Raw genomic sequence first — 51,137 nt, forward strand, 5'->3', positions numbered from 1 at the left:
GCCGGGCCAAGATCATCGACGTCACGCCCGGACGCCTGCAAGCTGCTCTCGCCGAGGGGGCGATCGCGATCGTCGCGGGCTTCCAGGGCGTCTCGCAGACCACCAAGGACATCACCACGCTCGGCCGGGGCGGCTCCGACACCACCGCCGCCGCCCTTGCGGCTGCCCTGGGCGCGGACGTCTGTGAGATCTACTCCGACGTCGACGGCATCTTCACCGCCGACCCCCGCATCGTGCCCAACGCCAGGCAGATTCCCCGCATCTCCTACGAAGAGGCGCTGGAGATGACGGCCAACGGCGCCAAGATCCTCCACCTGCGGTGCGTCGAGTACGCGCGCCGCAACGACATCCCGATCCACGTGCGCTCGTCGTTCAGCAACCGGCCCGGCACGTGGGTCGTCTCGAGCGAAGACGTTCGGAAGGACCCCGACATGGAACAAGCCATCATCAGCGGAGTCGCCCACGACCGCAGCGAGGCCAAGGTCACGGTCGTCGGCGTGCCCGACAAGGTCGGTGAGGCGGCGGCCATCTTCCGCGCGCTCGCCGACGCGCAGATCAACATCGACATGATCGTGCAGAACGTCTCGGCTGCGGCCACGGCGCTCACCGACATCTCGTTCACCCTGCCGCGCGCCGACGGGCAGACCGCCATGACCGCGCTGGCCCGGCTCAAGGACGAGATCGGCTTCGAGCGTCTGCAGTACGACGACGGCGTCGGCAAGGTCTCCATCATCGGAGCCGGCATGCGCTCGTCACCGGGCATCACCGCCACGTTCTTCCAAGCGCTGGCCGACGCGGGCGTGAACATCGAGATGATCTCCACCTCGGAGATCCGCATCTCGGTCGTCGTCAGTGAGAACCAGGTCGACGCGGCCGTCAACGCCGCCCACGACGCGTTCGAGCTGGGCTCGGACGAGGTCGAAGCCGTCGTCTATGGAGGCACCGGCCGATGACGAGCATCGGCATCGTCGGTGCCACCGGTCAGGTCGGCACTGTCATGCGGCAGCTCCTCGCCGAGCGCGACTTTCCCGCAGACGAGGTGCGCTTCTTCGCGTCCGAGCGTTCAGCGGGCAAGACCCTGCCTTGGAAGGGTGGCGAGATCGTCGTCGAGGACACTGCCACGGCCGATCCGTCCGGGCTCGACATCGCGTTGTTCTCGGCGGGCGCCACCACGTCCCGTGCGCAGGCGCCTCGTTTCGCCGCGGCCGGCGCCATTGTCATCGACAACTCCTCGGCGTTCCGCAAGGACCCCGAGATCCCGCTGGTCGTGAGCGAGGTCAACCCCCAGGACATCCGCGGCCTGAAGCACGGGATCATCGCCAACCCCAACTGCACCACCATGGCGGCGATGCCGGTCCTCAAGCCGCTGCACGACGAAGCCGGACTGGTGCGGCTGGTCGTCGCGTCGTACCAAGCCGTATCGGGATCGGGTGTCGCCGGCGTCGAGGAGCTGCACACGCAGGCGCTGGCGGTCGTCGACAAGGCCGACGCCTTCACCCACGACGGGTCCGCGGTCGACTTCCCCACGCCGGTCAAGTACTCCGCCCCGATTGCGTTCAACGTGCTGCCGCTGGCCGGCACGATTGTGGACGACGGGTGGAACGAGACCGACGAGGAGCAGAAGCTCCGCAACGAGAGCCGCAAGATCCTCGGCATCCCCGATCTCAGGGTCGCGGGCACCTGCGTGCGTGTGCCCGTGTTCACCGGCCACTCGCTGTCGATCCATGCCCAGTTCGACCAGCCGATCACCCCCGAGCGCGCGACCGAGATCCTCGGCACGGCACCGGGTGTCCGGCTCGTCGACGTGCCGACGCCGCTGCAGGCGGCGGGCGCCGACCCGAGCCTCGTCGGACGCATCCGCCAGGACCAGTCGCTCGATGACGGCACCGGACTCGTCATGTTCGTGAGCGGCGACAACCTCCGCAAGGGCGCCGCGCTCAACACCATCCAGATCGCCGAGCTGCTCCTCGCCTGACGCTGGCGCTCAGGTGTCGTCTCCGCGCTGGTCAGCTATGAACGCAGGCCGACGAAGACGTCGAGCGAGTCCGGGTCGGTCAGCGCGCCCTTGGCCGCGACGTCGTCGACGGCAGCACCGCGCAGGATCTTCTTGACCGGAACCTCGAGCTTCTTGCCCGAGAGCGTGCGCGGCAGCGCCGGGACGGCGTGCACCTCGTCGGGGATGTGGCGCGGCGACAGGCGGGTGCGGAGCTCCCGGGCGATGGACGCACGCAGGTCGTCGTCGAGCTCCTGCCCCTCGGCCAGCACGACGAACAGGATCAGCGTTCCCGCGCCACCCTCGTCGTCCTCGAGGTGCACGACCAGGCTGTCGGCCACGCCGGGCAGCGACTCGACGACGGAGTAGAACTCCGAGGTGCCGAGCCGGACGCCGCCGCGGTTCAGGGTCGCGTCGCTGCGTCCGGTGACGACGCACGTGCCGCGCTCGGTGATCGTGATCCAGTCGCCGTGCCGCCAGACGCCCGGGAAGTCCTCGAAGTACGCCTCGCGGTAGCGCGACCCGTCGTCGTCACCCCAGAAGCCGACCGGCATGGAGGGCATCGGCTGGGTGATGACGAGCTCTCCGAGCTCGTCGACCACCGGACGACCGGTCTCGTCGAACGCGTCGACCGCACAGCCGAGGCTGCGGCAGGAGATCTCGCCGGCGTAGACCGGCACCGTGGGCGCCGCGCCGACGAACGCCGAGCAGACGTCGGTGCCGCCCGAGACGGACGCGAGCTGAAGGGTGTCGCTCACCGCCTCGTACACCCACCGGAACCCTTCGGCCGGCAGCGGAGCGCCGGTGGAGCCGAGCGCGCGCAGGTACGACAGGTCGGCGAGGTCGCGCGGCACCAGCTCCTCCTTGCGGCATTGCAGCAGGAACGGGGCGGACGTGCCGAAGTAGGTGAGCTCTAGTTCGTCGGCCAGGTGCCAGAGCATCGACAGGTCCGGGTGCGCGGGGTTGCCGTCGAACAAGGCGATGGTGGCGCCGACGCCGATGCCCGATGCCAGGTAGTTCCACATCATCCAGCCGGTGGTGGAGAACCAGAAGAACCGGTCAGTTGGGCCGAGATCGCTCTGCAGCGCGAGCACCTTGAGGTGCTCGATCGTGATGCCGCCGTGCCCGTGCATGATCGGCTTGGGCAGGCCGGTGGTGCCGGACGAGAACAACACGTAGAGCGGCGTGGCGAACGGCAACCGCTCGAACTCCAGCGGCGCCGGCCCAGAATCATGCACAGCCACCAGATCGGCCCAGGTCTTCGCGCCGTCGACGACTGTGCTTGCCGGGTCTGGGGCGTGGTCGTCGAGGTACGGCAGCCAGACGACGGTGTGGACACTCGGCAGCCGGGCCCGGATCGCCTCGACCTCGCCCCGGCGGTCGACGGCCTTGGTGCCGTACGTGTACCCGTCGACGGCGAGGAGCAGCTTCGGCTCGATCTGCTGCCAACGGTCGATGACGCTCTGCACGCCGAACTCCGGGGCACACGAGCTGAACACGGCGCCGAGGCTCGCCGCGGCCAGCATCAAGACGAGCGTCTCCGGGATGTTCGGTGCGTACGCGGCCACGCGGTCGCCGGGTCCGACGCCGAAGCGCACGAGTCCGGCGCGGGCGCGTGCCACCTGGTCGCGCAGCTCGGCCGCGGTGATCCGGATCTCATCTCGCGACTGCGAGCGGGCGATCACGACGACGTCGTCGTCGGCGCGGCCGGGCATCTGCAGCATCGCCTCGGCGTAGTTGAGCCGGACGTCGGGGAACCAGACCGCCCCGGGCATCGAGTCGTCTGCGACCGCGACCGTGGCGTCACCGTCAGCGGGTAGGTCGAAGTGGCGCCACACCGCTGACCAGAAGGCTTCGAGATCGGTGGTCGACCATCGCCAGAGCTCCTCGTAGGAGTCGAAGGCGGGACCGCCGTCCGCCACCACCGCGTCGGCGAATTCGTCGAGCCGGGTGCGTTCGCCGGTCGGTCGCCAGAGGACCTCGCCCATCAACGCGGATGGGGCTGGTCAGCGGCGAGGTGCATCACGCGGCACGACACCATGAAAGTCAGCGTGCCGAGGGCGGGCAGGAGGAGCCACGCGCCGGGACCGGCCGCGAGCTCAAGGAGCGGCGAGAACATCAGCACGAGCACGAGGACGAGGAGGATCGACATCGCACTGATGACGCGGGCGTGCATGACACCAAACCCCTCGAGCAGGAGCTCGCCGGCCGCGTACGTCAGGAACGCCACCACGACGAGGACCAGTGCCTTCCAGCCGCTGGCGGCCGTGGCGCTGCCGGCAGCGGAGAACAGCTCGTACGACAGCCACCCGAGCGCCACGGCGAGCAGGCCGGCGAGGAGGCCGGTGACGGCGGCGCCGAGCAGCGGCGAGAGGTGAGGCAGCCTGAGGCCGCGGGCAAGACCCAGGCTTCGGCGAACGGATCGGCTGGCTCCGTACCTGGCGTTGCGTGCCCTCTCGCCCACCCGGCTGCCGGCCAGGCGTGCCCGCCCGGCGAGTCCTGCTCCTGGGCGCCGTGGTGGTGACGGGATGCGGATCGAGGGTCGCCGGCGGGGCGCCGGTGACGCCGCCTTGCTCTTGAGCTTCGCGCGCGGAGTGCTGGCCGTCGCACGTGCGGTTGGCCGCACCTTCGTGGAACCCGTCTGAGCAGGGCGGACGACGACGGTCTTCTTCACCACCTTCTTGACGACCCTCTTGGGGTGGCGCCGCTGCTCGACCATGTGGTCATTTTCGCACAGCGCTGGCCGAGCGCCGGGCGGCGTCAGAACGCTGGACACATGAGTCGGGGTGACAGGATTTGAACCTGCGGCCTCGTCGTCCCGAACGACGCGCGCTACCAAGCTGCGCCACACCCCGGTGCCCTACGTGGGCAACCCGGGCGAGTCTATCCCAGTCAGCGTGAGCAGGGTGGCCTCGGGGCGGCAGGCGAAACGCACCGGTGTGAAGGGCGACGTGCCGAGCCCGGCCGACACGTGCAACCACGACGGATCGTGGCTTGAGTCATGGCGACCTCCGGGCGCGGGTGCGGTATGCGTGTGCAGACCCTTGGCCCGCTTGCGGTCGAGGTCGCAGTTGGTGACGAGCGCTCCGTAGAAGGGCAAGCACACCTGCCCGCCGTGCGTGTGCCCGGCCATGATGAGCGGATAGCCGAGCGTGTTCCAACGGTCGAGCACGCGCAGATACGGAGCGTGCGCCACGCCGATCGCAAGATCCGCGGACGCGTCGGCCGGCTCCTCGTCGAGCTCGTCGAACCCGAGGTGCGGGTCGTCGACACCGACGAAGGCGAGTCGGCGGCCGGCGACCTCGAGCGTGGCGTGGGTGTTGCTGAGATCGGTCCATCCTCGTGCCGCGAACGCCCGCCGCATCGGCCCGAACGGGAGATCCCGCTTGCGGGTGAGCCACCAGTCGTTGCGTCCGGACGACATGCCGGTGCCACCGGTCAGGTACCGGACCGGGTTCTTGCGGATGGGCGAGTAGTAGTCGTTCGAGCCGAGGACGAAGACTCCCGGCAGGTCGAGCAGGTCTCCGTACGCGTCGAGCACCGACGGAAGCGCGTCGACGTGGCCGAGGTTGTCGCCGGTGTTGACCACCATGTCGGGCTCGAGCTCGGCGAGCCCTCGCAACCACTGCTGCTTGCGATGCTGCCCGGGCGTCATGTGGGCGTCGGAAAGGTGCAGGACGCGAAGCGGAGACGAGCCGGCCGGCAGCACCGGAACGGTGACCTCGCGCAGCGTGAACGCCCGGACCTCGTACAGCGACGCGTACGCCAGACCCGCCGCCATGGCTCCGAAGACGCCGAGGGGCCAGTGGGTGGGTCGCATTGCCTCAGCCTAGGAGACGCGTCCTGGTCGGGCACCCGGTGAGAGGATGACGCCATGTCTGAGCTCAAGGACCGACTCCGTGCCGATCTCACCACCGCGATGAAGGCGCGCGACTCGTTGCGCACCGGCACCCTGCGGATGGTCCTGACCGCCATCTCGACCGCGGAGGTGGGCGGCAAGCAGGCGCGCGAGCTGTCCGACGACGACGTCATCGGCGTGCTGACGTCGGAGGCCAAGAAGCGGCGTGAGGCCGCCGACGCGTTCGACGCCGGCAACCGGCCTGAGCTCGCCGCCAAGGAGCGCGACGAGTCCGCGATCCTGGCCGAGTACCTGCCGGCCCAGCTCGATGAGGACGAGATCCGCGAAATCGTCACTGCAGCGGTCGAGTCGACCGGGTCGGCCGGCGCCGGCATGAAGGCGATGGGTGCGGTGATGGGTGTCGTGCAGCCGCAGGTGAAGGGTCGCGCCGAGGGCAAGATGGTGGCCGCCGAGGTCAAGCGTCAGCTCGGAGCCTGACCCGGCTCCTCAGTCGTCCTCGTCGTTCTTCTTCTTTTTCTTCTTTTCTGGCTCGTCCTGGCTCGGTGTGAAGACCCGGGGCTGGCGAAGCGGCGGCGGGTCGAACGGCTCCGGGCTCAGGTACTGCTGGATCGCGCCCATGGCCTTCTTCCACATCGGGCCGGCGAGCGAGGAGCCGCCGACCTGCTGGAAGCTGATCGGCGTACCACGGAGCGTGGCTCCGGAGAGCGAGATGGGCACGCCCTTGCCGTTCGCTCCCGCGATCATCGACGCGGCCACGAGCTCGGGCGTGTAGCCCATGTACCAGACGGCCCTGTTGCTCTGCGTCGTTCCGGTCTTGGCTGCCGACGGGATCTGGAGTCCGGTGCCGTTGGAGAATCCGAAGCCGCCCGGCTTCTGCAGTCCCGTGAGGATGTCGTTGAGCTGCGCGGCGTCGTCCTTGTCCATCACCCGACGGCACTCCTTCGTGTACTCCTTGATGACCTTGCCCTCCATGTCGACGATGGCGTCGACCGGCTGCGGATCGCAGTACATGCCCCCGCTGGCCGGAGTGGCATAGGCGGCGGCCATCGTGAGCGGACTCACCGACGTGACGCCGAGCGTGAACGGACCGACCTGGTCTGAGACGCCGCTCTCGATGTCGTAGGGCACCGTGATGCCCATCGCCTCGGCCGCCTTCACGGTGTTGCAGAGGCCGGCTTCCTTCTCGAGCTGGGCGAAGTAGGTGTTCACCGACTCGCGCAGGCCGGTGTACATGTTCTTGCGGCCGGAGGTGGTGGAGTTGGAGACCTTCCACGGAAAGGTGCTTTGGCCTTCGCAGTCGAAGTACGTGCCCTGCGGCATCGTGAGGAACTTGGGCGCGTAGTAGGTGCGACTGGGCGGGATGCCTTTCTTGAGTGCCGCGGCGGTCGTGAACATCTTGAACGTGGACCCGGCCTGGAAGCCGCCGGAGTCGCCGAACCTGGTGGGCACCGTGTAGTTGATGTACGACTCACCGGCCTTCTTGTCGCGACCCATCGGGCGCGACTGCGAGACGCCACGGACCTTTCCGGTGCCGGGCTCGACGAGTGCGAGGGCGCCGATCGCCCTGTCCTTGGGGCCGACCGTGCTCTGGACCGCCTTGTTGATCGCCTTCTGCATGCGCGTGTCGATGCTGGACTTGATCGTCAGGCCGCCGCGCTCGAGGCGGGCACGCCGCTCCTGCACGTTGGCGCCGAGGGCGGGTTCGGTGAGCAGGTAGCGGCGAACGTAGTCGCACGAGAACTCGGCCTTCGACGTCACACATCCGTTCGGGAAGGAGGTGATGTCGAGTCCGAGTGGCTCGGCCATGAGCTCGTCGGACTTGCTCTGGGACAGCTTGCCGTTGGCGACCATCGCGCCTAGCACCAGATTGCGTCGTTGCAGCGCCCGCTCGGGGTAGACCCGTGGATCGAACTCGACCGGGTTCTTGACGAGGCCGGCGAGCGTGGCCGACTGCAGCACGTTGAGCTCGTCCGGGCTCTTCGAGAAGAAGTGGTTGGCCGCCGACTGGATGCCGTAGGCGCCGTCGCCGAAGTAGGCGATGTTGAAGTAGCGCTCGAGGATCTCTTCCTTGGTGTGGTCCTGCTCGTACTCGATGGCGAGCTTGAGCTCACGGATCTTGCGGGCGATCGACTCCTTCGTGGCGGCCTGCACCTGCTCCTTGGTGGTGGCCTGCTGGATGAGTGTCAGCTTGACGAGCTGCTGGGTGATGGACGAGCCGCCCTGGGTCTGGCCGTCGGAGGCGTTGTTGACCAGGGCTCGCAGGGTTCCTTCGAGGTCGAGGGCGCCATGCGTGTAGAACCGGGTGTCCTCGATCGAGAGCAGGGCGTCCTGCATGTTGCCGCTGATCTTCTTGAGCGGGATGTCCTGCCGGTTCTCCTCGTAGAAGTACGCCAGCAGGCTGCCGTCGGACGCGAGGAGACGGGTGGTCTGGGCGGCCGGGGCGTCCTCGAGCCCGAGCGGCAGGTCGACCACGGCGTCGCTGACGTTGTTGACCGTGACCGCCGTGAACGCCGCGGCCGGCACGAACACGGCGGCGAGGATGACGCCGGCGAGGGCGGAGAGACGTGCCATCGCCCAGAGGATCGAACCGTCGTGCTCAGGGGGAGGACCCGACTGGACGCGACGGCGCACCGAGTCGGTCAGATCGTCCCAGGACATGGGCCAAGACTACGGGACGCCTTGAGAGCTTTCCGCCTGCCTCCGCGGTAAACGCCGCCATCGACGCAGGTCAGGGGTAGCCCAAAAGGACTACATGAGAACCACTCGGTCGTGTCTTATGTGCACCCCGTCAAATTCGTACGTTTGTCTCCACGTCACTGCTCGGTCAATGGGTGGCCGATCTCGGGAAGGGTGATCGTCATGGGGTGGAACGAAAACTGGGCCGCGGCCGCCGCGTGCAAGGGCAAGTCTGATGCTCTCTTCGTCAAAGGTGCTGAGCAGAATCGCGCCAAGCAGGTCTGCGGCGGTTGCTCCGTCCGTGCCGAATGCCTCGCCGAGGCGCTCGACAACCGCATCGAGTGGGGCGTCTGGGGCGGCATGACCGAGCGCGAGCGCCGTGCTCTCCTGCGTCGTCGTCCGAACGTGACGACCTGGCGCAGAATCCTTCAGCCCGCCGCTTCCTGAGGCTAGGGCGCGTCGCCCTACCCGTCTGCCAGCAGCTCGCCGATGCGGCGGAGCCCGTCGAGGTCGTGCACGTCGCCGGGGAGCGCCGGCACCGAAACCTTCGGCACGCGTGGGTGCGCCGCGGAGAACCGCTGGGCCACGCGTGTCTCCCGCTTCGACAGCCGGGCTCGATCGGCGTGCACGGCCAGCAGCTCTGACGTCGCTCGCTTGGCACCGCCGCCCGTGGCGAGCTTTCGTCCTGCTGACTCGGCATCTGCCGCGGTGATGCTCTCGATGCCGTCGAGATGGACGCGGTTGACCACCAGCCCGGCGAGCGGCATCTTCTCGGTCGAGAGCCGCTCGACGAAGTAGGCCGCCTCGCGCATCGCGTCGACCTCGGGCGCTGCCACGACGAGGAACGCCGTCCCGTCCGCCTGCAGCAGCGAGTAGGTCGCTTCGGCGCGCTGCCGGAAGCCCCCGAAGAGTGTGTCCAGAGCGGCGACGAACGCCTGCACGTCGGTGAGGAACTGCGCGCCCAGCACTTTGTTGAGTGCCTTGGTGACGATTCCGAAGCCGGCCGTCATAAGCCGGGCGGGGCCGCGCGCCGGCGCGACCATGAGCCGCATGAAGCGGCCGTCGAGCAGGGACGACAGGCGCTCCGGCGCGTCCAGGAAGTCGAGAGCCGAGCGCGACGGTGGCGTGTCGACGACGATGAGGTCCCAGCGTGGCCGATCCGCATCATCGGCCACCGCCTCGGCGTGCAGCTGGCCGAGCTTCTCCATCGCCATGTACTCCTGCGTGCCCGCGAACGAGCTGGAGAGCGCGACGTAGAACGGGTTCGCCAGGATCTGCTCCGCCTTCTCCGGTGTGGAGTGTGCCTCGACGACCTCGTCGAACGTGCGCTTCATGTCGAGCATCATCGCGTCGAGCCGTCCGCCCCCCGTCTCGTCGACGCCGTCGACCAGGCGGGGGACGTTGTCGAGCTCGGTGAGCCCCATGGACTGGGCGAGCCGTCGGGCCGGGTCGATCGTCAGGACGCAGACCTGGCGTCCCTGCTCGGCCGCCCGGAGTGCGAGGGCAGCCGACGTGGTGGTCTTGCCGACACCACCGGAACCGCAGCAAACGATGATCTCGGTGCCGGGATCGGCCAGCAAGGCGTCGACGTCGACGGCGTCGTGCTGAGGGCCGGGTGCGGCCGGTCCGGTTGAGCGAGAGGTTCGATGCTTCTTCCTCGGCATCGTCGTGGGGCGACCCGTCATGCCACCTCGCCCCGTTGCAGAAGGTCGTCACGCAGGAACCCGGCGAGCTCGAAGAGAGCGCCTTGGTCGATGGCGTCCGGGAGGGTCGGCAGCTCGATGACGGGACGGTCGGTCTGGCTGAGCATCTCGCGCTGCGCGTCCTGGAGCGCCTGCCGCTCGACGTGCGCGGATCCCTGGTCGATGAGCGCTCGAGCCGCGTCGGCTTCCAGGGCGACGGACTTGAGCGCGGAGGCGACCTGCTTCGTGCCGAGCGCGCCGGACCGGAAAGCGTCGCGGGTGTCGTCGCTGAGCAGCGACGGCTGGACGAGGTTGACGATGACATGGCCCACCGGGAGTGTCGTGTCGCGCAGCCCGTCGATCCCGTCGAGCGTCTCCTGGACGGGCATCTCCTCGAGCACGGTCACGAGGTGGACGTGCGTGGACCTGCTCCGCATCATCGCCATGATCGAGCTCGCCTGGCGACGCACCGGGCCGACACGGGCGAGTCCGGCCACTTCCTCGTTGACGTTCAGGAATCGCGCGATGCGGCCGGTGGGCGGGGCGTCCATGACGACGGCGTCGTAGGTGAATCGGTCGCCGTTGCGCCGGCGGGCAGCTTCGTAGACCTTGCCGGTGAGCAGGACGTCGCGGACACCCGGTGCGATCGTGGTGGCGAAGTCGATGATGCCGAACCGGTCGAGTGCCTTCCCGGCGCGGCCGAGCCGGTAGTACATCTGCAGGTACTCCAGCAGCGCGGCCTCCGGGTCGATGGCGAGCGCGTAGACCTCGCCGCCGCCGAGTCCGACCCCGACCTTGCGCTCCTCGTACGGGAGTGGCGGGACGTCGAAGAGCTGGGCGATTCCTTGCCGGCCCTCGACCTCGCACAGCAGGACGCGTTGTCCGGCGTCGGCCAGCGCCGTCGCCAGCGCGGCGGCCACGGTCGTCTTGCCCGTGCCGCCCTTGCCGGTGACGACGTGGAGGGGAGTCGCGTTGGCCACGGGTGAAGGGTAGCGAGAGCCCTACTGCCACCGGCGATACAGTCGCTCCATGACGCAATGGGAGTACTTGACCGCACCGGTGCTGGTGCACACGACGAAGCAGATCCTCGACAACTTCGGGTCCGACGGCTGGGAGCTCGTGCAGATCGTGCCGGGCATGAACCCGGAGAACCTGGTCGCCTACTTCAAGCGGCCGGTGCAGTCGTGACGTCCTCACCCGAGGAACGCTTGGCCGAGCTCGGGCTCAGCGTCCCATCGGTGGTGCCGCCGGTCGCGGCCTACGTCCCGGCAGTGCGAAGCGGCTCACACGTCTTCACGGCCGGGCAGCTGCCGCTGCGTGACGGTGAGCTCATCGCCACCGGAAAGGTCGGCGACGCCGTCTCGGTCGAGGAGGCCACCGAGTGCGCGCAGCAGTGCGCGCTCAACGCGATCGCGGCGGTCAAGTCGGTCGTGGGCGACCTCGCGAGCATCCGCCGCATCGTCAAGGCGGTCGTGTTCGTCGCCAGTGCGCCCGACTTCACCGGGCAGCCGGGCGTCGCCAACGGCGCGAGCGAGCTGCTCGGTGAGGTGTTCGGCGACGCCGGCGTGCATGCACGCAGCGCCGTCGGCGTCGCGGTTCTTCCGCTCGACGCGCCGGTGGAGGTCGAGCTCGTGGTCGAGGTGTCCTGATGCGCGTGCCGGTTCCCAGCTCGCTGCGTGATCACGTGGCGAAGCAGAAGGGTGAGCCGGCCGTTGCCAAGGACGCCGCCACGATCGCGCTGCTGCGAGACGGCGACTCCGGCATCGAGGCGTACCTCCTGCGCCGACAGAGCACCATGGCGTTCGCGCCGGGCATGTACGTGTTCCCGGGCGGCAAGGTGCATGACTCCGACCGCCTGGTCGAGGCGTGGGTCGGACCGTCGCCGCAGGAGTGGGGTCAGCGGTTCGGTTGTGACGCCGACATCGCTCGCACACTCGTCGTCGCCGCCGTGCGCGAGACGTTCGAGGAGTCGGGCATCCTGCTCGCAGGCCCGGACGCCGACTCGGTCGTCGCCGACACGAGTGGGCCGGACATGCAGACCGCACGGCTCTCGCTCGAGGAGGGTGAGTACGGGTTCGCCGACTTCCTGGCCGAGCACGGGCTGGTCCTGCGGGCCGACCTCCTCGGCGCGTGGTCGCATTGGATCACGCCGACGTTCGAGCCGCGGCGCTACGACACCCGGTTCTTCGTGGCCGCGCTTCCTGACGGCCAGGTCGTGGGCGAGGTGCCCAGCGAGGCCGACCGCGCCCACTGGGCGCCGGTGGAGCGTGTCCTCGAAGCGGTCGAGGCCGGGGAGGCGTCGATGCTGCCCCCGACAGCGATCACCTGCCGGGAGGTCTCGAAGCTCGCGGCGGCGGACATCCTCACGGCGTCCGCCGAACGGAAGATCATTCCCATCGAGCCGCGCCTCGTCGAGGTCGATGGCGAGCTGTTCCTCGAGAATCCCTTGGAGGATGTGTGAGCGACGACGTTGCCACGGTCACCGAACGCGCGTCGACCGTGCGGGCCGACAACCCGGGCATCATGACGCTCGGTGGAACGAACACGTGGATCCTGCGCGAGCCGGGCGGCACTCGCTCGGTCGTCGTCGACCCCGGCCCGGACGACGTCGAGCACCTCGACCTCGTGCGCAAGGCCGCCGGCGACGTCGCCTTGATCCTCTTCACGCATCGGCACTTCGATCACACCGATGCCCTGCAGGGATTCGCGGCACGTACGGGCGCGCCCGCGCGGGCCACCGACCCGGAGTTCTGCCTCGGCGCCGACCCACTGGTCGACGGCGAGACCATCGAGGTCGACGGGTTGCGGCTCGACGTCCTGGCCACCCCAGGCCACACCTCCGACTCCACCTGCTTCCGTCTCCTCGACGAGCCCACGCTGCTCAGTGGTGACACGGTGCTCGGCCAGGGCACGACGATCATCGCCCACCCCGACGGCGTGCTTGGCCCCTACCTCGACTCCCTCGCCCTGCTCCGCGAGCTGGTGGAGGAGGGCCTCGTCGAGCGCATCCTTCCTGGCCACGGCCCGGTCATCGACCAGCCCGGCGCGGTGCTCGACTACTACCTCGAACACCGCCAGGAACGCCTCGACCAGGTCCGCGCAGCCGTGGAGGCCGGCGCCACCACTGCCCGCGAGGTCGTCGAACGGGTCTACACCGACGTCGACGAGTCCCTCTGGCCAGCAGCAGAACTGAGCGTGAGAGCCCAGCTCGACTACCTCCGCCCCTGACTTCCAGAATTGAAGGGTGGTGCAGGTTCTCGAGCGATCGTTCCTGCAGAAGTCTTCGAATCTCGGAGTTAGGGCCGGCCCGGTGGGCTAGCGGGCGCGGCGCTGGAGGCGTTCGAAGTCGAGGATGACGACGCTGCGGGGCTCGAGGCGCATCCAGCCGCGGGAGGCGAAGTCGGCGAGGGCCTTGTTGACGGTCTCGCGGGAGGCGCCGACCAGCTGGGCGAGCTCCTCCTGGGTGAGGTCGTGGTTGACGTGGATGCCGTCGTCGGCCTGGCGGCCGAAGCGTCCGGCGAGATCGAGCAGGGCTTTCGCGACGCGGCCCGGGACGTCGGAGAACACCAGGTCGCCGACGACCTCGTTGGTGCGACGCAGCCGCCCGGCCAGCTGGTGCAACAGGGCCAGCGCGACGTCGGCGTGATCGGCGAGCACGGGGCTGAGCGCGTCGTGGCCGAGGCTCATGAGCTCGACGTCGGTGACCGCCGTGGCCGTGGCCGAGCGGGGTCCGGGATCGAAGAACGAGAGCTCGCCGAACATCTGACCGGGGCCGAGGATGGCCAGCAGGTTCTCGCGGCCGTCGGCTGAGGTGCGCCCGAGCTTGATCTTGCCGTCAGTGACGACGTAGAGCTGGTTGCCTTCGTCGCCCTCGTTGAACAGCACCTCGCCCCGGCCGAGTGTGGCCGCCGTCATGGAGTCCTCCAAGGCGCCCGCTGAGTCGTCGTCTAGTCCGGAGAAAAGCGGGGCCTGGCGCAGCACATCGTGAGTCACGGGGATCCTTGTCTGTTGTTGCGTCGGTCACAGTCTCGCGCACCAGCCTGCAGTTTTCCACATCGCGGGTCGGCCCGGCGACCCGCACGACCGCCCCCGTACGCTTGACTTCGTGCCGAGCGACGCCGGTCGGGAAACGCCCGTCAAACCCCCCACCACGCTCGTGCGCCGTGCGCGAAAGATGAATCGCGTCCTCGCCGACACCTACCCCGACGCCGGCTGCGAGCTCGACTTCGAGGACCCGTTCCAGCTCCTGGTCGCCACCGTCCTCTCCGCCCAGACGACCGACCGTCGCGTCAATGCCGTCACCCCGGTGCTGTTCGCCGCGTACCCCGACGCGACGGCGCTCGCGGCGGCCGATCGTGCGGCGGTCGAGGAGATCGTCAAGACCACCGGGTTCTTCAGGCAGAAGACCAACAGCCTGCTGCGGATGTCCGCCGCGATCGTCGAGAACTTCGACGGCGAGGTCCCCGGTCGGCTCGACGATCTGGTCTCTCTCCCCGGCGTCGGACGCAAGACGGCCAACGTCGTGCTCGGCAACGCCTTCGACGTGCCGGGCATCACCGTCGACACCCACTTCGCGCGCCTCGCGCGGCGCTTCGAGTGGGTCGACGACGCGGTGGTCGGGGACGCCGTCCGCACCGAGCACGCCGTCGGCGCGCTGTTTCCCAAGCGCGACTGGACGATGCTCAGCCACCACCTCATCTGGCACGGACGCCGGTGCTGCCACGCCCGCAAGCCCGCATGCGGCGCCTGCCCGCTGGCGCGTTGGTGCCCGTCCTACGGCACCGGACCCACTGATCCCGACGTCGCCGCCGCCCTCGTCACCACGCAGGGACGGGCATGACCGTCCGCGCGGTGATCGCGGCCGTGCTCGTCGCCGTCCTCGCGGCGGGCTGCGGCTCTGAAGGGAAGGAGAAGCCCACCTTCGGTGGTGGGTCGGAGCCAGCCGGTGCCTCCACCGCAGAGCTCGTCGAGCTCAAGGCGGCCGCGAAGATCGAAGACTGCCCCACATCCGCCAAGATGGCATCGGGCAAGGACGCACTGCCCGACCTCGAGCTCGACTGCCTCGGCGGCGGACGACCGGTCAACCTGGCCGGGCTCACCGGCAAGCCGGTGGTGATCAACCTCTGGGCGAGCTGGTGCAAGGAGTGCCGCGACGAGCTTCCCCTGCTGGCCCGGGCGCACCGCGAGTACGGCGACCGTGTGCAGTTCATCGGCATCGACGTCGTCGACGCCGCGCCCGAGGCGGCGTTGCGTCTGGCCGGGCAGTCCGGGATCACGTACCCGCAGCTCGTCGATCGGCCGGGCCGCACCCGCGCACCGTTGCACTACGCCGGGCTGCCCCAAACGGTGTTCGTGGATGCGCAGGGAAGAATGGTGTTCACGGAACGCACGCCGTTCCGGTCGTACGCCGACGTGACGGCGGCGATCAGTCGGCATCTGGGGGTCACGTCGTGAAGCACGAGGGGTCGCGTGTGTCGCTGCCCGACTGGCTGAAGCCGGTCGAGGAGCTCGCCGCTTCGGTGGAGGCCGAAGACCTGGCGCCACGTTTCCCGCACCCGCCGCCAGACGCCCGGCCGGCCGCCGTCCTCATCTGCTTCGCCGACGGCACCGACGGGCCCGAGCTGCTGCTCACGCAGCGCGCCACCACGCTGCGCAACCACGCCGGTCAGATCTCGTTCCCCGGCGGTGCCTCCGATCCCGGCGATGCGGACGCGATCACCACCGCGCTGCGGGAGGCAGAGGAGGAGGTCGGCCTCGACCCGGCTGACGTCCTCGTCTTCGGTACCCTGCCGACGCTCTGGCTGCCGCCGAGCAACTTCGCCGTCACGTCGGTGCTCGGCTACTGGAGCGCTCCGCGCACCCTCGAGCCGGTCGACGTGGACGAGGTCGGCAGCATCCTGCACCATCCCATCCATCTGCTGATCGACCCGGACAACCGGTTCAGCGTCGAGCACCCGACCGGGTGGCGCGGGCCGGCGTTCGAGGTCGGCTCGGAAGTACCGCTCTGGGGATTCACCGCGGGCGTCATCAGCCGCCTGTTCGAGAAGCTCGGCTGGGAGAAGCCCTGGGACGACTCCGTCACCCGACCCCTGCCGGAGCTGTTGTGAACTCGCTCGACATCGTCCTGATCATCATCCTGTTCGCGTACGCCATCTCCGGCTACGTGCAGGGCTTCGTGGTCAACCTCGTGGCGACGATCGGCCTGCTCGCCGGCGGTCTTCTCGCGATCGCCATCGTGCCCCGCGTGCTGTCCGGGGGGCAGCCCACGCTGTCCACGTCGCTGCTCGCGCTCGCGCTGGTGGTCGGCTCCGCGGCCATCGGCCAGGCCATCGGCACGTATGTGGGCACGGACCTGCGGAGCGGACTCACGTGGCGACCGTTCCGCTGGGTCGATGCCGTCGCCGGGGCGGCCCTGAGCATGGTCGCGGTCCTCGCGGCCGCGTGGGCGCTCGGCTACTCGGTGAGCGGTACCTCGATCCCGTACCTGTCCACGGCCTCGCGCAGCTCGACGATCCTCGCGCACGTCGACGACGTCATGCCGGCCCGCGCCGCCGAGACGCTGCGCGCCTTCAACAAGACGCTCGACGCCAACCTGTTCCCGCGCTACATCGACCCGTTCGAGAACGAGCGCATCACCGCCGTCGATCCGCCCGACGACGCGACGCTGCAGCAAGCGGGTGTCCGGCAGGCGTCGGAGAGCGTGGTCAAGGTCATCGGCGTCGCGTCGTGCGAACGCGGGGTCGAGGGGTCCGGCTTCGTCTTCGCGCCCGGCCGGGTCATGACCAACGCGCACGTCGTCGCCGGCGTCGACGAGCCGTACATCGACGTCAACGGCCGACGCACCCGGGCGAACGTCGTGCTGTTCAACCCGCGGCTCGACGTCGCCGTGCTCTCCACCGGCGACCTCGGCCTCAAGCCGCTGAACTTCGAGGGCACCGGCAAGGCGGGCGACGACGCGGCCATCCTCGGCTACCCCGAGAACGGCCCGTTCGACGCGCGCGCTGCCCGCATCCGTGGCGAGCTCACGCTGCGCAGCCCCGACATCTACGACCGCGGTGAGCACATGCGCAAGACGTTCTCGGTGCGCGGGCTGGTGCGGTCGGGCAACTCCGGAGGGCCGCTGATCTCGCGGCAGGGCCGCGTGTTCGGCGTCATCTTCGCCGCATCGGTCACCGACAACTCCACCGGCTACGCTCTCACCGCGGAGCAGGTGTCCACTGCGGCCGAACGCGGCTCGACTGCTACATCCCGCGTCGACACAGGAGAGTGTGCATGATCCGGTCCACCCTCTCGTTCCTCTGCTGGGTGGTCGCCGTCGTCGCGGCCATCATCACCATCCCCACGTTCTGGCTGGCCACGCATGTCGCGGAGGAAGACGGCTACGTCAAGTTCACCAGCTCGTTCGTCGGGGACGTCGAGCTGCGCAACGCCCTCGTCAGTCAGATCGCCGACGACGTGGTGAGGACCGGCGGGCTCCCGGCAGTCGTGAAGCTGCCCCTCGAGGGGGCTCTGCGCTCGGTCGTCAGGGAGAGCGCCAGGCAGCCGGGATTCGTCGAGGCATGGGAAGAGTCCCAGCGCCGCACGCACCAGCTGACGTTCGGGCCCGACTCGAAGACCGACCGGCTGACCGCCGACATCGGTCCCATCGCCTCGTTCATGGGCAAGCAGGCGACGAAGGACCTGCCGGTGCGGGTCACGTTCCCCGACACGCTCCGGGTGCCCATCTACGGCGCCCCCGACCGCGAGGTCCTCGACCAGGTGCAGCAGACGCCCGAGCGCTCGCGCCTCGGTCTGCTCGTCGTCGTCCTGGCGTCGGTGCTCTGTCTGTTGTTCGCCAGACGCCGTATCAATGCGATCATCGCCCTGGCGGCCGGAGCGCTCCTCACGGCTGGGCTCTTGGTGTTCGGCACTCGTCTGGCGCTGCCCGAAGTGCTCGATCGCACGCCCGCACCGACGCCGTTCGCGCGTCAGATGCGAGACCTCCTCGTCGACCGGGCGTCTGACTCGCTCAACGACTGGCTGCTGGGCATCGCGGTGGTCGCCGCGGTCGTGCTGGTGCTCGGACTGCTCGGCCGCGCTCTGCCGCAGCGCTAAGGCTGCATTGTGTGCGGGGTGGTGTCGCCCTTGAGGGCGGCCGGGATCTCCTTGGCGGTGGTGATGGTCTTCGTCGGTGCCTTGACCTTCTTGATCATGACGACGCCGAGGAGGATCAGCAGCCCCGCGAGCAGGAGGTAGGTACCGGCGACGATGAGGAACGCCCACGCGGGGTCGAGCCCGGCCATCACCAGGAAGTACGCGAACGCGATCGACAGCATGATCGTGATGAGCAGGCCGAGGAAGCCGGCGACGACGAACATCGCGGCACCGATCCCGCCCGCCTTCGCGCTGAACCTGAGCTCGCTCTTGGCCAGCGCGATCTCGGAGTGCACGAGCGCCGAGATGTCACGACTGGCCTCGGCGACCAGTCGTCCGATGGTCGGGTCGTCGACGGAGCCGTGCTGATCGGTCCGGGGTTTGTCGGTGGTGCTCATGGAGCGAGCCTAGGGCGTGTCTCCCCATCCACGCGACACGACCACGGCCCCGCATCCCGACCGGCTGCGTTCTCGTCGGTCGCCGCACCGCCCGGTGCGGCCTCTGGTCAGTCCTCGTCCTTGGCGGTCTTCATGCCCTCGGAGATCTGATCCATCACGGATGAATCGGCAAGGGTTGTCGCATCCCCCACCTCGCGGTTCTCGGCCACGTCGCGCAGCAGGCGACGCATGATCTTGCCCGAGCGTGTCTTGGGCAGCTCGGTCACGACCATGATCTGACGCGGCTTCGCGATCGCGCCGATCTGCTTGCCGACGTGGTCGCGGAGCTCGCTGAGCACCGCTTCGTCGGCCTCCTCGCCGTCGACCAGGGCCGACTCGCGCAGGATGACGAACGCGACAGGCGCCTGTCCCTTGGTCTCGTCGGTGGCTCCGACGACTGCGGCCTCGGCCACCTTCGGGTGCGAGACGAGCGCGGACTCGATCTCGGTGGTGGAGAGCCGGTGGCCCGAGACGTTCATGACGTCGTCGACCCGGCCGAGGAGCCAGATGTCACCGTCGTCGTCCTTCTTGGCACCGTCGCCGGCGAAGTAGACGCCGTCCCAGCGCGACCAGTAGGTCTCCTTGTACCGCTCGTCGTCGCCCCAGATGGTGCGCAGCATCGCGGGCCACGGCTCGGTGAGCACGAGATAGCCGCCCTCGCCGTTGCCGACCGGCTTGCCCTCGTCGTCGACGACATCGGCACTGATGCCGGGGATGGGGGTCATCGCCGAGCCGGGCTTGCCGGAGGTGACGCCCGGCAGCGGGCTGATCATGTGCCCGCCGGTCTCGGTCTGCCACCAGGTGTCGACGATCGGCGTCGCGCTGCCGCCGATGTTCTCGCGGTACCAGACGTATGCCTCGGGGTTGATCGACTCACCGACCGAGCCCAGGATGCGCAGCGACGACAGGTCGAACTCCGCCGGGATCTGCTCGCCCCACTTCATGAAGGTGCGGATGGCCGTGGGGGCCGTGTAGAACTTCGTGACGCCCTTGTCCTGGATGATTTCCCACCAGCGACCCTTGTGGGGTGTGTCGGGAGTGCCTTCGTAGAGCACCTGGGTGACGCCGTTGGCGAGTGGCCCGTAGACGATGTACGAGTGGCCGGTGACCCAGCCGACGTCGGCCGTGCACCAGAAGACGTCGTCGGGCTTCTGGTCGAAGACGCCCCAGAACGTGTAGGCGCACTGCACCAGGTAGCCGCCGGTGGTGTGCAGGATTCCCTTGGGCTTGCCGGTGGTGCCGGACGTGTACATGACGTAGAGCGGGTGCTCGCTGTCGAAGTCCTCGGGCTTGTGGTCGGTGGACGACTCGTCGACCAGCTCGTGCCACCAGATGTCGCGGTCGCGGTTGATGGACACGTCCTGCCCGGTGCGTCGGACCACGAGGACGTTCTCGACGAGGCCTGATTCCTCCTCCTCGACCTTGGCGACGGCCTCGTCGACGGCCGGCTTGAGCGCGGAGGGGGTGCCTCGGCGGTAGCCGCCGTCGGCGGTGATGATCAGCTTGGCGCCGCAGTCGAGGACGCGGCTGGCCAGGGCATCGGCAGAGAAGCCTCCGAACACGACCGTGTGCGGAGCACCGAGGCGCGCACACGCCAGCATCGCGATGATCGTCTCGGGGATCATCGGCATGTAGATGGCGACGCGGTCGCCCGCCTCGATGCCGAGCTCTTCGATCGCGTTTGCGGCCTTGGAGACCTCGTCCTTGAGCTCGCTGAAGGTGATGTCGCGGGTGTCGCCCTCGGGCTCGCCGACGAAGTGGAAGGCCACCCGGTCGCCGTTGCCCTCCTCGACGTGCCGGTCGACGCAGTTGTACGCCGCGTTGAGGCGTCCGCCGACGTACCACTTGGCGAACGGAGCGTTGCTCCAGTCGAGGACCTCGTCGAACGGCTTGGCCCAGCTGATGCGCTCCGCCTGCCTGGCCCAGAAGCCGAGCCGGTCGGCGGCGGCGTCGTCGTAAGCGTCGGCCTTCAGGTTCGCGTTCTCGGCCAGGTCGGCCGGTGGGTCGAAGTGGCGGTCCTCGCGGGACAGATTGCTGATCGCTTCGCTGCTCACGGTGTCTCCTCGTCGAGTCTTTCCTGCATTGTTGCCCACCCGTCAGGTTCGTTCATCCCTGTCGCGTCCAGTGGCCCCCACCAAGACCGTCCCGAGCGTGCCGTGTGGCCAGCCCGGGACGGTGTCTTGGGGGTGTTTCGACCTACTTCTCCGAGCCCGCGCCCGTCATCGAGCGGACGTCGAGCTCCACGAAGCGCTCCTCGGAGTCGCGGTCCCGTGTCATCACGGTGCCCAGCCAGCCGAAGAAGAACCCGGCCGGGATCGAGATGATGCCGGGGTTGCTCAACGGGAACCAGGCGAAGTCGCTGCCAGTGAACAGCGCCGTCTCAGAACCGGACACGACTGGCGAGAAGATCACCAGGGTGACGCAGGTGATGAGGCCGCCGTAGATGCTCCACACCGCTCCGCGGGTACTGAACCGCTTCCAGAACAGGTTGTAGAGCAGCGCCGGCAGGTTGGCCGAGGCCGCGACCGCGAAGGCGAGCGCCACCAGGAACGCGATGTTCAGGTTCTGCGCCGGGATGGCGAGGATGATCGCCACAGCGCCGATCGCGAACGCCGCGATGCGGGCGACCCGCACCTCCTGCTTCTCGGTGACCTTGCCCTTCTTCCACACGTTGGCGTACAGGTCGTGCGCCACCGACGAGGCGGAGGTCAGCGTCAGTCCGGCGACGACCGCGAGGATCGTGGCGAACGCGACGGCCGAGATCAGCGCCAGGAGGATTGCGCCTCCGGTCGAGCCCGGACCACCACCGACGGCTTCGGCCAGCAGGGGCGAGGCCAGGTTGCCGGTGGAGTCGACGATCTGCTGCTTCTCGTCACCCTTGACCAGGGCCGCGGCACCGAAGCCGAGGACGAGCGTCATCAGGTAGAACGAGCCGATCAGACCGATGGCCCAGAGCACCGACGTGCGGGCCTGACGAGCGGTCGGGACGGTGTAGAAGCGGATCAGGATGTGCGGCAGACCGGCCGTGCCCAGCACGAGCGCGAGGCCCAGCGAGACGAAGTCGATCTTGCTCGTCGTGTTCAATCCGTACTTCAGGCCGGGCTCGAGGAACTTCTGGCCCTGTCCGCTCTCCGCAGCGGCGGTGCCGAGCAGGTCGGAGAAGTTGAAGTTGAACTGCGCGAGCACCAGCACGGTGATGAGGATCGTTCCGCCCATCAGCATGACGGCCTTGACGATCTGCACCCAGGTGGTGCCCCTCATGCCACCGACGACCACGTAGAAGATCATCAGGATGCCGACGGCGGCGATCGTGATGTTCTTTGCGGCGTCGCTGCTCACGCCGAGGAGCAGGGCGACGAGCGCGCCGGCGCCGACCATCTGGGCGAGCAGGTAGAAGATCGACACGACGACGGTCGACGTCGCCGCGGCGGTACGAACCGGAACCTGCCGCATGCGGAAGGCCAGCTGGTCGGCCATGGTGAACCGTCCGGAGTTGCGCAGCAGCTCCGCGACCAGCAGCAGAGCCACCAACCAGGCCACCAGGAACCCGATGGAGTACAGGAATCCGTCGTAGCCGTTCAGGGCGATCAGGCCCGAGATGCCGAGGAACGACGCGGCGGACATGTAGTCGCCCGAGACCGCCAGGCCGTTCTGCGATCCGGAGAAGCTGCGGCCACCGGCGTAGTAGTCGGCAGCGGTCTTGTTGTTGCGGCTGGCCCAGAAGGTGATGGCCACCGTCAGCAGCACGACCGCGATGAAGAGGCCTCCGGTGAGGTTCTGGGTGCTCATCGCTCGATCTCCCTCTCGTACTGGTCACGAAGTCGGTCGGCGATCGGGTCCACCCGGCGGGCGGAGTACCGCGCGTACGCGATGGCGATGCCGAAGGTGGAGACGAACTGGAGCAGCCCGAAGATGAGCGCCACGTTGATGTTGCCGTAGACCTTGATGCCCATGAAGTCGCCGGCCCAGTTGGAGGCGAAGACGTAGAGCAGGTACCAGCTCATGAACGCGACGGTCATGGGGACGACGAAGCCCAGGTAGGAGCGCTTCAGCTGCTTGAAGTCATCCGTGGCGTGGATGCGCTGATACTCCTCGTGCGCCTCTGGAGTGATCTTTTCGACCACTGGGTTCACCTCTTTCGGGAACGGGTGACGGCAGGAGTGCCGACCTCTTGACCGTAGGACCGCTCGTGGATGTGTGCCACATCACGGAACGGGCGCTGCGGCGGGCCTGGCCGGAACGTCGTCGTGCGGCCGGTGCAGCACGACGAGCGGTCGTGCTCGCGCGACGAACGGCAGGCCTAGGGAGACGCGCCCTAGGTGAACCAGGACGGGGCATCGCGGCGGAAGTCGCCGGGTGGAAGTGATCCGGCGCCGGCGGGGACGTGGCCGACAATCCGGCAGCCAGTCAGGCGCGGAAGGTCGGTGTGGTTGCTGCGCGCCTCGAGGGTCGGATCCGGATCGGCGGAACCGATGACGAGCACCGGGTCGAGCCCATCGGCGCGGAGCCGGTCGACGGTGAGCGCGGTGTGGTTCAGCGTGCCGAGGGCCTCTCGCGTCACCACGACGACGTCTGCGGAGAGGCGGGTGGCGATGTCGATGACCGTGCCACCTTCCCGGTCGAGGCGCACGAGAACCCCGCCGGCCCCCTCGACCAGGACGACGTCGTGGTCGAGGGCCCGGATCCGCTCGACGTGCTCGTCGACCGTCGGCAGGTCGACGCCCTCGAGGCGGGCAGCCGTCTCCGGCGCGAGCGCGGGTTCGACCCTCGTCAGCTCCTGAGCGGCGCCGGGGCCGCAGAGGCGCTCGATCTCAGCGGCGTCCCCCGGCTCGTCCGGGCGCACTCCGGTCTGCACGGGCTTGACGGCGACGACGTCGACGTCCTGCGCCCGGAAGTAGGAGACGAGCGCAGCGGTGGCGATCGTCTTGCCCACGCCGGTGTCGGTACCCGTGACGGTGATGTACCGCGTCATGGGCGTGTGACGTCGTGGAGCACCTTGCACGCATGCTCGACGTCGTGTTCGTCGAGCCGTGCCGAGGCGGTGATGCGCAGGCGGCTGATTCCGTCGGGCACGGACGGTGGACGGAAGCAGCCGACCCGTAGGCCCTCGGCGGCACACGCGGCCTGTGCGGCGAGAGCCGTGTCCGGTCCGCCGAATGCGACCGACAGCACCGCACCGGCCGGCTGCGCGACGCAGGCCGCCTCGGCCAGGTCGGCTGCGTTGTGGTTGACGCGGGCGACCAGCTCCGGCTCGTCGGCGACCACGTCAAGGGCTTCCCGGGCCGCTGCTGCGGCGGCCGGGGCAAGCCCGGTGTCGTAGATGAACGGGCGGGCGCGATTGACGAGGTGGTCGATGACGGCGTCCGATCCGAGCACAGCTCCGCCCTGGCTGCCGAGCGACTTGGACAAGGTGACCGTGACGACGACATCGGGACGTGCGGCCAGTCCCGCGGCGTGAACGAGCCCGCGGCCGCCGTCGCCGGCGACCCCGAGCCCGTGGGCCTCGTCGACGAGCAGCACCGCGTCGTGGCGTGCGCAGGCGTCGGCCAGCTCGACCAGCGGCGCCCGGTCACCCAGCACGGAGAAGACCGACTCGGTCAGCACGAGTGCGCGTGGTTCGGGTCGTTCCCGCAGCGCGTGGTCGACCGCCGCCACGTCACCGTGCGGCGTGACGACGACGCGGGCCCGGGAGAGTCGGCAGGCGTCGACGAGGGAGGCGTGGATGTGCGCGTCGGACACGACCAGGGTGTCGGCGTCGGTCAGGGCGGTGACGGCGGCGAGGTTGGCGTGGTAGCCGGTGGAGTGGACGAGCGCGGCGGGCGCGCCGGTCCAGGCTGCGAGCGCCGACTCGAGCTCCTCGTGGACGCCGAGGGTGCCGGTGACCAGCCGCGATGCGCCTGCCCCGGCTCCCCACCGCTTGGCCGCGTCGGCAGCGGCGGCGACCACTCTCGGATGCCGGACAAGTCCGAGGTAGTCGTTGCCGGCGAGGTCGACGAGGTCGTCCGCGGAGCCGCGGGGGACGAGCGTCCGCTGCAGGCCGGCGATGCGACGGGTCTGGGCCGCCCGGGCGAGCCAGGCGTCGAACGTCACCGACATGCCACGGCTCCCGCAACAACCGCCTCGGCCATCCGAGCGACGTCGTTGTCGGTGCTGACGTACGGAGGCATGACGTACACGAGGTCACGGAACGGGCGGATCCAGACCCCGAGGTCGGCCGCGGCGCGCGCAGCCGTTGGCGCGTCGACCGGGCGGTCGAGCTGCACGACGCCGACGGCGCCGAGCGTGCGGACGTCGACCACATGGTCGAGGTCGCGGGCAGGGTCGAGCCCGGCCGCGAGCCCGGCGCCGATGCGCGCCACGGTTCCGGGGACGTCCTGAGCTGCGAGCAGGTCGAGGCTCGCGCCGGCTACTGCACAGGCCAGCGGGTTGGCCATGAATGTCGGGCCGTGCATCAGGGCTCCAGCCTCGCTGGCCTGCACACCGTCGACGACGTCGGATGTGCACAGCGTCGCGCCCAGGGTCAGGTAGCCGCCGGACAGTGCCTTGCCGACGCACATCACGTCGGGCACGACGCCGGCGCGTTCGGCGGCGAAGAACGTGCCGGTACGGCCGAAGCCGGTGGCGATCTCGTCGAGGATCAGCAGCCAGCCATGGGCGTCGGCCAGCTCGCGGAGGTGGCGCACGACCGCCGGCGGGTACGCATGCATGCCTCCCGCGCCCTGGAGCACCGGTTCGACGATGACGGCGGCGATGTCGTCCGCATGCGCTTCGACGATCGGCTGCACCTCCGCGACCCAGTCGGCGAGGTCGGCATCGAGCCCCGCGGGCGGACGGGGGAGGAAAACGGTGGCCGGGAGCGCATCGGAGAACATCTCGTGCATCCCGCCGACCGGGTCGCTGACGCTCATCGCACCGAAGGTGTCGCCGTGATAGCCGCCACGGATGGTGAGCATTCGCGTGCGGTGCGGCTGCCCGCGGCCGCGCTGGTACTGCAGCGCCATCTTGAGCGCCACCTCGACGGACACGGAACCGGAGTCGGCGAGGAAGACGTGATCGAGGCCCTCGGGCGTCACCTCGACGAGGCGCCGCACCAGCTCCACGCCCGGTTCGTGCGTGAGCCCGCCGAACATCACGTGGGCCATCGACGTCAGCTGCGTGCGCACGGCATCGTCGAGGTGCTGATGGCGGTAGCCGTGCACGGCGGCCCACCACGAGGACATCCCGTCGAGCAGCTCGCGTCCGTCGGCCAGGCGGAGGGTCGCGCCCGACGCCGAGGCGACGACGTGCGGGCGGTGCGGATCGTCCATCGGTGCGTACGGGTGCCAGACGTGGCGGGCGTCGACCTCGGCGATGCTCACGAGCTCCCCTGTCGCTTGAACGGTGTTCAGGTTAGGATCGCAGCCGTTCGGTGTCAACGAGAAGAGGCCCCATGCCCGCAATCCTGCAGACCGCACGCATCCAGGTGCTCGACCAGGGACGCGGTCTGGACCGCGACCAGCTCGCGGAGGTTCTGCGGCTGCCCGACGAGGACGTCCCGGCGTTGCTCGAGCTCGCGCACGAGGTGCGGATGACGTGGTGCGGGCCCGAGGTCGAGGTCGAGGGCATCGTTTCGCTGAAGACCGGCGGTTGCCCCGAGGACTGCCACTTTTGCAGCCAGTCCGGTCAGTTCCAGTCGCCGGTGCGGTCGGTGTGGCTGAACATCCCCGAGCTCGTCGAGGCCGCGAAGCAGACCGCCGAGACCGGCGCCAGCGAGTTCTGCATCGTCGCGGCGGTCCGCGGACCCGATCAGCGCCTCATGGACCAGGTGCGGGCCGGGATCAAGGCCATCCAAGCCGAGGTGGACATCAACATCGCCTGCTCGCTCGGGATGCTCACCCAGGAGCAGGTCGACGAGTTCGTCGACATGGGCGTGCACCGCTACAACCACAACCTCGAGTCCGCGCGTTCCTACTTCCCGCAGGTCGTCACCACGCACTCCTACGAGGAGCGATGGGACACCTGCCAGATGGTGCGCGACGCCGGCATGGAGCTGTGCTGCGGCGGACTCCTCGGGATGGGCGAGACGCTCGAGCAGCGTGCCGAGCTGGCCGCCGAGCTCGCAGAGCTCGACCCGCACGAGGTGCCGCTGAACTTCCTCAACCCGCGTCCGGGCACGCCGTTCGGCGACCTGGAGGTCATGAGCTCGGCGGATGCCCTGCGGGCGATCGGCGCGTTCCGCCTCGCGATGCCGCGGACGATCCTGCGCTACGCCGGCGGCAGAGAGCTGACCCTCGGCGACCTTGGTACCCGCGACGGGCTGCTGGGCGGCGTCAACGCCGTCATCGTCGGCAACTACCTCACGACCCTCGGGCGCGAGGCCGACGAGGACCTCGCGCTGCTCACCGATCTGGGCATGCCGATCCGCGAGCTGTCGAAGACGTTGTGACGTATTGCGGGCACTGCGGCCGCGACGAGACGGAAGTCGACCACGCCGGTTGCGAGGGGCATCTGCGGATGGAGCCGCCCAGATTCTGTCCCGAGTGCCGCCGTCGCATGGTCGTACAAGTTGTGCCGCGCGGCTGGTCAGCCCATTGCGTTGAGCACGGCACCCTGACATCGTGAAGGCGGGCCCGCCCATTTCCTCGGGGAGATGGGCGGGCCTCTTGCTGTGCCAACGGTCTGGCCAACCTCAGTTGACGCTGACGGCACTCCAGGCGGTGGCCACCGTGTTCTGCTGGACGCTGCCGGCGCCGTACAGGTCACGGGCGGCGTTCAGCGTCGCCGTGCGGGCACCGGCGTAGTTCGTGCTCGACGTCATGTAGACGGTGAGCGCGCGGAAGGCTTCGGCTCCGATCCGGCGGCGTCGACCACGAGCTTGGGCTCGGTCTTCTCCTTCGAGGCCGGGGCGCGCTTCGCGGCCTTGGCGCCGGAGAGGGCCGGCTCGGTGTCAACGCTGATCACCTGGTCGAGGGTCTGCGAAGACCCGGCGAAGCTGCCGTCATCCGCGTGAGCGGCAGCCTTGGACACGTCACCGCTGCAGGTCGACGCCCTCGGGGGTGTGCAGGCGCACCATGGTGCGCGAGACGTCCGCGGGAACCTTCTGCCGGGTCAGCAGCGAGACGCCGATCATCAGCGCGAATCCGAGCGGCACGGACCAGGCGGCCGGCTGCAGGGCCAGCAGGCCGAACCACCCCTCCGGCTGCACCCAGATGGTGATGATCGGAGCGACGCCGGCGGACAGTCCGCCGCCGACCAGGCCGGCGATGGCACCGGGCGCGGTGAGCCCGCGCCACCAGATGCCGAGCACCAGGAGCGGACAGAACGTGGACGCGGCGAGGGCGAACGCGAACGTCACCGAGCTGGCCACCGAGATGCGATCGGCCGACAGCGCGAGCACGAGCGGCACCAAGACACCGCCCACGGCGGCCACGCGCAGTGCGGTGATGTGCGACAACCTACCGCGGCTCAGGGACTGCCCGACCACACCGGCGATCGACATCGTGAGTCCGGACGACGTCGAGAGGAAGGCCGCGAACGCGCCGGCGGTCAGCAGGGCGCCGAGCAGCTCGCCGGAGGTGCCGCCCAGGAGACGTGACGGCAGCTCGAGCACGACGGCGTCGGCCCGACCCTCGTCGACCAGGTCGCCCGCGTAGATGCGCCCGAGCACGCCGTAGATGGTGGGAAGCAGGTAGAACGTGCCCACCAGGGCGAGCACGATGAGCGTCGTCTGGCGGGCGGCGCGGCCGTCAGGGTTCGTGTAGAACCGCACGACGACGTGCGGCAGACCCATCGTGCCGAGGAACGTCGCGATCATCACGGAGTAGATGCGATACATGCTCTCGGCGTCGGGATCACCGAATGGCAGGAGCCAGTCGGAGGGAGCGACCGGTGACGGCTGTCCGTCGAGCGTCCAGGCGTGCAGCAGGAAGAACACCGGCACCAGCAGCGCGGTGAGCTTGAGCCAGTACTGGAAGGCCTGAACGAAGGTGATGCTGCGCATGCCGCCGGAGACGACGTTGATCATGACGATCACGGCCACCAGCACCGTGCCGACCCACCCCGGCGCGCCGGTGACCGTCCGCATCGTCAGCCCGGCGCCCTGGAACTGCGGCATCAGGTAGAGCCAGCCGACCGCGACGACCAGCAGGCTCGCCACGGCACGAACGCCGCCGGACTGCAGCCGAACCTGCGCGAAGTCGGGAATCGTGTACGCGCCGGACCGGCGCAGGGGTGCCGCCACCAGCACCAGCAGGAGCAGGTAGCCGGTCGTCCAGCCGATCGGGAACCACAGCGCCTCCACACCCGTGGACAGCACGAGGCCGGCCACACCCAGGAACGACGCGGCCGAGAGGTACTCGCCGCCGATCGCCGAGCTGTTCAGCACCGGCCGAACCGAGCGGGACGCGACATAGAAGTCGCTCGTCGTGCGGCTGATCCGCAGGCCGAACGCGCCGATGCCGATGGTCGCGATGGCGACGAGGGTGATGGCGATGAGGCCGTAGGTGGCGTTCACTGGCTGCCGTCACCCCGGTGCTCGTCGGGATTGGGCTCGTCGGGATGGGGCTCGACCGGATCGGGGTTGAGCAGCGTCGTGAATTCGCGTTCGGAGCGTTCGGCCTGACGGACGTACAGCCAGCCGAGGAGGAACAACCCCGGGTAGACCGCGATGGCGAGAACGATCCACGGGAGCGGCACTCCCCACAGCTCGAGCCGGTCGAGGTCGTCGAGCAGCCAGAACACGATCGGCAGGGACCCGAGGGTCAGCATCAGCGTGGAGATCACCGTGAGCGCGGCGCGCAGCTGCGACCGCACCAGCGAGCGCACGTAGACCTCACCGATGCCGGTCGCCTCGTCGATCTCCTGCTGCACGGTGCGCCGTACGAGCGCCGGCGCCGTGGTCAGCGGACTGGTGATGCGAATCCGGCCGGTCTTCGGGTCGGGTCCCTCTTCACCCGCGCTCACTAGGCCCGATCCTGGATCAGCTGGCGGAGCTCACGGGTGTGGCGACGGGCGACGGAGAGCTCGACCGGGTCGTCGCCGCCGGGGACGACGACGCTGCATCGCCCGGCCTGCATGCGCAGCTCGCGCACATGGGCGAGGTTGACGAGCAGGCTGCGGTGGATGCGGGCGAAGCCGGCTTCCTCCCACTGCTCGGCCAGGCTGCTCAAGGGCATACGGATGAGGTGTCCGGAGCCGTCGACGGTGTGCAGACGCACGTAGTCGCCCTGCGCCTCGGCGTACGCCACCGCCGAGCGCTGGATGAACCGCGTGACCCCGCCGAGCTCGACCGCGATCGACTCGTCGGAGGTTCCGTGGTCGCCCTCGGCGTCGGCCCCGGCCCGGCGGACGCTCTCCCGCAGGCGGTCCTCCCGGATCGGCTTGAGGAGGTAGTCGACGACCCCGAGCTCGAACGCATCGACCGCGTGGGCGTCGTGTGCGGTGACGAACACGATCCGCGGGGCACGGCGGAACCGGGCCAGCAGGCGCGCGATCTCCAGACCGGACAGCCCGGGCATCGCGACGTCGAGGAACACCAGGTCAACATCTCCGGACTCGAGGATGCGCAGGGCCTCCGTGCCGGAGCGAGCGGCCCGCACCGATGCGATCCGCTCGTCGCGCCCGAGCAGGAACACGAGCTCGTCGAGCACCGGTTGCTCGTCGTCGACCACAAGTGCCTGGAGGCCTTCCATGTCCTGATCCTGCCTCAGTTGTCCGTCATGAGTCGCCGATGCCGCGGGCGGCGAGCGCATCGCCGGTGGCGTGGGCGTGGGCGACGACACGGATGACCGCCGGCGACAGGGTCGCGCGGGGACTCCGCTCCAGTCCGCGGGCGCGGGCGGCGTCCCGGGTGTCACCGACGATGGCGAAGACGGCCGGGATGGAGGTGATCATCAGCGAGAAGGCGAGGGCGACCTTGTCGGGCTCGACGCCGAACCGCCGGAACGGACGCAGGCCACGGACGATGGTGTCGAGCAGCGCATCCATCGGCGTGGTCGCGGTGAACGTCGTGGCCGCGATCACGAGTGCCAGCGTGGTGGCGACGACCTCGACGGCGGTCGGCCACCCGCGCTGCCACCACTGGAAGGCCGCGAGGATCGCCAGCACCACCAGCAGCGGCCGGACGCCCAGCGCCACCGTGCGGGCCGGCACCCCGGCCCACGCGGCGATGCCCAGAGCGACGCCCAGCGCCACGCACGCCGGCCACGGTCCGCTCAGCGCCACCACCACGACACTCACGACGACGAGTGCGGTGAGCTTCGGCCCCACCGGCATCCGGTGCCAGATGGTGTCGCCCGGCACGCGGATGCCGAGGGGCAGGGAGCGCCTCATCTCGCGCCCACGCTCTGCCGGTAGTGCTCGACGGCGTCAAGTGCCGGTCCGTCGAACCCGATGCGTCCGTCCGCGAGCACGAGGGCACGCTCGCAGCGAGCGGCGAGGTCGAGATCGTGCGTGACGAGGACGAGCTGCTGGTCGAGCTCGAACAGCCGGTCCGCGATGTCGATGGCGTTGTGAAGGTCGAGCAACGTGGTCGGCTCGTCCGCCACCACCACAGCCGGCTCGCAGGCGAGCACACCGGCGAGGGCGAGCAGCTGCTGCTGCCCACCGGACAGCGCATGGACGCTGGTGTCGGCGAAGCGCTCCAGCCCGAATGACGTCAGCACCTCGACGACGCGGTGGTCGCGCTCGTCGCGGTCGGGGACGTGCCTGCGCAGGGAGAGGGCAACGTCCTCGGCCACGGTGGGCATCACCAGCTGGGCGGTGGGGTTCGTGAACACGAAGCCGATCCGACGACGCACCGCGCCGCCGTCCTTCGCGACATCGAGGCCGTCGACGCACACCCGTCCGCTGCTCGGCTCCACCAGGCCGTTGATCAGCCGGGCCAGCGTGGACTTGCCCGACCCGTTCGCTCCGATCAGGGCGACGCGCTGCTCGGTGAGGGTGGCCGAGACGTGATCGAGGATCCGGACCTCACCGTCGGGCACTTGGGCCGAGACGGTGACGTCGTCGATCTCGATCGTGGCCACTACCGGCGCGACAGCAGGGTCGGGAAGGCCCGGTGCACGGCGGCAGCCACAACTGCCGCGACGGCGAGCTTGACGAGGTCGGCCGGGATGTAGGCGGCCGCGCCTTTGAGCGTCGAGCCGAACGGGGTGTCGGCGTACAGGCTGATGCCGACGCTGCCGGCGATCCACACGACCAGGACGGCCAGCACGCCGCCGACCGCGACGACCGCGGCCGTGACTGCCACGTTGCTGCGGTGGGCACGTTCGACGACGAGGCCGACGATGAGCGCAGCGAACGGGAACGCGATGAGGTAGCCACCGGTCACACCTGCGAAAGGGGCGAGCCCGGACGCGCCACCAGCGAAGATCGGCAGGCCGGCGGCGCCGACCGCGAGGTACAGCAGCACGGCGAAGAAGCCGCGACGCGCACCGAGCACCGCGCCGCACAGGAAGATCGCGAACATCTGCAACGTCAGCGGCACGCCGTTGACGCCGAACGGCAGGGCGGCGGCGACCGAGCAGACCGCGATGAGGGCGGCGAAGACGGCGATCAGCGCGAGATCGGTCGTGTTGCTGGTCCGCCGCGTGCTGGACTTGGTGGTGGTCATCGGGGTCCTTCGTGCGTCGTCGAGTGAACGGTGTTCAGGTAGTGTTTCACGCCATGAGCCATCATCGCTCCGACGTCGTGGAGCACGCGCTCCAGGTGCTCGACCGGCACGGTCTGGCCGACCTGTCGATGCGCCGGCTCGCAGCCGACCTGGACGTCCAGCCCAGCGCTCTCTACTGGCACTTCGCCAACAAGCAGGCGCTGCTCGCGGCGGTGGCCGACGAGGTCCTGCGCCGTGGCGAGCGCTCCGTTCCGGACGGTACGTGGAACGAGCAGGTGACGGCTTATGCGCACGCGCTGCGCGACGCGATGCTGGCCTACCGCGACGGTGCGGAGCTCGTGGCCACGGCGCAGGCGTTCGGGCTGGGGGAGTCGGATCCGGTCGGCCGGTTGGTCGAGCTGCTCGGCGGCACCAGGTTCGACAGGGTCGCGGCCACCACGGTGCTGCACTTCGTGCTCGGGCACGTGAGCGACGAGCAGGTGAACCTCCAGGCCAGCAGCGTCGGAGCGATCGAGGACGACCCGCTCTCCCGCGCCGACACGTTCTCGACCGGACTCGGCATCATCGTGGCCGGGATCGCCTCCCGTCGTCACCAGGAAGCGTGGAGCGGTCGGCCCTCGTCGTAGCCGGCCGCGCTCTGGATGCCCACCGTCGCGCGCTCGGCGAGCTCGGCGAGGGTGCGTGCTCCCGCGTAGGTGAAGCTCGACCGCACACCGGCCGTGATGGCGTCGAGGAGGTCCTCCACACCGGGCCGGACCGGGTCGAGATACATCCGTGACGTGCTGATGCCCTCTTCGAACAACGCCATGCGCGCACGCTCGAAGCCGGCCGCGTCGCGGGTGCGATTGGCCACCGCGCGCGACGACGCCATGCCGAACGACTCCTTGTACGGCCGTCCGTCGGTGCCGTGCTGGATGTCGCCCGGGCTCTCGTAGGTGCCGGCGAACCACGACCCGACCATGACGCTGCCGGCTCCGGCGGCGAGGGCGAGCGCGACGTCACGTGGGTAGCGCACGCCGCCGTCGGCCCACACGTGCCGGCCCTCGGCGCGGGCGACCTCGGAGCACTCGAGCACAGCGGAGAACTGCGGGCGGCCGACGCCGGTCATCATGCGCGTCGTGCACATGGCGCCCGGCCCGACGCCCACCTTGACCACGTCGGCGCCGGCGGCGAGGAGGTCACGGGTGCCGTCGACCGTGACGACGTTGCCGGCGACCACGGGGACGGTGCGACCGCTGCTCGCGGTGTGCGCGTCACGGGCGGCAACGACCAGAGGCAGCGCCTCGAGCATCTTCTCCTGGTGCCCGTGGGCGGTGTCGACGACGATGACGTCCGCCCCGGTGCCCAGCAGCGCCTCGGTCTTGGCGCGCACGTCGCCGTTGATGCCGACGGCGGCACCGACCACCAGACGTCCGTCGGCGTCCACCGCCGGTGTGTAGATGGTGGAGCGCAGCGCTCCCGTGCGGGTGACGACGCCCGCCAGCATCCCGCCGTCGAGCACGGGGGCGACCGCGACGTGCGACCCGGCCATCGCGTCGAAGTACTGACGCGGCTCGAGGCCGGCCTCGACCGTGAAGAGCTCGTGGCTCATGACCTCTCGAACCTGGGCGAAGCGGTCGATGTCGATGCCATCGCGCTCTGTGACGATGCCGACGGGCTTGCCGTCGTCGACGACGATCGCCGCGCCGTGGGCGCGCTTCGTCAGCAGGCTCACGGTCTCGCCGATCGTCATCGACGGCGAGACGGTGACCGGGGTCTCGTAGACGGTGTGCGCTGCCTTGACCCGCGCGACGGTGGAGGTCACGACGTCGATGGGGATGTCCTGCGGGAGGATCGAGATCCCGCCGCGGCGGGCGATGGTCTCGGCCATGCGGCGCCCGGAGACCGCGGTCATGTTGGCCACCACGATCGGGATGGTGGCGCCGGTTCCGTCGGACGTCGACAGGTCGACGTCGAAGCGGGACGTGACGTCAGAGCGTCCCGGCACCATGAAGACGTCGTTGTACGTGAGGTCGTGCGCGGGCTGCAGTCCGTTGAGGAACTTCACCCTGTGAGTTTACGGCTCCTCGCAGGACCCTCGACGAGGAATGCGACGCCGCACTGCCGGCAGATGCCGACCTCCGACGCGAGATCGTCGGCGAAGTCGATCTCGCACTCACAGGTCTCACACACCAGGGCGGGGCCTAGGTCGATCAGCGAATCGTTCACGACGGACTCCTTCCGCTCCCCTCCACCGTAGGAACGGTCGGCCTCGGATTCGTGCCGACACGCACGTCATTGCTCGACGCCGGGGGCGAACTTCGGCACCCGCATCGTGACCTTGGTGCCCTTGCCGGGGGCCGTCTCCACGACGATGCCGTGCTCGTTGCCGTACACCGTGCGCATGCGCTCGTCGACGTTCGCGAGTCCGACCGACGGGGTTGCAGTGTGGCCGCTCAACACGGCGCGCACCGCCTCGGGCTCGGCACCGATGCCGTCGTCCTCGATGGAGATGACGCACTCGTTGCCGGCGTCGAGGGCGAGCACGGTGACCGTGCCGTCGCCGTCCTTGCCCTCGAGCCCGTGCCGTACGGCGTTCTCGACGAGGGGCTGGACGGAGAGGAACGGCATCTTGACGCTGAGGACCTCCGGGGCCACCCGCGTGACGACGCGCAGGCGGTCACCGAACCGCGCCTTCTCCAGCACCAGGTACCTCTCGATCGAGCGGAGCTCCTCGGCCAGCGTGGTGAACTCGCCGTGCTGGCGGAACGAGTAGCGGGTGAAGTCGGCGAACTCGAGCAGCAGCTCGCGTGCCCGCTCGGGGTCGGTACGCACGAACGAGGCGATGGCGCCGAGCGAGTTGTAGATGAAGTGGGGCGAGATCTGCGCCCGCAGCGCCCGCAGCTCGGCTTCCATGAGCGCGGTGCGGGACTCGGCGAGCTCGGCCAGCTCGAGCTGGCTCGACATCCACTGCGCCACCTCCGTGGTGGCGCGGGCGAGACCGGCGGACGCCTGATCGGTCACCACGACCAGGCTGCCCACGACCACGTCGTCGACCGACAGCGGGGCGACGATGGCCTGCCCGGACGCCTGGGTGGTGCCGCTCCTCAGGGCCGCGGACATGAGCGCGGCGACGTCGTCGGGATCACCAGGACCGTCCCACGCCAACGGCCCGGACGTGTCGGTGATCGCGACGGTCGGGGTGCCCAGGAGGGTACGGATGTGGGGGAGCGAGCTGGCCGCGCTCTCCTCGTCCAGCCCACCGCGGAGTGCAGGCGCGGTGAGCGACGCCGCGTGCAGCGTCGTGTACGTGGCGCGGTCGGTCGGCGAACCGAGGCTCTGACGACGCTTCAGCAACCACCAACGGGCCGCGAGAACGCCGGCGAGCAGCACGACGGCCGCGGCGACGGCGGTGACTGCCTCGTTCATGGCAGATCAGTGTTCACGGCATCTCAGCCGAGGTCGATGAGCGTGGCGTCGGGAGGCGGAGCCTCCTGGGCCAGGTTCTCCTTGAGCACTCGCGCGCGCAGGCAGTGGGTCTGGTGACGCAGCCGCAGGTTGCCGGTCTGCCCGCCGTAGGAGTTGAACAGGTCGCGGACGCGGGTAAGGGCCTCGGCGTCGACGGACGGATGCTTGGTCTGCTCGGCGAATCGGATGAAACCGGGGAGGTCGAGCTGCTCCCAGGTGCCGAACGCGTCGCCCTCCGGCTCCTCGAACAAGCCGGACGCCGTGAAGGTGTCGGCCGGCGTGTGGCGGGGCTCGCGGTCGCCGATGATCTCGCGCAGCTTGCGCATCCAGGGGATGGAGTCGTCGTACGTGCGGGTGACCGTGGACAACAGACCGCGCGGTCGCAGCACCCTGGCGTACTCCGCGAGCGCCGTGGGGGCGTCGCGCAGCTCGGGCACGATGACGACGTCGAAGGCCTCGGGGCCGAACGGCAGCCGCTCACCCTGGGAGCGCACGTACTGGATCTCGTGGTGACGCGTCTGCGTGACGTCGTCTCCGGCGACCACGACGTCGTGGCCCTGATCGGCCAGCAGGTAGGCGAGCGACCCGTCGCCCAGGTGCAGCACGCACGACAAGGTCTCGCCCACCATCCACGAAGCGGTTCGCTCGATCCCGCTGCGCGCGTCGGTTCCGGTGGCCAGCACTCCGCTCTTGTTCATCCCTTGCAGGCTACCGGCCGCGCGTGGAGGCGCCCGTGTGCAGCGCCGATGGATGGGACCGAAGCATGGGGCCGATACCTTGGGCCGCGTGTCAGATCCCTTCCTTGCCGCGGCCTCGCTGGAGGGTGTGCCATCGGCGTTCGCGGCGACGCGTGACGGCATCGATGCCTTGCTGCGTGACCGTGGGCTGCGTCGCACGACTCCCGAAGACACCGCGCGGTCCCTGCTCCTCGGTGCCGCGGCCACGGCGTCGCTCGAGGGCGACGAGTCGGACGTCGAGACGATCGCTGCCGGCGGCGGAGGCGTCACTGCCCGAGCTGCGGTGCGGCTGTCGACCGAGCTGCTCGGCCTGGTTCCGGTGTGGCGTCGCACCCCGGTGCAAGCCATCGCCCGCATCCATGCCATCGCCGCTGCCGGATCGGTGCCCGACGACGACCTCGGGCGGCCCGACGACCCGGCCGGCGTCGCCCGCCTCAGCGAGCTGGCCCACAACGTCACGGCGCCCACCGAGGCCCCCGCGTTGGTCGTCGCGGCCCTGGCCCACGCCGAGGTTGCCACCTGCGGCGCGTTCAGCTCGCACGCCGGTGTCGTCGCGCGGGCGGTCGAACGGCTCGTGCTGGTGGAACGGGGCGTCGACCCGGCGTCGGTCACGGTTCCTGAAGCGGGCCACGCTGCCGAGCCGGAGGGCTACCGCGGAGCACTGGCGGCATACGCACGAGCCGACGCGGCCGGAGTCAGCCAGTGGCTGATGTACGCGAGCCAGGCGTTCGTGCGAGGCGCCGAGGCGTCGCCGCTGGCCTAGAAGCGGTACGGAGCTGACGCGGGTTCAGCCGCGCACCTTCAGCTGGTCGTAGATCCACGCGTAGGTCTGCTCCAGCCCCTCCTTCAACGAGATCGACGGCTCCCAGCCGTAGATCTGGCGGAACAGGGTGTTGTCGCTGTTTCGGCCTCGGACACCTTGGGGGGCGTCGAGGTTGTAGCTGCGCTCGACCTTGACGCCTGAGATCTCCTCGAGGATGTCGACCATCTGGTTGATCGTGACCAGCTCGGCGGAGCCGAGGTTGACCGGTTCGACGGAGTCGCCGGCGAGGATCTCCATGCTTCCGCGGACGCAGTCGTCGACGAACATGAAGCTGCGGGTCTGCTCGCCGTCGCCCCAGATCTCGATGCCGTCGGTGTGCCCGAGGGCGACCTCGGCGACCTTGCGCGACAGCGCGGCGGGCGCCTTCTCGCGACCGCCGTCCCAGGTGCCGAGCGGGCCGTAGACGTTGTGGTAGCGGGCGACGCGGGTCTGGAGTCCGTAGTCCTCACGGAAGTGCCGCGCCATGCGCTCGGAGAAGAGCTTCTCCCAGCCGTAGCCGTCTTCGGGGTCGGCCGGGTAGGCGTCGGACTCCGCGAGTGCGGTGACGTCGGGATCGGTCTGCTTCTCGCCGTTGTAGACGCACGCCGAGCTGCTGTAGAAGAACCGCTTGGTGCCTGCGTCGCGGGCGGCCACCAGCATGTTGGTGCTGGTGAGCACCGACAGCATGCACTCGGCCTTGTTGTTCTCGATGAAGCCCATGCCACCCATGTCGGCGGCCAGGTTGTAGATCTCGTCGGTTCCCTCGGCGATCTTGCGGGCGTCGACGGCATCCGAGCAGTCGCCCACGACGTTCTCGGCCGACTCGTGGAGCTGCTGCCAGTCGTCGAGCGACTTGACGTCGACCGCACGGACCTCGTGCCCGGACTCCAGGAGCCGGTCGACCAGGTGGCCGCCGATGAATCCACCGGCACCGGTGACGAGTACGGTCATGTCTTTTCCAACCTCCGTGGGTCAGCGTCACCGTGACTTCGTGGTGCCGCACATCGTTACTTGGGGAATCGGTCGAAAGCAGGCGAGGGCCAGGCTGCGTCCCTCATGAGATCGTAGGCCACGCCGGTTTCGAACTCGAAACCACGACTTGCACAGACTCGCACCAAGCTTCCGGTCAACCCTGTCCGGGCCATCGACATGAGGGGATCTCTTTGATATGCGTCAATTCCTGGGCATCCTGCGTGCGCGACGGAAGTTCGTCGTCGTCACCCTCGGCCTGGGAGCCCTCCTCACCACCGGCGTGATCCTCGCGATCGCACCCACGTACTCCTCCACGTCGACTCTCTACATGTCCACGCCGTCCACCGGTGTCGCCGACACCTACCCGCAGTCGTCGACCGCCGGTCAGCGGGCGCAGTCCTATGCCGACCTGGCTCGTGGGCCGGAGGTCCTCCAGCGGGTCTCGGAGCGGGTCGACGCCGGCCTCAGCGTCTCCGACCTCGCTGACCAGGTCGAGACCTCCGTCGTGGAGAAGACCTTGCTGCTGCGGGTCGACGCCACAGCCGGGTCGCCTGAGCTCGCGCGGCGGATCGCCTCGGTGGAGGCCGAGGAGATCATCCGCCTGGTGGAGAACCTCGAGACGCCGTCCGACGAGGAGATCCCGGCGCCGATCATCGCGCTCCTGGCCGACAAGGCCTCGTTCAACCCCAACGCCGTGGCACCGAACCTCCCGCTCGGCCTCGGTGTCGGACTGCTGCTGAGCCTCGTGGTCGGTGTGGCCGGTGCAGTGCTGCGTGACCTGCTCGACACCTCGGTCAAGACGAGCGAGGACGTCGAGTCCATGACCAGCAACGCGGTCATGGCGACCCTGCCCTACGACCCCGTGATCAAGAAGCAGCCGCTCTGCATCGAGGACGGCGGCGGGGCCCTCGCCGAGGCGTTCCGGGTGCTCCGCACGAACCTGCAGTTCTCCAACCTCGACGCCACGCGGCAGACGATCCTGGTCACCAGTGCCATCCCCGACGAGGGCAAGACGTTCGTCGCCGCCAACCTCGCCATCGCGATGGCCAAGAGCGGACGCTCAGTACTGCTGGTCGACGCCGACTTCCGCAACCCGGGTGTTGCCGACCTGCTCGGTCTCGAGAACTCGGTGGGAACGATCACCGTCCTCCTGGGTCGCGCGAGCCTGGAGCAGGCGACGCAGGAGCACGTGAGCGGTGTCAGCTTCCTCGCCACCGGGCCGAAGCCTCCGAATCCTTCGGAGGTGCTCGACACCCGGGCCATGCGCGACCTGATGTCCACGATTCGCGCCGAGTACGACGTCGTCATTTTCGACGCGCCGCCGATCCTCCCCGTCGCCGACGCGGCGATCCTGTTGACCGAGGTCGACGGCGCGCTGCTCCTCACCCGCTACGGATCCACGAGTCGAGAGCATCTCCGCCAGGCCGTGCTCCGGATCGAGACCGTCGGCGGACGCCTGTTCGGCACCGTCCTCAACCGCACCCCGCGCAAGGCACTCGACGGGTACGGCTACGGATATGGCTACGGATACGGATCCACGCCCGAGCCCGCCAGACCCAGGACGGATCGCAGCGAGACCCGTGTCCGCGACGTCAGATCCGGTCGTCGTGTGAAGCGCTGACGTGGCGTCTCGGAGGGTCGCAGACCGGTGCAGACAGGTAGAGGGCACCACCTATGCGGTGGTGCCCTCTGTGGGGCCAGCATCTGCAGCTACCAAGCGTGCCTTCTGTCGTATCGTCGCCCCGGGGCCGCGTGATCCCTGAGTGTCGCGGTTGTCCCGAGTGCGACTGCCCTTTGGGACGGGAGATCGCCGCGTGGGTACTGAGCTGCTGTGCCGTCTGTGAAGTTGTGTCTCAGTTCTACGCCAAGGCCGTCCGAGACGAAAGGGCTACCCGCGCGTAACGTTGCGCGCCCGGGTTCACAAGCGTTGATTCGACGGGCTCACAGGACGGCGTCGCCGAGTGAACATCGTCACGGCGATCGCTCCCACACCGGCTGTCACGACGCCGACGGCGGCGGCCTTGGCGACACGTGTGTCGAGCCCGAGCCGGGCGCGCATCGACACCGGGTTGGTGAACATCAGGATGGGCCAGCCGTTCTCGTCGGCCATCCGTCGCAGGGCCTTGTCGGGGTTGACCGCGAAGGGGTGGCCGACGATCTCGAGCATCGGTGCGTCGGTCTCGGAGTCGGAGTACGCGAAGCTCGTGTCGAGGTCGTAGCCGTGCTCCTCGGCGAGCTCCTTCATCGCCCTGGCCTTGTTGGGGCCGTAGGCGTAGTACTCGACCTCGCCGGTGTACCGGCCGTCGACCTCGACGAGGCGGGTCGCGACCACATGGTCGGCGCCCAGCATCGCGCCGATCGGCTCCACGACCTCGGTGCCGGACGCCGACACGATGATGACGTCGCGCCCGGCGGCGTGGTGGAGCTCGATGAGCTCGACCGCCTCGTCGTAGACGATCGGGTTGATGATCGCGTGCAGCGTCTCGGCCACGGACTGGCGCACGACCTCGACGTCCCAGCCGGCGATCATCTGGGTGAGGTAGTTGCGCATCTTGGCGAGCTGGTCGTGGTCGGCGCCGCTCGCCGCGAACATGAACTGCGCGTACGCGCTGCGCAGCACGGCACGGCGGCTCAGCAGGCCACCGTCGTAGAACGGCCTGCTGAAGGCGAGCGTGCTCGACTTGGCGATGATCGTCTTGTCCAGGTCGAAGAACGCGGCCGACCGGGGTTCTCGGGGGGCTCGTGCCATCAGCTCGAGCGTACTCGCCGCGAGGCAGTGCCCCTCTCGGCAAGCCCCGCGTAGCACCGCTCGACGAAGGCGATCGTCTCGTTGGTCAGACGCTCGGGTCGCCGGCGCCATTCCAGGATGCTCTCGGCGCGCACGAACGTCGCGTTCGGCAGCTCGGTCGCCAGCATCGCCGCGTCGGCAGCCGGGTGCACGGGGTCGCGCGGGTGTCCGATGACGAGCGCCGGCGCCGAGATCTGCTGGCGCAACCGCGACGACGGGGCGATGCGTCCGAAGAAGATGCCGTGCACGGCTGCGCCCATCGGCTGCGGGTACTGCCGCATCGTGTCGAGCGCGATGCCGGTCCAGAACCCGACCATGCGGCGCGGCACGAGGGAGGTGGTGAGCCGGAGCCCGGTGACGAGCAGAGGGGTGAAGCGGGCGACGAACATCAGCGGCCCGAAGGCGATGAGTCCGGCCTCCACGGCGTTGTCGAGCACGGGCATCTCGAGGATCAGGCCCTCGACCCGGTCCGGGTGCCCGTCGGCGACCTCGAGCGAGACGTTCGCGCCCAGCGACGTCCCGCCGATGATCGCCTTCTCGACACCGACCGCGTCGAGCAGGTCGATGACCTGGCGGCCGAAGTCCGACATCGAGTACTGGGTCGGGTCGTCCGGACGGTCGGACGTGCCGTGGCCGAGAAGGTCGACGGTGAGCACGTGGTTTCCTGCCGCTGCGAGCTCCCGCGCCAGCGGCTCGTGCATGCGGCGCGGCATGAGCTGACCATGGATCAGCACCACCCAGCGGCCACCGGAGCCGAACTCGGTGTACTCCAGCTGGTGGCCCTCGTGGAGGAACTGCCCCGTTCGTTCGGACGCAAGACTCATGAGAGCAAACAGTAGAGGGGACTGGGCGACTCGGCCTGCGGAACCGGTCGTTTCAGGTACCGGCCGTGCGAAGACGGCCGGCGTCGCCCGGCTTGACGATGCCGTGGTCGAACGCGTACACGACGGCGGCCGCGCGGTCGCGGAGCCCGAGCTTCACGAACACCCGGCCGATGTGGCTCTTGACGGTGAGCTCGGAGATGAACAGCGCGCCGGCGATCTCGGTGTTCGACAGGCCGCAACCCATCGCGTGGAGGACTTCCTGTTCGCGCGTCGTCAGCAGGGTGTTGTGGTCGGGTGATCCGGCGCCGGTGGCTTCGCCGCCCGGCGACTCCCGGTATCGCGTCAGCACGCGGGCAGTGACGGCGGGATCGAGCCAGGAATCGCCCTCGGCGACGGAGCGGACGGCACGGATCAGATCCTCGGCCGAGGAGTCCTTGAGGATGAATCCGGCGGCTCCGGCGCGCAGCGCTCCCGACAGCATCTCGTCGTCGTCGAACGTGGTGAGGACAAGAACGGGTGGTGCGCCTGCATCCTCACGCATCAGACGGGTGGCCTCGATGCCGCCTACGCCCTTCATGCGCAGGTCCATCACGACCACGTCGACGTCGTGCTCCTTCAGCGCGGAGGGTACTTCGCCACCGTCGGCGCACTCGGACACGATCTCGAATCCGTCCCGTCTGCGCAGGATGCGGCGCAGACCGGAGCGGACGAGCTCCTGGTCGTCGACCAGCATCACGCGGGTGGCGTGCTCCTGCGGCAGGGACGTCACGTCGTGGCCTCCTCGACCGCAGGCGATGTGCCCGAGGCACTCGGTGCCCCGCTGATGGTGCGGCTGATGACGCAGCCGTCGGCAGCCACGGTCTCGCCTTCGATGGGGAGCATCGCCTCGACGACCCAGAAGTCGCCGGCGGGCCGTGACGTGAGGGTGCCGCCGAGCTGCTCGATGCGGGCGGTCATTCCGGTGATGCCGGAGCCGCTGTCGTCCGGTTCGCTGTGCGGGACGGTGCGCGTGCTGCGAACGGTCAGGCGGACGTCGGTGCGTCCGACGGCGAGACTGACGTGTGCCGGCGAGCCCGGCGCGTGTTTGGTGACGTTCGTGAGCGACTCCTGGACGACTCGGTACAGTCCGAGGCCGAGGGCAGGAGGGAGGCGGCCGACGTCGCCGTGGACGTCGTAGCTCGTCTGCAGGCCCGCGTCCCGGACCCGTTCGACGAGCTCGGGCAGGTCGTCGGCCGACGGAAGTGGCCGGTTCGGGTCTCCTTCGGTGGCGAGCTCGCTGACGGTCTGCCGGATGTCGCTCATCGCCTGACGCCCGACCCGCTCGGCGTCGCGCAACGCCTCGATCGCCTCCTTGACGTCGTCCCCCTCGGATCCGGCACTGTCTGACAGCATGCGTCGCGCTCCGGTGATGTGCAGCATCGTGACGCTCAGCGAGTGGGCGACGAGGTCGTGGATCTCGCGCGCGATGCGGTCGCGCTCGGCCAGCGTGGCACGGTTGTGCTCGACGGCGCGGGCCGCGCGCTCAGCGGCCAGGGCGCGCGTCTGCCAGTGGAGCATGAAGCCCAGGCAGAACCCGAGCACCGCCGTGACGAGGTGGACGAACAGCGGGTCCAGGTGACCGGTGATCGACGCGGTCACGAGAAGGGCGATCGCGCTCACGACCGCAACACTGCCGATCCGCAGACCACACTTGGCGGTTTGCTCGGCGACGACGAAGAGCAGGAACAGCGCGATGGCGTCCTGCGCGCCGGCGCCTGCGAGCGGCAGAGCGAGCACCAGTGACGCCGCGACCATGCTGGCGAGGAACGTCGGCCACCAGGGCACCCACGCCTCGATGAGAAGCTGGGTGGTCAGCGGCACGGTCACCAGCGCGAGGATGGCGAGGACATAGGGGAGGGTGACGTGGTCGCGCTGCCACAGCGCGAACATGATGGCGCCGGTGTGGCCCGCGATCGAGAACAGCGGGATCCACCAAGGGAAGGCCATCCCATGGGCCTGTTCCTTCTCCTCGATGCGCGCGACGACGCGTCGGAGGGTGGCGGGTGGGTACACGGCTCCCAGCGTAAGGACCAGGGGCCGCTTGCGGCATCCCTTCCTGGTCGGAAGCCCGCTCCTACCTGGGTCGTAGGCACAATGGGTCCTGTGGAGCGATGCTGCGCAGACGTGCCGGTCCCTACTGTCGAACCAGTTGATCCACCCGACGAGGGGATGAGTGACATGACCTGGACCGAGACCCGACGACGACAGCACGCGCTCCGCGAAGTCAGGGCGATCGCCGCGGTGCGCCAGGACGGCGTTCTGCCGTGGTCCGACGACTACCTCGACACCTTCACCGGACCCGACGACCTGCTCCGAGATCTTGCCTACTTCTGGCGGATCCACGTCGAGACGCAGATCGACGCGAACATCTCCGAGGCCGAGCTCGAGGAGCGCTGGGCGAACCTGTACCGGCAGTACGCCGGCGTTCCCCAGATTCTCGACGCCCACCGCTCGGTCCAGAGAGAGCATGAGCTCGCGGCTTGACACCGGGCTCGCCGGGCGCGTGACGCGGCCGACGCGTTCGTGGGCGACGTGGGCACTGGCCCACGGGATCGGCAACGCGTTCCTGGCCCGCGCCGTCCGCAAGGGCGACCCGCTCGCCCGGTTGCTGGCGGATCCTGTGCTCAATGCCGACCCGTTCGCGACCTACGAGGTGGTGCGCGCCACCGGTCCGGTGCTGAAGACACCGGTCATGTCCGGCACCGTATCCCACGCTGCCGCCAACCAAGTGCTCCGCTCGCCGGTGTTCGGTGTGGGTTCGGGCCACGGCGAACTGCCTCCCCTCACTCGTCGGGTGCTGGACCGCGTCATGGATCCGGACGCCCTCGGACCGATGGATCCGCCGTCGTTGCTCGCGGTGGACCCTCCCGATCACGCCCGGCTCCGCCGGCTGGTCACACGGGAGTTCTCGGCCCGGTCGGTCGCGGCGATGGAGCAGCGCGTGACGCAGGTGGCTGAGTCGTTGCTCGAACGCATCGCTGTCGATCATCCGGAGTCGTTCGACCTCGTCGACGAGTACGCGTCGCAGCTGCCAGTGGCCGTGATCGCCGATCTGCTGGGTGTACCCGAGGAGTCGCAGGCGGACATCCTCGCGTGGGGTGACGACGCCGCGATGCTGCTCGATCCATTGCTGTCGTGGCGCCGCTACCGGATCGCCGAGGCTTCCGTCCGTCGCCTGAACGGATGGTTCCGCAACCACATCGAGAACCTGCGAGCCGACCCCGGCACTGATCTGCTCAGCCGGCTCGCCACCATGCAGGACGACGACCGCATGGACGACCACGAGCTCCTCGCGGTGGGGCTGCTCGTGCTCGGCGCCGGATTCGAGACCACCGTCAACCTCATCGGCAACAGCGTCGTGCAGCTCGACGAGCACCCGGACCAGCTCGCCATCGCGCGCGAACGCCCCGACCTCTGGCCGAACGTCGTCGAGGAGGTCCTGCGCTTCGACTCACCCGTGCAGATGACGCTGCGCTCCGCGTATGCCGACGTCGACGTCGGCGGGCATGCGGTGGCGAAGGGCGAACCGGTCGTGGTCTTCCTCGGAGGGGCCAACCGCGATCCTGAGGTGTTCACCGATCCGGGGCGGTTCGACGTCACCCGCGAGAACGCGAACGAGCACGTCTCGTTCTCGTCGGGCGTGCACTACTGCCTCGGCGCCGGACTCGCCCGGCTGGAAGGCGCTGTGGCTCTGCGCACCCTCTATGAACGGTTTCCCGACCTCCGCGTCGTCGGAACACCGGTTCGGCGCGGCACCCGGACCCTGCGCGGCTACGAGTCCATCCCGGTGACGACCACCGCGTCGCGCGCGATGCGAGCCGCCTGAATTCTCAGATCGACACCACGCGGTCGAAGTCGGAGCCGGTCATCTTCTCGCAGAGCTCCCGGCAGGCCATCTGGCGCTGCATGAACCCCTCGGTCTGCTTCCACGCATTGCGGGAGTCGGCGTCGGCCCACTCGGCGAAGGAGACGAAGTGATTCGGGACCGTTTGGTTGCGGATCAGGGAGGCGTTGAGCATCGCCGGATGCTCCGCGCGGGTCCACTCGAGGAACTCCCTCCAGCGCTGGACGAACTCCTCTTCCGAGCCTTCCTTGACGTGCCAGGTGCCGGATGCGAAGTGATTGGACACAGAGCCCACCTCTTCCTAACTCGACTGCGTCTGACTGTAGGTCCGCGCCGGCCGCCTGAACAGAGTACGGGCGCGACACCCCCCGAGGATGTCGCGCCCGTACCTGAACCGCGTCAGTCGTGAGCGCCGCGCACGACCCGGTCGTGCCGCAGTGAGGACGACTTCGTCTCCTTGGCGAAGAGCACCGCGATCACGGTGATCACCGAGGCAACGGTGACGTACATGGCCACCGCGGTGGTGTTCTTCTCGTCGACGTCGCCGAGCAGCTTCAGCGCGATGATCGGGGCCAGGGCACCGGCGAAGATCGACGCCAGCTGGTAGCCCACCGACGCACCGGTGTAGCGCACCGAAGTGCCGAACAGCTCGGAGAAGAACGCGGCCTGTGGCGCGTACATCAGCGAGTGGAAGAACAGTGCCACGACCACGGCGAGCAGCACCTTGCCCGAGCTCTGCGAGTCGATCAGGTCGAAGAAGACGAACGACCACGCCGCGACGCCGATCGCGCCGATGAGATAGAGCGGACGTCGCCCGACCCGGTCCGAGAGTGCGCCGAGAGCCGGGATCATGAAGAACTGCACGGCCGCGGCGATCAGCAGCATCTGCAGGATCAGGTCCGTGCTGGCGTCCAGATAGGTCGTCACGTAGGTGAGGACCACGATGGTGAAGATGTAGTAGGAGACGTTCTCGGCCATCCGCATGCCCATCGCGATGAGGACCTCCCTCGGGTAGGTCCGGATCACCTCGAGCAGCGGCATGTGCGAGTCTTCGTGCTTCTTCTCCGCGATCTCCGCCTGGGCCTCCTTGTAGACCGGGGACTCCTCGAGCTGCAGCCGGACGTACAGGCCGATCAGGACGAGCACGGCCGAGAGCAGGAACGGGATGCGCCAGCCCCACGCCTCGAAGGCGGCGTCGGACTGCACGCCTGCGAGGAAGAACAGCACGCCGGTGGCGAGCAGGTTGCCGAGGGGGACGCCTGCCTGCGGCCATGAGGCCCAGTAGCCACGCCGCGCGTCGTCACCGTGCTCGGCGGACATCAGGACCGCGCCGCCCCACTCGCCGCCGATGGCGAATCCCTGGGCCAGTCGGCAGATGAGCAGCAGGATCGGAGCCGCGACGCCGATCGTCGCGTACGTCGGCAGCAGCCCGATCGCGAAGGTCGCGACACCCATCATCATCAGCGCGACGATGAGCATCTTCTTGCGCCCGACGCGGTCACCGAAGTGGCCGAACACGATGCCGCCCAGCGGACGTGCCGCGAACCCGACCGCGTAGGTGCCGAACGCGAGAAGTGTCGCGTTGACGGGATCGGCGTCCGGGAAGAACAGCGTGCCGAACACGAGCGCGGCAGCTGAGCCGTAGAGGAAGAAGTCGTACCACTCGACGGCGGTACCGACGAGACTCGCGAACACCACCTTGACGATCGACCGGTTGTCCCGGGTGTCCTCTGAGGCGTTGGCCCCCCGTGTCGTTGTCATCTGCTTCTTCCTTTCATGCGGCGGCCCAGCCGCCGTCCATCAGATATGAGCTTCCATTGATCGATTGGGTGCCGGGTCCGCAGAGGAACGCGACGAGGCCGGCGACCTCGTTGGCCTCGACCAGCCGCTTCACTGGAGTGCGGGCGAGCAGGACGTGTTCGAGGACTTGGTCCTCGGCGATCCCGTGGCTGCGCGCCTGGTCGTCGATCTGCCCCTCGACGAGTGGAGTGCGGACGTAGCCCGGGCAGATGGTGTTGCTGGTGACGCCCTTCTCCGCCCCTTCGAGGGCGATCACCTTGGAGAGGCCCTCGAGGCCGTGCTTGGCGCTGACATAGGCCGACTTGAAGGCCGATGCCCGGTGGCCGTGCACGGAGGAGACGTTCACGATCCGTCCCCAACCGGCGGCGTACATGCCGGGCAGGACCGCGCGGGCGAGCAGGAAGGGCGCCTGCAGCATCACCCGGTGGATCAGGGCGAACCGCTCCGCGTCGAACTCCTCGACCGGGGCGACGTGCTGGATGCCGGCGTTGTTGACGAGCACGTCAATGCCGCGCGAGCCGAGCTCGAGAGAGTCGATGTGAGCGGCGTCGGACAGGTCCACGACGAGGTACTCGCCACCGACCTGGTCGGCTGTCTCCTTGACCCCGCGCTCGTCATGGTCGAGCAGCAGCACGTCCGCGCCGTCGGCGGCCAGGCGGGACGCGACGGCACGGCCGATGCCACTGGCGGCACCGGTGACCAGGGCCGTGCGGCCGGCCAGCGTTCGACCTGAGTGGGACGCGCTCATTCGTGGGACGTTACGTGTCCCGCATCACCTTTCACCATGTGAGAGAGCCCATGGTTTTGGGGTTTCCATGTGCCCGAGTCACATGGTGCGCCGCAGACGGACCATCTGCAGTGCGAGCTGGACGTCGAGAGCGCGTCCGGGCTCGCGCCAGTGGTCGCCGAGCAGCTGTCCGACCCGTTCCAGCCGCTGTGTGACGGTGTTCGGATGAATGTGCAGGCGCTCAGCCGTGGCGCGCAGGGAGCCGCCTGCTGCGAACCACGCGTCCAGCGTCTCGACGAGCCGGGTGTCGCGTCCGGCGTCGTAGTCGAGGACCGGTCCGAGCGTGTGGGAGACGAACTCCTCCAGCTCCTCCGGCCCGTTGCCCCCGAGAAGGAGCCGGGCGAGCCCGAGACCGGCGGGGTCGCTCACCTCACCCGTCCGGCCGAGTCGCACGAGTGTGGTCAGGATCTGGCGCGCCTCGCGCCATGCGGCCGGGATCCGCTCGACCCCGCCCGAGCTGGACGCGACGCCGACCGTCGCGACGTCGAGTCGGCTGCACAGCTGGCCGCCGAGGCGAAGCGGGTCTTGGGGGGCGAGCACCACAACCTTCCCCTCGTGGACGCCGCCGAGACCGTTCACCTCGCGAGCCAGCGACGATGCGACCCGTGCGGCCTGCACGCCCGACTCCGACTCGGCGTCCGGCTCGGCGACGGCGATCGCCAGGTCGCCGTCGAGGTCGGCGCCCTGCTGCCGGGCACGTTCGCGGAGCCGATCCGCATCCAAGTCGCGACCGCTCACCAGGTCGACGAGCAGCTCGCCACGGACCTTGCTCTCGGCTTCGGCCTCGCTGCGCATGAAGAGCAGGACTAGCGCGACCACAAGTGCGCCGCGCTCGAGCGTGCGCCGCTCGAGCAGGTCGAGGGACTCGTCGGTGCGCAGGACGAGCGTGCCGAGGTGCTCGTCGCCGGCGGCCGCGGCCGCCACCCACGCACCACCGTCCATACGGACGCATCGTCCTGATGTCCGTGCCTCGGTGATGGCCGCGTCGAGCTGCTCCGTCATACCGGTGTCCGCGCCCGTCAGCAGTCGTCCCTCGTCGTCGTACACCGAGAGCTCGCCGCCGAGCACCTGGGCCAGCACGCCCGCCACCTCGACGACACCACCGCCGTGCAGGAGCACGTCGGTGAGCAGATCGTGTGCGTGGGCCGCACGTTCAGTGGCGTCGGAACGTGCCTGGAGCTCGGCGTTGGCCCCGTCCGCGGCGGCGACGGCAGCGCGGACCTGCTCGAAGAGTCGTGCGTTCTCGAGGGCCACCGCCGCGTGCGCGGCGAAGGAGGTCAGCAACGCGACCTCGGACGCGGGGAAGGCACGGATGGAGCGGTGCACGGCGAGCAAGGCTCCGATCACCGCGCCGTCGACCATCAGGGGTACGCCGAGGATGGCGCGGATCTGCTCGCCGGCGACCGCCGAGTCGATGTAGTCGGCGTGCAGGAACCGCTCGTCGGCCTGGTAGTCGGCGGTGAAGTAGGGCTCTCCGGTCTGGGCGACCAGTCCGAGCAGACCGGTGCCGAGGGGCAGTCTGAGGGTGCGGAACTCCGGCGTGAGGGCGCCGTCGGTGACCTTCATGTACGACGCGCCCTCCTCCTCGTCGTTGAGCGAGAGGTAGGTCATGTCCGCGCCCAGGAGCTGCCTTGCGCGGCGCACGATCGCGGCCAGGATCGCGTCGAGGTCGCGGATGCCGGTGAGATCGCGTGCCGTCTCGTACAAGCCCGAGAGCTCGGCCTCGCGGCTGCGCTGACGCGCCATCTGCTCGTGGATCCGCACGGCGAGCGCATGCTGCTGGCGCAGCGACTCGAGCTGTTCGGGCGTGGTCCCGGAGACCCCGGCCTCGGCCACCACGAGGTCGAGGTCTTCGCGTGACGCGCCGGCGAGCAGCAGCTCCAGGAACTTGGCCGTGACCTCCATGGGCCGATCCTGCCAGCCGGCGTCCACAGGGCCCGGGTCGGAATCCGGTGTCCACAGCTGCTCGTCGCAGTTCCGCGGCCTTGGTGGCGGGTCGCCGAGGCTGGCTCCATGGACCTCGCCCTACCCCTCATCGCCACCGCTGACGACCGCATGCTCGACGACGCTCTGCGATGGTGCGCGGCGGTCGGCTGCACACCGGAGGTCGCTCCCGACGTCGCGGCCGCGAGGCGTTCATGGCGCGGGGCTCCGGTCGTGATGGTCGGCGACGACCTGGCGCCCGAGCTCGTGCGGGCGCAGCTTCCGCGCCGCGACCACGTGCTGCTGCTGGCCCGTTCGCCCGGCGAGGCATGGCCGCTGGCCGTGGCCCTCGGTGCTGTCGACGTCGTCACAGGCGACGACGAGGTGCGAGCTTTGGACGCGTTGACGCTCGCCCTCGACGGCCGAGGCGAGGCCTGCCTGGTCAGTGTCGTCGGCGGAGTGGGCGGATCGGGGGCTTCCACGTTGGCCGCCTCCCTCGCGCTGGCCGGGGCCGATCGCGGCCTCCAGTCGCTCCTGCTCGACGCCGATCCACTCGGTGGAGGACTCGAGCTGCTCCTCGGAACGGAGTCCGTCGACGGACTCCGGTGGCACGACCTCGGGGTCGCCGACGGACCGGTGGCGGCCGAGTCGCTGGCCGATGTGCTGCCGCGCCGCGACGGGCTGGCCACGCTGTCATGGGGGCGTGACGGGCCTGACGACGTCCCGCAGGCGCTGGGCGGGGTGCTCGCGGCTGCCGTGCGTGGGTTCGATCTCGTCGTGGCCGACGTGCCGCGTCACCTCGA

Annotated in this window: 54 protein-coding genes and 1 tRNA gene; 20 read left to right on the top strand and 35 right to left on the bottom strand. The window is 69.3% G+C overall.

The window, feature by feature from the left end; translation table 11 throughout:
- Window positions 1-953: aspartate kinase (locus ACRDPN_RS08465; RefSeq protein ID WP_431446985.1), on the top strand; the 953-nt coding region annotated here is incomplete at its 5' end.
- The gene (locus ACRDPN_RS08470; RefSeq protein ID WP_431446986.1) at window positions 950-1,975 is read left to right on the top strand and encodes an aspartate-semialdehyde dehydrogenase; all 1,026 of its coding nucleotides are present in this window, start codon (window positions 950-952) and stop codon (window positions 1,973-1,975) included. The genes ACRDPN_RS08465 and ACRDPN_RS08470, both read left to right, overlap by 4 nt.
- 35 nt (window positions 1,976-2,010) lie before the next feature.
- Here ACRDPN_RS08470 and ACRDPN_RS08475 read toward each other — a convergent pair whose 3' ends face one another.
- The 4 genes from ACRDPN_RS08475 to ACRDPN_RS08490 all read right to left on the bottom strand — a co-directional run bounded on the left by ACRDPN_RS08475 (window position 2,011) and on the right by ACRDPN_RS08490 (window position 5,813).
- Window positions 2,011-3,981 carry an acetoacetate--CoA ligase gene (locus tag ACRDPN_RS08475; RefSeq protein WP_431446988.1) on the bottom strand — a complete coding sequence of 657 codons (1,971 nt, stop codon included), beginning with the start codon at window positions 3,979-3,981 and terminating at the stop codon, window positions 2,011-2,013.
- Window positions 3,981-4,712 (bottom strand): hypothetical protein, encoded by a 732-nt coding sequence (locus ACRDPN_RS08480; protein ID WP_431446990.1) that lies wholly within the window; start codon window positions 4,710-4,712, stop codon window positions 3,981-3,983. The genes ACRDPN_RS08475 and ACRDPN_RS08480 overlap by 1 nt, the downstream gene beginning before the upstream one ends.
- A gap of 62 nt (window positions 4,713-4,774) precedes the next feature.
- Window positions 4,775-4,848: transfer RNA gene (locus ACRDPN_RS08485), tRNA-Pro, on the bottom strand.
- Between the two features lie 5 nt (window positions 4,849-4,853).
- The gene (locus tag ACRDPN_RS08490; RefSeq protein ID WP_431446992.1) at window positions 4,854-5,813 is read right to left on the bottom strand and encodes a metallophosphoesterase; all 960 of its coding nucleotides are present in this window, start codon (window positions 5,811-5,813) and stop codon (window positions 4,854-4,856) included.
- Window positions 5,814-5,867: 54 nt separating this feature from the next.
- Here ACRDPN_RS08490 and ACRDPN_RS08495 point away from each other — a divergent pair, with 54 nt between their 5' ends.
- Window positions 5,868-6,329: a GatB/YqeY domain-containing protein gene (locus ACRDPN_RS08495; protein WP_431446993.1), complete on the top strand. Its 462-nt coding sequence runs from the start codon at window positions 5,868-5,870 to the stop codon at window positions 6,327-6,329.
- Window positions 6,330-6,338: 9 nt separating this feature from the next.
- On the opposite strand, the gene ACRDPN_RS08500 is transcribed toward ACRDPN_RS08495, so the two are convergent.
- A complete protein-coding gene (locus ACRDPN_RS08500; protein WP_431446995.1) occupies window positions 6,339-8,510 on the bottom strand; it encodes a transglycosylase domain-containing protein in 2,172 nt (723 codons plus the stop codon).
- Between the two features lie 201 nt (window positions 8,511-8,711).
- On the opposite strand from ACRDPN_RS08500, the gene ACRDPN_RS08505 reads away from it, so the two are divergent.
- A complete protein-coding gene (locus ACRDPN_RS08505) occupies window positions 8,712-8,975 on the top strand; it encodes a WhiB family transcriptional regulator (RefSeq protein WP_431446996.1) in 264 nt (87 codons plus the stop codon).
- A gap of 17 nt (window positions 8,976-8,992) precedes the next feature.
- Here the strand turns inward: ACRDPN_RS08505 and ACRDPN_RS08510 are convergent, their stop codons facing one another.
- A complete protein-coding gene (locus ACRDPN_RS08510; protein ID WP_431446997.1) occupies window positions 8,993-10,213 on the bottom strand; it encodes an ArsA family ATPase in 1,221 nt (406 codons plus the stop codon).
- A complete protein-coding gene (locus ACRDPN_RS08515) occupies window positions 10,210-11,190 on the bottom strand; it encodes an ArsA-related P-loop ATPase (RefSeq protein ID WP_431446998.1) in 981 nt (326 codons plus the stop codon). The genes ACRDPN_RS08510 and ACRDPN_RS08515 overlap by 4 nt, the downstream gene beginning before the upstream one ends.
- 49 nt (window positions 11,191-11,239) lie before the next feature.
- Between ACRDPN_RS08515 and ACRDPN_RS08520 the strand changes: the two genes are divergently transcribed.
- From ACRDPN_RS08520 to ACRDPN_RS08535, 4 genes are read left to right on the top strand one after another with little or no spacing between them, the layout of a single operon-like run.
- Window positions 11,240-11,398: a DUF4177 domain-containing protein gene (locus tag ACRDPN_RS08520; RefSeq protein WP_431446999.1), complete on the top strand. Its 159-nt coding sequence runs from the start codon at window positions 11,240-11,242 to the stop codon at window positions 11,396-11,398.
- On the top strand, window positions 11,395-11,859 hold the full coding sequence (locus tag ACRDPN_RS08525; RefSeq protein WP_431447000.1) for a RidA family protein: 465 nt from the start codon (window positions 11,395-11,397) through the stop codon (window positions 11,857-11,859). Before ACRDPN_RS08520 ends, ACRDPN_RS08525 begins: the two co-directional genes overlap by 4 nt.
- Window positions 11,859-12,671 (top strand): NUDIX hydrolase, encoded by an 813-nt coding sequence (locus ACRDPN_RS08530; RefSeq protein WP_431447002.1) that lies wholly within the window; start codon window positions 11,859-11,861, stop codon window positions 12,669-12,671. Before ACRDPN_RS08525 ends, ACRDPN_RS08530 begins: the two co-directional genes overlap by 1 nt.
- A complete protein-coding gene (locus ACRDPN_RS08535; protein WP_431447004.1) occupies window positions 12,668-13,438 on the top strand; it encodes an MBL fold metallo-hydrolase in 771 nt (256 codons plus the stop codon). Before ACRDPN_RS08530 ends, ACRDPN_RS08535 begins: the two co-directional genes overlap by 4 nt.
- A gap of 87 nt (window positions 13,439-13,525) precedes the next feature.
- Here ACRDPN_RS08535 and ACRDPN_RS08540 read toward each other — a convergent pair whose 3' ends face one another.
- Window positions 13,526-14,203 carry a Crp/Fnr family transcriptional regulator gene (locus tag ACRDPN_RS08540; RefSeq protein ID WP_431447005.1) on the bottom strand — a complete coding sequence of 226 codons (678 nt, stop codon included), beginning with the start codon at window positions 14,201-14,203 and terminating at the stop codon, window positions 13,526-13,528.
- 181 nt (window positions 14,204-14,384) lie between these two features.
- On the opposite strand from ACRDPN_RS08540, the gene nth reads away from it, so the two are divergent.
- The 5 genes from nth to ACRDPN_RS08565 are packed head-to-tail and all read left to right on the top strand — an operon-like array spanning window position 14,385 to window position 18,304.
- Window positions 14,385-15,050 carry an endonuclease III gene (nth, locus tag ACRDPN_RS08545; RefSeq protein ID WP_431447051.1) on the top strand — a complete coding sequence of 222 codons (666 nt, stop codon included), beginning with the start codon at window positions 14,385-14,387 and terminating at the stop codon, window positions 15,048-15,050.
- Window positions 15,047-15,664, top strand: a complete 618-nt coding sequence (locus tag ACRDPN_RS08550) for a TlpA family protein disulfide reductase (protein WP_431447006.1) — start codon at window positions 15,047-15,049, stop codon at window positions 15,662-15,664. Before nth ends, ACRDPN_RS08550 begins: the two co-directional genes overlap by 4 nt.
- Before the next feature lie 17 nt (window positions 15,665-15,681).
- Entirely contained in the window at window positions 15,682-16,317 is a 636-nt protein-coding gene (locus ACRDPN_RS08555; RefSeq protein WP_431447007.1) for an NUDIX hydrolase, read from the top strand.
- Window positions 16,314-17,486: a MarP family serine protease gene (locus ACRDPN_RS08560; protein WP_431447008.1), complete on the top strand. Its 1,173-nt coding sequence runs from the start codon at window positions 16,314-16,316 to the stop codon at window positions 17,484-17,486. The genes ACRDPN_RS08555 and ACRDPN_RS08560 overlap by 4 nt, the downstream gene beginning before the upstream one ends.
- A complete protein-coding gene (locus tag ACRDPN_RS08565; RefSeq protein ID WP_431447009.1) occupies window positions 17,483-18,304 on the top strand; it encodes a hypothetical protein in 822 nt (273 codons plus the stop codon). Before ACRDPN_RS08560 ends, ACRDPN_RS08565 begins: the two co-directional genes overlap by 4 nt.
- Here ACRDPN_RS08565 and ACRDPN_RS08570 read toward each other — a convergent pair.
- The 7 genes from ACRDPN_RS08570 to ACRDPN_RS08600 all read right to left on the bottom strand — a co-directional run bounded on the left by ACRDPN_RS08570 (window position 18,301) and on the right by ACRDPN_RS08600 (window position 26,138).
- Entirely contained in the window at window positions 18,301-18,741 is a 441-nt protein-coding gene (locus tag ACRDPN_RS08570) for a phage holin family protein (protein ID WP_431447010.1), read from the bottom strand. The genes ACRDPN_RS08565 and ACRDPN_RS08570 overlap by 4 nt on opposite strands.
- Window positions 18,742-18,848: 107 nt before the next feature.
- Window positions 18,849-20,834: an acetate--CoA ligase gene (acs, locus tag ACRDPN_RS08575; protein WP_431447012.1), complete on the bottom strand. Its 1,986-nt coding sequence runs from the start codon at window positions 20,832-20,834 to the stop codon at window positions 18,849-18,851.
- A gap of 142 nt (window positions 20,835-20,976) precedes the next feature.
- A complete protein-coding gene (locus tag ACRDPN_RS08580; RefSeq protein ID WP_431447013.1) occupies window positions 20,977-22,569 on the bottom strand; it encodes a solute symporter family protein in 1,593 nt (530 codons plus the stop codon).
- A complete protein-coding gene (locus ACRDPN_RS08585) occupies window positions 22,566-22,904 on the bottom strand; it encodes a DUF485 domain-containing protein (RefSeq protein WP_431447014.1) in 339 nt (112 codons plus the stop codon). The genes ACRDPN_RS08580 and ACRDPN_RS08585 overlap by 4 nt, the downstream gene beginning before the upstream one ends.
- A gap of 191 nt (window positions 22,905-23,095) precedes the next feature.
- Window positions 23,096-23,752, bottom strand: coding sequence for a dethiobiotin synthase (gene bioD, locus ACRDPN_RS08590; RefSeq protein WP_431447016.1), 657 nt, complete (start codon window positions 23,750-23,752; stop codon window positions 23,096-23,098).
- Window positions 23,749-24,876, bottom strand: coding sequence for an 8-amino-7-oxononanoate synthase (locus ACRDPN_RS08595; RefSeq protein ID WP_431447018.1), 1,128 nt, complete (start codon window positions 24,874-24,876; stop codon window positions 23,749-23,751). Before ACRDPN_RS08595 ends, bioD begins: the two co-directional genes overlap by 4 nt.
- Window positions 24,867-26,138, bottom strand: a complete 1,272-nt coding sequence (locus ACRDPN_RS08600; RefSeq protein WP_431447020.1) for an adenosylmethionine--8-amino-7-oxononanoate transaminase — start codon at window positions 26,136-26,138, stop codon at window positions 24,867-24,869. The genes ACRDPN_RS08595 and ACRDPN_RS08600 overlap by 10 nt, the downstream gene beginning before the upstream one ends.
- A gap of 71 nt (window positions 26,139-26,209) precedes the next feature.
- On the opposite strand from ACRDPN_RS08600, the gene bioB reads away from it, so the two are divergent.
- On the top strand, window positions 26,210-27,205 hold the full coding sequence (bioB, locus tag ACRDPN_RS08605) for a biotin synthase BioB (protein WP_431447021.1): 996 nt from the start codon (window positions 26,210-26,212) through the stop codon (window positions 27,203-27,205).
- A gap of 243 nt (window positions 27,206-27,448) precedes the next feature.
- On the opposite strand, the gene ACRDPN_RS08610 is transcribed toward bioB, so the two are convergent.
- From ACRDPN_RS08610 to ACRDPN_RS08645, 8 genes are read right to left on the bottom strand one after another with little or no spacing between them, the layout of a single operon-like run.
- Window positions 27,449-27,577, bottom strand: a complete 129-nt coding sequence (locus ACRDPN_RS08610; protein WP_431447022.1) for a M4 family metallopeptidase — start codon at window positions 27,575-27,577, stop codon at window positions 27,449-27,451.
- Window positions 27,574-27,786 carry a hypothetical protein gene (locus ACRDPN_RS08615; RefSeq protein ID WP_431447024.1) on the bottom strand — a complete coding sequence of 71 codons (213 nt, stop codon included), beginning with the start codon at window positions 27,784-27,786 and terminating at the stop codon, window positions 27,574-27,576. Before ACRDPN_RS08615 ends, ACRDPN_RS08610 begins: the two co-directional genes overlap by 4 nt.
- Before the next feature lies 1 nt (window position 27,787).
- Complete coding sequence (locus tag ACRDPN_RS08620) at window positions 27,788-29,272, bottom strand: cation acetate symporter (protein ID WP_431447026.1); 1,485 nt, start codon at window positions 29,270-29,272, stop codon at window positions 27,788-27,790.
- A complete protein-coding gene (locus ACRDPN_RS08625) occupies window positions 29,269-29,721 on the bottom strand; it encodes a hypothetical protein (RefSeq protein WP_431447027.1) in 453 nt (150 codons plus the stop codon). Before ACRDPN_RS08625 ends, ACRDPN_RS08620 begins: the two co-directional genes overlap by 4 nt.
- Window positions 29,721-30,449 (bottom strand): LytR/AlgR family response regulator transcription factor, encoded by a 729-nt coding sequence (locus ACRDPN_RS08630; protein ID WP_431447028.1) that lies wholly within the window; start codon window positions 30,447-30,449, stop codon window positions 29,721-29,723. The genes ACRDPN_RS08625 and ACRDPN_RS08630 overlap by 1 nt, the downstream gene beginning before the upstream one ends.
- Before the next feature lie 25 nt (window positions 30,450-30,474).
- Window positions 30,475-31,089, bottom strand: coding sequence for an energy-coupling factor transporter transmembrane component T family protein (locus tag ACRDPN_RS08635; protein ID WP_431447029.1), 615 nt, complete (start codon window positions 31,087-31,089; stop codon window positions 30,475-30,477).
- Complete coding sequence (locus ACRDPN_RS08640) at window positions 31,086-31,784, bottom strand: energy-coupling factor ABC transporter ATP-binding protein (protein WP_431447030.1); 699 nt, start codon at window positions 31,782-31,784, stop codon at window positions 31,086-31,088. Before ACRDPN_RS08640 ends, ACRDPN_RS08635 begins: the two co-directional genes overlap by 4 nt.
- On the bottom strand, window positions 31,784-32,371 hold the full coding sequence (locus ACRDPN_RS08645; protein WP_431447031.1) for a biotin transporter BioY: 588 nt from the start codon (window positions 32,369-32,371) through the stop codon (window positions 31,784-31,786). The genes ACRDPN_RS08640 and ACRDPN_RS08645 overlap by 1 nt, the downstream gene beginning before the upstream one ends.
- A 53-nt stretch (window positions 32,372-32,424) precedes the next feature.
- Here ACRDPN_RS08645 and ACRDPN_RS08650 point away from each other — a divergent pair, with 53 nt between their 5' ends.
- The gene (locus ACRDPN_RS08650) at window positions 32,425-32,997 is read left to right on the top strand and encodes a TetR/AcrR family transcriptional regulator C-terminal domain-containing protein (RefSeq protein ID WP_431447032.1); all 573 of its coding nucleotides are present in this window, start codon (window positions 32,425-32,427) and stop codon (window positions 32,995-32,997) included.
- Here ACRDPN_RS08650 and ACRDPN_RS08655 read toward each other — a convergent pair.
- The 3 genes from ACRDPN_RS08655 to ACRDPN_RS08665 form a co-directional block, all read right to left on the bottom strand.
- On the bottom strand, window positions 32,961-34,418 hold the full coding sequence (locus ACRDPN_RS08655; RefSeq protein WP_431447033.1) for a GuaB1 family IMP dehydrogenase-related protein: 1,458 nt from the start codon (window positions 34,416-34,418) through the stop codon (window positions 32,961-32,963). The genes ACRDPN_RS08650 and ACRDPN_RS08655 overlap by 37 nt on opposite strands.
- A gap of 227 nt (window positions 34,419-34,645) precedes the next feature.
- Window positions 34,646-35,779 (bottom strand): sensor histidine kinase, encoded by a 1,134-nt coding sequence (locus ACRDPN_RS08660; protein WP_431447034.1) that lies wholly within the window; start codon window positions 35,777-35,779, stop codon window positions 34,646-34,648.
- 23 nt (window positions 35,780-35,802) lie between these two features.
- A complete protein-coding gene (locus ACRDPN_RS08665) occupies window positions 35,803-36,516 on the bottom strand; it encodes a class I SAM-dependent methyltransferase (RefSeq protein WP_431447035.1) in 714 nt (237 codons plus the stop codon).
- An 88-nt stretch (window positions 36,517-36,604) separates the two neighbouring features.
- Here ACRDPN_RS08665 and ACRDPN_RS08670 point away from each other — a divergent pair, with 88 nt between their 5' ends.
- The gene (locus ACRDPN_RS08670; RefSeq protein WP_431447036.1) at window positions 36,605-37,318 is read left to right on the top strand and encodes an oxidoreductase; all 714 of its coding nucleotides are present in this window, start codon (window positions 36,605-36,607) and stop codon (window positions 37,316-37,318) included.
- A gap of 24 nt (window positions 37,319-37,342) precedes the next feature.
- Here the strand turns inward: ACRDPN_RS08670 and ACRDPN_RS08675 are convergent, their stop codons facing one another.
- On the bottom strand, window positions 37,343-38,308 hold the full coding sequence (locus ACRDPN_RS08675) for an NAD-dependent epimerase/dehydratase family protein (RefSeq protein WP_431447037.1): 966 nt from the start codon (window positions 38,306-38,308) through the stop codon (window positions 37,343-37,345).
- A gap of 217 nt (window positions 38,309-38,525) precedes the next feature.
- On the opposite strand from ACRDPN_RS08675, the gene ACRDPN_RS08680 reads away from it, so the two are divergent.
- On the top strand, window positions 38,526-39,950 hold the full coding sequence (locus ACRDPN_RS08680) for a polysaccharide biosynthesis tyrosine autokinase (RefSeq protein ID WP_431447038.1): 1,425 nt from the start codon (window positions 38,526-38,528) through the stop codon (window positions 39,948-39,950).
- A gap of 297 nt (window positions 39,951-40,247) precedes the next feature.
- Here the strand turns inward: ACRDPN_RS08680 and ACRDPN_RS08685 are convergent, their stop codons facing one another.
- Genes ACRDPN_RS08685 through ACRDPN_RS08700 form a run of 4 tightly spaced genes read right to left on the bottom strand, consistent with a single transcriptional unit; the run spans window position 40,248 to window position 43,993 of the window.
- On the bottom strand, window positions 40,248-41,078 hold the full coding sequence (locus ACRDPN_RS08685) for an HAD family hydrolase (protein WP_431447039.1): 831 nt from the start codon (window positions 41,076-41,078) through the stop codon (window positions 40,248-40,250).
- Window positions 41,078-41,941, bottom strand: coding sequence for an alpha/beta fold hydrolase (locus tag ACRDPN_RS08690; protein WP_431447040.1), 864 nt, complete (start codon window positions 41,939-41,941; stop codon window positions 41,078-41,080). The genes ACRDPN_RS08685 and ACRDPN_RS08690 overlap by 1 nt, the downstream gene beginning before the upstream one ends.
- A 52-nt stretch (window positions 41,942-41,993) precedes the next feature.
- The gene (locus ACRDPN_RS08695; protein WP_431447041.1) at window positions 41,994-42,710 is read right to left on the bottom strand and encodes a response regulator; all 717 of its coding nucleotides are present in this window, start codon (window positions 42,708-42,710) and stop codon (window positions 41,994-41,996) included.
- Window positions 42,707-43,993 carry a sensor histidine kinase gene (locus tag ACRDPN_RS08700; protein WP_431447042.1) on the bottom strand — a complete coding sequence of 429 codons (1,287 nt, stop codon included), beginning with the start codon at window positions 43,991-43,993 and terminating at the stop codon, window positions 42,707-42,709. Before ACRDPN_RS08700 ends, ACRDPN_RS08695 begins: the two co-directional genes overlap by 4 nt.
- A gap of 165 nt (window positions 43,994-44,158) precedes the next feature.
- On the opposite strand from ACRDPN_RS08700, the gene ACRDPN_RS08705 reads away from it, so the two are divergent.
- Together ACRDPN_RS08705 and ACRDPN_RS08710 are read left to right on the top strand one after the other, a co-directional pair.
- Window positions 44,159-44,464: a hypothetical protein gene (locus ACRDPN_RS08705; protein ID WP_431447043.1), complete on the top strand. Its 306-nt coding sequence runs from the start codon at window positions 44,159-44,161 to the stop codon at window positions 44,462-44,464.
- Window positions 44,448-45,806: a cytochrome P450 gene (locus tag ACRDPN_RS08710; RefSeq protein WP_431447044.1), complete on the top strand. Its 1,359-nt coding sequence runs from the start codon at window positions 44,448-44,450 to the stop codon at window positions 45,804-45,806. Before ACRDPN_RS08705 ends, ACRDPN_RS08710 begins: the two co-directional genes overlap by 17 nt.
- A gap of 4 nt (window positions 45,807-45,810) precedes the next feature.
- On the opposite strand, the gene ACRDPN_RS08715 is transcribed toward ACRDPN_RS08710, so the two are convergent.
- From ACRDPN_RS08715 to ACRDPN_RS08730, 4 genes are all read right to left on the bottom strand, one after another.
- Window positions 45,811-46,110: a putative quinol monooxygenase gene (locus ACRDPN_RS08715; RefSeq protein WP_431447045.1), complete on the bottom strand. Its 300-nt coding sequence runs from the start codon at window positions 46,108-46,110 to the stop codon at window positions 45,811-45,813.
- Between the two features lie 113 nt (window positions 46,111-46,223).
- On the bottom strand, window positions 46,224-47,585 hold the full coding sequence (locus ACRDPN_RS08720) for an MFS transporter (RefSeq protein WP_431447046.1): 1,362 nt from the start codon (window positions 47,583-47,585) through the stop codon (window positions 46,224-46,226).
- Window positions 47,586-47,598: 13 nt separating this feature from the next.
- Window positions 47,599-48,372 carry a 3-hydroxybutyrate dehydrogenase gene (locus ACRDPN_RS08725; RefSeq protein ID WP_431447047.1) on the bottom strand — a complete coding sequence of 258 codons (774 nt, stop codon included), beginning with the start codon at window positions 48,370-48,372 and terminating at the stop codon, window positions 47,599-47,601.
- Window positions 48,373-48,450: 78 nt separating this feature from the next.
- On the bottom strand, window positions 48,451-50,316 hold the full coding sequence (locus ACRDPN_RS08730) for a helix-turn-helix domain-containing protein (protein ID WP_431447049.1): 1,866 nt from the start codon (window positions 50,314-50,316) through the stop codon (window positions 48,451-48,453).
- A 108-nt stretch (window positions 50,317-50,424) separates the two neighbouring features.
- On the opposite strand from ACRDPN_RS08730, the gene ssd reads away from it, so the two are divergent.
- The coding region (gene ssd / locus ACRDPN_RS08735) for a septum site-determining protein Ssd (protein ID WP_431447050.1) at window positions 50,425-51,137 on the top strand (713 nt) is incomplete at its 3' end.

The organism is Aeromicrobium sp. (genome assembly GCF_050700635.1).
In the GTDB taxonomy this organism is placed as follows: domain Bacteria; phylum Actinomycetota; class Actinomycetes; order Propionibacteriales; family Nocardioidaceae; genus Aeromicrobium.

What these genes read in the sequence shown, in the direction of transcription:
- ACRDPN_RS08570 (WP_431447010.1), bottom strand. Translation starts at nt 18,741, where the DNA reads ATGAGCACCACCGACAAACCCCGGACCGATCAGCACGGCTCCGTCGAC.
- ACRDPN_RS08705 (WP_431447043.1), top strand. Translation starts at nt 44,159, where the DNA reads ATGACCTGGACCGAGACCCGACGACGACAGCACGCGCTCCGCGAAGTC.
- ACRDPN_RS08650 (WP_431447032.1), top strand. Translation starts at nt 32,425, where the DNA reads ATGAGCCATCATCGCTCCGACGTCGTGGAGCACGCGCTCCAGGTGCTC.
- ACRDPN_RS08690 (WP_431447040.1), bottom strand. Translation starts at nt 41,941, where the DNA reads ATGAGTCTTGCGTCCGAACGAACGGGGCAGTTCCTCCACGAGGGCCAC.
- ACRDPN_RS08595 (WP_431447018.1), bottom strand. Translation starts at nt 24,876, where the DNA reads ATGTCGGTGACGTTCGACGCCTGGCTCGCCCGGGCGGCCCAGACCCGT.
- ACRDPN_RS08675 (WP_431447037.1), bottom strand. Translation starts at nt 38,308, where the DNA reads ATGACCGTACTCGTCACCGGTGCCGGTGGATTCATCGGCGGCCACCTG.
- ACRDPN_RS08475 (WP_431446988.1), bottom strand. Translation starts at nt 3,981, where the DNA reads ATGGGCGAGGTCCTCTGGCGACCGACCGGCGAACGCACCCGGCTCGAC.
- ACRDPN_RS08520 (WP_431446999.1), top strand. Translation starts at nt 11,240, where the DNA reads ATGACGCAATGGGAGTACTTGACCGCACCGGTGCTGGTGCACACGACG.
- ACRDPN_RS08720 (WP_431447046.1), bottom strand. Translation starts at nt 47,585, where the DNA reads ATGACAACGACACGGGGGGCCAACGCCTCAGAGGACACCCGGGACAAC.
- ACRDPN_RS08470 (WP_431446986.1), top strand. Translation starts at nt 950, where the DNA reads ATGACGAGCATCGGCATCGTCGGTGCCACCGGTCAGGTCGGCACTGTC.
- ACRDPN_RS08645 (WP_431447031.1), bottom strand. Translation starts at nt 32,371, where the DNA reads ATGACCACCACCAAGTCCAGCACGCGGCGGACCAGCAACACGACCGAT.
- ACRDPN_RS08565 (WP_431447009.1), top strand. Translation starts at nt 17,483, where the DNA reads ATGATCCGGTCCACCCTCTCGTTCCTCTGCTGGGTGGTCGCCGTCGTC.
- ACRDPN_RS08505 (WP_431446996.1), top strand. Translation starts at nt 8,712, where the DNA reads ATGGGGTGGAACGAAAACTGGGCCGCGGCCGCCGCGTGCAAGGGCAAG.
- ACRDPN_RS08480 (WP_431446990.1), bottom strand. Translation starts at nt 4,712, where the DNA reads ATGGTCGAGCAGCGGCGCCACCCCAAGAGGGTCGTCAAGAAGGTGGTG.
- ACRDPN_RS08725 (WP_431447047.1), bottom strand. Translation starts at nt 48,372, where the DNA reads ATGAGCGCGTCCCACTCAGGTCGAACGCTGGCCGGCCGCACGGCCCTG.
- ACRDPN_RS08580 (WP_431447013.1), bottom strand. Translation starts at nt 22,569, where the DNA reads ATGAGCACCCAGAACCTCACCGGAGGCCTCTTCATCGCGGTCGTGCTG.
- ACRDPN_RS08490 (WP_431446992.1), bottom strand. Translation starts at nt 5,813, where the DNA reads ATGCGACCCACCCACTGGCCCCTCGGCGTCTTCGGAGCCATGGCGGCG.
- ACRDPN_RS08665 (WP_431447035.1), bottom strand. Translation starts at nt 36,516, where the DNA reads ATGAACAAGAGCGGAGTGCTGGCCACCGGAACCGACGCGCGCAGCGGG.
- ACRDPN_RS08660 (WP_431447034.1), bottom strand. Translation starts at nt 35,779, where the DNA reads ATGAACGAGGCAGTCACCGCCGTCGCCGCGGCCGTCGTGCTGCTCGCC.
- ACRDPN_RS08710 (WP_431447044.1), top strand. Translation starts at nt 44,448, where the DNA reads ATGAGCTCGCGGCTTGACACCGGGCTCGCCGGGCGCGTGACGCGGCCG.
- ACRDPN_RS08500 (WP_431446995.1), bottom strand. Translation starts at nt 8,510, where the DNA reads ATGTCCTGGGACGATCTGACCGACTCGGTGCGCCGTCGCGTCCAGTCG.
- ACRDPN_RS08510 (WP_431446997.1), bottom strand. Translation starts at nt 10,213, where the DNA reads ATGACGGGTCGCCCCACGACGATGCCGAGGAAGAAGCATCGAACCTCT.
- ACRDPN_RS08630 (WP_431447028.1), bottom strand. Translation starts at nt 30,449, where the DNA reads ATGGAAGGCCTCCAGGCACTTGTGGTCGACGACGAGCAACCGGTGCTC.
- ACRDPN_RS08530 (WP_431447002.1), top strand. Translation starts at nt 11,859, where the DNA reads ATGCGCGTGCCGGTTCCCAGCTCGCTGCGTGATCACGTGGCGAAGCAG.
- ACRDPN_RS08495 (WP_431446993.1), top strand. Translation starts at nt 5,868, where the DNA reads ATGTCTGAGCTCAAGGACCGACTCCGTGCCGATCTCACCACCGCGATG.
- nth (WP_431447051.1), top strand. Translation starts at nt 14,385, where the DNA reads ATGAATCGCGTCCTCGCCGACACCTACCCCGACGCCGGCTGCGAGCTC.
- bioB (WP_431447021.1), top strand. Translation starts at nt 26,210, where the DNA reads ATGCCCGCAATCCTGCAGACCGCACGCATCCAGGTGCTCGACCAGGGA.
- bioD (WP_431447016.1), bottom strand. Translation starts at nt 23,752, where the DNA reads ATGACGCGGTACATCACCGTCACGGGTACCGACACCGGCGTGGGCAAG.
- ACRDPN_RS08730 (WP_431447049.1), bottom strand. Translation starts at nt 50,316, where the DNA reads ATGGAGGTCACGGCCAAGTTCCTGGAGCTGCTGCTCGCCGGCGCGTCA.
- ACRDPN_RS08610 (WP_431447022.1), bottom strand. Translation starts at nt 27,577, where the DNA reads ATGACGTCGAGCACGAACTACGCCGGTGCCCGCACGGCGACGCTGAAC.
- ACRDPN_RS08635 (WP_431447029.1), bottom strand. Translation starts at nt 31,089, where the DNA reads ATGAGGCGCTCCCTGCCCCTCGGCATCCGCGTGCCGGGCGACACCATC.
- ACRDPN_RS08550 (WP_431447006.1), top strand. Translation starts at nt 15,047, where the DNA reads ATGACCGTCCGCGCGGTGATCGCGGCCGTGCTCGTCGCCGTCCTCGCG.
- ACRDPN_RS08680 (WP_431447038.1), top strand. Translation starts at nt 38,526, where the DNA reads ATGCGTCAATTCCTGGGCATCCTGCGTGCGCGACGGAAGTTCGTCGTC.
- ACRDPN_RS08685 (WP_431447039.1), bottom strand. Translation starts at nt 41,078, where the DNA reads ATGGCACGAGCCCCCCGAGAACCCCGGTCGGCCGCGTTCTTCGACCTG.